Annotated in this window: 53 protein-coding genes and 1 tRNA gene (2 of these 54 cut by a window edge); 38 read left to right on the top strand and 16 right to left on the bottom strand. The window is 65.6% G+C overall.

Going from position 1 to position 56360, the window contains the following annotated elements; all coding sequences use genetic code 11:
* Positions 1 to 660: the 3' portion of an MFS transporter gene (locus tag AC1Q7Q_RS11165; RefSeq protein ID WP_492372198.1), read on the top strand. The gene continues 564 nt to the left of window position 1, outside the view; the window shows 660 of its 1224 coding nt (coding positions 565-1224); its start codon lies beyond the left edge, outside the window; the stop codon is at positions 658 to 660.
* A gap of 113 nt (positions 661 to 773) precedes the next feature.
* Here the strand turns inward: AC1Q7Q_RS11165 and AC1Q7Q_RS11160 are convergent, their stop codons facing one another.
* Entirely contained in the window at positions 774 to 1580 is an 807-nt protein-coding gene (locus AC1Q7Q_RS11160; protein ID WP_492372199.1) for a 5'-3' exonuclease, read from the bottom strand.
* Positions 1581 to 1737: 157 nt separating this feature from the next.
* Between AC1Q7Q_RS11160 and AC1Q7Q_RS11155 the strand changes: the two genes are divergently transcribed.
* The 14 genes from AC1Q7Q_RS11155 (at position 1738) to AC1Q7Q_RS11090 (ending at position 15275) form a co-directional block, all read left to right on the top strand.
* Positions 1738 to 1977 carry a hypothetical protein gene (locus AC1Q7Q_RS11155; RefSeq protein WP_150986120.1) on the top strand — a complete coding sequence of 80 codons (240 nt, stop codon included), beginning with the start codon at positions 1738 to 1740 and terminating at the stop codon, positions 1975 to 1977.
* 269 nt (positions 1978 to 2246) lie between these two features.
* A tRNA-Met gene (locus tag AC1Q7Q_RS11150) sits at positions 2247 to 2322 on the top strand.
* A gap of 184 nt (positions 2323 to 2506) precedes the next feature.
* The gene (locus AC1Q7Q_RS11145; protein WP_492372200.1) at positions 2507 to 3133 is read left to right on the top strand and encodes a LysE family translocator; all 627 of its coding nucleotides are present in this window, start codon (positions 2507 to 2509) and stop codon (positions 3131 to 3133) included.
* Positions 3134 to 4566: 1433 nt separating this feature from the next.
* A complete protein-coding gene (locus tag AC1Q7Q_RS11140) occupies positions 4567 to 7017 on the top strand; it encodes a type VI secretion system Vgr family protein (RefSeq protein WP_492372201.1) in 2451 nt (816 codons plus the stop codon).
* A 13-nt stretch (positions 7018 to 7030) separates the two neighbouring features.
* Positions 7031 to 7897: a DUF4123 domain-containing protein gene (locus AC1Q7Q_RS11135; protein WP_492372202.1), complete on the top strand. Its 867-nt coding sequence runs from the start codon at positions 7031 to 7033 to the stop codon at positions 7895 to 7897.
* Complete coding sequence (locus AC1Q7Q_RS11130; protein WP_492372203.1) at positions 7894 to 8502, top strand: DUF3304 domain-containing protein; 609 nt, start codon at positions 7894 to 7896, stop codon at positions 8500 to 8502. Before AC1Q7Q_RS11135 ends, AC1Q7Q_RS11130 begins: the two co-directional genes overlap by 4 nt.
* Positions 8503 to 8623: 121 nt before the next feature.
* On the top strand, positions 8624 to 9211 hold the full coding sequence (locus AC1Q7Q_RS11125) for a DUF3304 domain-containing protein (protein ID WP_492372204.1): 588 nt from the start codon (positions 8624 to 8626) through the stop codon (positions 9209 to 9211).
* Positions 9208 to 11433 (top strand): T6SS phospholipase effector Tle1-like catalytic domain-containing protein, encoded by a 2226-nt coding sequence (locus tag AC1Q7Q_RS11120; RefSeq protein WP_492372205.1) that lies wholly within the window; start codon positions 9208 to 9210, stop codon positions 11431 to 11433. Before AC1Q7Q_RS11125 ends, AC1Q7Q_RS11120 begins: the two co-directional genes overlap by 4 nt.
* A 114-nt stretch (positions 11434 to 11547) precedes the next feature.
* The gene (yiaA, locus tag AC1Q7Q_RS11115) at positions 11548 to 12021 is read left to right on the top strand and encodes an inner membrane protein YiaA (protein WP_458765166.1); all 474 of its coding nucleotides are present in this window, start codon (positions 11548 to 11550) and stop codon (positions 12019 to 12021) included.
* Positions 12018 to 13322, top strand: coding sequence for a type VI secretion system protein TssL, long form (gene tssL, locus AC1Q7Q_RS11110; RefSeq protein WP_492372206.1), 1305 nt, complete (start codon positions 12018 to 12020; stop codon positions 13320 to 13322). The genes yiaA and tssL overlap by 4 nt, the downstream gene beginning before the upstream one ends.
* A 16-nt stretch (positions 13323 to 13338) precedes the next feature.
* Complete coding sequence (locus AC1Q7Q_RS11105; RefSeq protein ID WP_492372207.1) at positions 13339 to 13623, top strand: PAAR domain-containing protein; 285 nt, start codon at positions 13339 to 13341, stop codon at positions 13621 to 13623.
* A gap of 73 nt (positions 13624 to 13696) precedes the next feature.
* A complete protein-coding gene (locus AC1Q7Q_RS11100; protein WP_492372208.1) occupies positions 13697 to 14284 on the top strand; it encodes a hypothetical protein in 588 nt (195 codons plus the stop codon).
* Positions 14281 to 14451: a hypothetical protein gene (locus tag AC1Q7Q_RS11095; protein ID WP_492372209.1), complete on the top strand. Its 171-nt coding sequence runs from the start codon at positions 14281 to 14283 to the stop codon at positions 14449 to 14451. Before AC1Q7Q_RS11100 ends, AC1Q7Q_RS11095 begins: the two co-directional genes overlap by 4 nt.
* 119 nt (positions 14452 to 14570) lie before the next feature.
* On the top strand, positions 14571 to 15275 hold the full coding sequence (locus tag AC1Q7Q_RS11090) for a hypothetical protein (protein WP_492372210.1): 705 nt from the start codon (positions 14571 to 14573) through the stop codon (positions 15273 to 15275).
* Between the two features lie 304 nt (positions 15276 to 15579).
* Here AC1Q7Q_RS11090 and AC1Q7Q_RS11085 read toward each other — a convergent pair whose 3' ends face one another.
* The 8 genes from AC1Q7Q_RS11085 to AC1Q7Q_RS11050 all read right to left on the bottom strand — a co-directional run bounded on the left by AC1Q7Q_RS11085 (position 15580) and on the right by AC1Q7Q_RS11050 (position 24549).
* Entirely contained in the window at positions 15580 to 16749 is a 1170-nt protein-coding gene (locus AC1Q7Q_RS11085) for a xanthine dehydrogenase family Fe-S subunit (protein ID WP_492372211.1), read from the bottom strand.
* Between the two features lie 8 nt (positions 16750 to 16757).
* Complete coding sequence (locus AC1Q7Q_RS11080; protein ID WP_492372212.1) at positions 16758 to 17585, bottom strand: FAD binding domain-containing protein; 828 nt, start codon at positions 17583 to 17585, stop codon at positions 16758 to 16760.
* A gap of 6 nt (positions 17586 to 17591) precedes the next feature.
* Positions 17592 to 20000, bottom strand: coding sequence for a xanthine dehydrogenase family protein molybdopterin-binding subunit (locus tag AC1Q7Q_RS11075; protein WP_492372213.1), 2409 nt, complete (start codon positions 19998 to 20000; stop codon positions 17592 to 17594).
* Between the two features lie 251 nt (positions 20001 to 20251).
* Positions 20252 to 20881 (bottom strand): N-carbamoylsarcosine amidohydrolase, encoded by a 630-nt coding sequence (locus AC1Q7Q_RS11070; RefSeq protein WP_492372214.1) that lies wholly within the window; start codon positions 20879 to 20881, stop codon positions 20252 to 20254.
* A complete protein-coding gene (locus AC1Q7Q_RS11065; protein WP_492372215.1) occupies positions 20878 to 21924 on the bottom strand; it encodes a 2,5-dihydroxypyridine 5,6-dioxygenase NicX family protein in 1047 nt (348 codons plus the stop codon). Before AC1Q7Q_RS11065 ends, AC1Q7Q_RS11070 begins: the two co-directional genes overlap by 4 nt.
* Before the next feature lie 39 nt (positions 21925 to 21963).
* Positions 21964 to 22809 (bottom strand): alpha/beta fold hydrolase, encoded by an 846-nt coding sequence (locus tag AC1Q7Q_RS11060; protein WP_492372216.1) that lies wholly within the window; start codon positions 22807 to 22809, stop codon positions 21964 to 21966.
* A gap of 1 nt (position 22810) precedes the next feature.
* On the bottom strand, positions 22811 to 23563 hold the full coding sequence (locus AC1Q7Q_RS11055; protein ID WP_463322599.1) for a maleate cis-trans isomerase family protein: 753 nt from the start codon (positions 23561 to 23563) through the stop codon (positions 22811 to 22813).
* A 23-nt stretch (positions 23564 to 23586) separates the two neighbouring features.
* Positions 23587 to 24549 carry an amidohydrolase family protein gene (locus AC1Q7Q_RS11050; RefSeq protein ID WP_492372217.1) on the bottom strand — a complete coding sequence of 321 codons (963 nt, stop codon included), beginning with the start codon at positions 24547 to 24549 and terminating at the stop codon, positions 23587 to 23589.
* Positions 24550 to 24770: 221 nt separating this feature from the next.
* Here AC1Q7Q_RS11050 and AC1Q7Q_RS11045 point away from each other — a divergent pair, with 221 nt between their 5' ends.
* The 10 genes from AC1Q7Q_RS11045 (at position 24771) to AC1Q7Q_RS11000 (ending at position 34889) form a co-directional block, all read left to right on the top strand.
* Positions 24771 to 26375 (top strand): MFS transporter, encoded by a 1605-nt coding sequence (locus AC1Q7Q_RS11045; protein ID WP_492372218.1) that lies wholly within the window; start codon positions 24771 to 24773, stop codon positions 26373 to 26375.
* 175 nt (positions 26376 to 26550) lie between these two features.
* Entirely contained in the window at positions 26551 to 27777 is a 1227-nt protein-coding gene (locus tag AC1Q7Q_RS11040; RefSeq protein WP_492372219.1) for an ABC transporter substrate-binding protein, read from the top strand.
* Between the two features lie 61 nt (positions 27778 to 27838).
* A complete protein-coding gene (locus AC1Q7Q_RS11035; protein WP_492372220.1) occupies positions 27839 to 28615 on the top strand; it encodes an ABC transporter ATP-binding protein in 777 nt (258 codons plus the stop codon).
* Entirely contained in the window at positions 28615 to 29370 is a 756-nt protein-coding gene (locus AC1Q7Q_RS11030; RefSeq protein ID WP_492372280.1) for an ABC transporter ATP-binding protein, read from the top strand. The genes AC1Q7Q_RS11035 and AC1Q7Q_RS11030 overlap by 1 nt, the downstream gene beginning before the upstream one ends.
* 12 nt (positions 29371 to 29382) lie before the next feature.
* Positions 29383 to 30267 carry a branched-chain amino acid ABC transporter permease gene (locus tag AC1Q7Q_RS11025; protein WP_150986100.1) on the top strand — a complete coding sequence of 295 codons (885 nt, stop codon included), beginning with the start codon at positions 29383 to 29385 and terminating at the stop codon, positions 30265 to 30267.
* Positions 30267 to 31343: a branched-chain amino acid ABC transporter permease gene (locus AC1Q7Q_RS11020; protein WP_492372221.1), complete on the top strand. Its 1077-nt coding sequence runs from the start codon at positions 30267 to 30269 to the stop codon at positions 31341 to 31343. The genes AC1Q7Q_RS11025 and AC1Q7Q_RS11020 overlap by 1 nt, the downstream gene beginning before the upstream one ends.
* 74 nt (positions 31344 to 31417) lie before the next feature.
* Positions 31418 to 31735: a non-heme iron oxygenase ferredoxin subunit gene (locus AC1Q7Q_RS11015; protein WP_150986098.1), complete on the top strand. Its 318-nt coding sequence runs from the start codon at positions 31418 to 31420 to the stop codon at positions 31733 to 31735.
* Between the two features lie 9 nt (positions 31736 to 31744).
* A complete protein-coding gene (locus tag AC1Q7Q_RS11010) occupies positions 31745 to 33031 on the top strand; it encodes an NAD(P)/FAD-dependent oxidoreductase (RefSeq protein ID WP_492372222.1) in 1287 nt (428 codons plus the stop codon).
* 14 nt (positions 33032 to 33045) lie between these two features.
* Positions 33046 to 34335 carry an aromatic ring-hydroxylating dioxygenase subunit alpha gene (locus tag AC1Q7Q_RS11005; protein WP_492372223.1) on the top strand — a complete coding sequence of 430 codons (1290 nt, stop codon included), beginning with the start codon at positions 33046 to 33048 and terminating at the stop codon, positions 34333 to 34335.
* A gap of 38 nt (positions 34336 to 34373) precedes the next feature.
* Positions 34374 to 34889 carry an aromatic-ring-hydroxylating dioxygenase subunit beta gene (locus AC1Q7Q_RS11000; RefSeq protein WP_492372281.1) on the top strand — a complete coding sequence of 172 codons (516 nt, stop codon included), beginning with the start codon at positions 34374 to 34376 and terminating at the stop codon, positions 34887 to 34889.
* Between the two features lie 43 nt (positions 34890 to 34932).
* Here the strand turns inward: AC1Q7Q_RS11000 and AC1Q7Q_RS10995 are convergent, their stop codons facing one another.
* The 4 genes from AC1Q7Q_RS10995 to AC1Q7Q_RS10980 form a co-directional block, all read right to left on the bottom strand.
* Positions 34933 to 35463 carry a MarR family winged helix-turn-helix transcriptional regulator gene (locus AC1Q7Q_RS10995; RefSeq protein WP_492372224.1) on the bottom strand — a complete coding sequence of 177 codons (531 nt, stop codon included), beginning with the start codon at positions 35461 to 35463 and terminating at the stop codon, positions 34933 to 34935.
* A gap of 74 nt (positions 35464 to 35537) precedes the next feature.
* On the bottom strand, positions 35538 to 36743 hold the full coding sequence (locus AC1Q7Q_RS10990; RefSeq protein ID WP_492372225.1) for a glycosyltransferase family 4 protein: 1206 nt from the start codon (positions 36741 to 36743) through the stop codon (positions 35538 to 35540).
* A complete protein-coding gene (locus tag AC1Q7Q_RS10985) occupies positions 36740 to 37480 on the bottom strand; it encodes a polysaccharide deacetylase family protein (RefSeq protein ID WP_492372226.1) in 741 nt (246 codons plus the stop codon). The genes AC1Q7Q_RS10990 and AC1Q7Q_RS10985 overlap by 4 nt, the downstream gene beginning before the upstream one ends.
* 81 nt (positions 37481 to 37561) lie before the next feature.
* The gene (locus AC1Q7Q_RS10980) at positions 37562 to 38323 is read right to left on the bottom strand and encodes a MipA/OmpV family protein (protein WP_492372227.1); all 762 of its coding nucleotides are present in this window, start codon (positions 38321 to 38323) and stop codon (positions 37562 to 37564) included.
* Between the two features lie 268 nt (positions 38324 to 38591).
* On the opposite strand from AC1Q7Q_RS10980, the gene AC1Q7Q_RS10975 reads away from it, so the two are divergent.
* The 4 genes from AC1Q7Q_RS10975 (at position 38592) to AC1Q7Q_RS10960 (ending at position 44358) form a co-directional block, all read left to right on the top strand.
* Positions 38592 to 39506, top strand: a complete 915-nt coding sequence (locus AC1Q7Q_RS10975) for a HAMP domain-containing protein (protein WP_492372228.1) — start codon at positions 38592 to 38594, stop codon at positions 39504 to 39506.
* Between the two features lie 274 nt (positions 39507 to 39780).
* The gene (macA, locus tag AC1Q7Q_RS10970) at positions 39781 to 40914 is read left to right on the top strand and encodes a macrolide transporter subunit MacA (protein WP_492372229.1); all 1134 of its coding nucleotides are present in this window, start codon (positions 39781 to 39783) and stop codon (positions 40912 to 40914) included.
* Entirely contained in the window at positions 40911 to 42911 is a 2001-nt protein-coding gene (locus AC1Q7Q_RS10965) for a MacB family efflux pump subunit (RefSeq protein ID WP_492372230.1), read from the top strand. The genes macA and AC1Q7Q_RS10965 overlap by 4 nt, the downstream gene beginning before the upstream one ends.
* Entirely contained in the window at positions 42904 to 44358 is a 1455-nt protein-coding gene (locus AC1Q7Q_RS10960; RefSeq protein WP_492372231.1) for an efflux transporter outer membrane subunit, read from the top strand. The genes AC1Q7Q_RS10965 and AC1Q7Q_RS10960 overlap by 8 nt, the downstream gene beginning before the upstream one ends.
* Positions 44359 to 44367: 9 nt before the next feature.
* Here AC1Q7Q_RS10960 and AC1Q7Q_RS10955 read toward each other — a convergent pair whose 3' ends face one another.
* The gene (locus AC1Q7Q_RS10955; protein WP_492372232.1) at positions 44368 to 45663 is read right to left on the bottom strand and encodes an MFS transporter; all 1296 of its coding nucleotides are present in this window, start codon (positions 45661 to 45663) and stop codon (positions 44368 to 44370) included.
* Between the two features lie 177 nt (positions 45664 to 45840).
* Between AC1Q7Q_RS10955 and AC1Q7Q_RS10950 the strand changes: the two genes are divergently transcribed.
* Positions 45841 to 46287, top strand: a complete 447-nt coding sequence (locus tag AC1Q7Q_RS10950) for a DUF4279 domain-containing protein (protein WP_492372233.1) — start codon at positions 45841 to 45843, stop codon at positions 46285 to 46287.
* A 23-nt stretch (positions 46288 to 46310) separates the two neighbouring features.
* Here AC1Q7Q_RS10950 and AC1Q7Q_RS10945 read toward each other — a convergent pair whose 3' ends face one another.
* Positions 46311 to 47300, bottom strand: coding sequence for a GlxA family transcriptional regulator (locus AC1Q7Q_RS10945; protein WP_492372234.1), 990 nt, complete (start codon positions 47298 to 47300; stop codon positions 46311 to 46313).
* Positions 47301 to 47394: 94 nt separating this feature from the next.
* On the opposite strand from AC1Q7Q_RS10945, the gene AC1Q7Q_RS10940 reads away from it, so the two are divergent.
* The 6 genes from AC1Q7Q_RS10940 to AC1Q7Q_RS10915 all read left to right on the top strand — a co-directional run bounded on the left by AC1Q7Q_RS10940 (position 47395) and on the right by AC1Q7Q_RS10915 (position 54464).
* Positions 47395 to 47853 (top strand): tautomerase family protein, encoded by a 459-nt coding sequence (locus AC1Q7Q_RS10940; protein ID WP_492372235.1) that lies wholly within the window; start codon positions 47395 to 47397, stop codon positions 47851 to 47853.
* Positions 47854 to 47879: 26 nt separating this feature from the next.
* Positions 47880 to 48734 carry a dienelactone hydrolase family protein gene (locus AC1Q7Q_RS10935; RefSeq protein ID WP_492372236.1) on the top strand — a complete coding sequence of 285 codons (855 nt, stop codon included), beginning with the start codon at positions 47880 to 47882 and terminating at the stop codon, positions 48732 to 48734.
* A 363-nt stretch (positions 48735 to 49097) separates the two neighbouring features.
* A complete protein-coding gene (locus AC1Q7Q_RS10930) occupies positions 49098 to 50189 on the top strand; it encodes a porin (protein WP_492372237.1) in 1092 nt (363 codons plus the stop codon).
* Between the two features lie 37 nt (positions 50190 to 50226).
* Positions 50227 to 51861: an OPT/YSL family transporter gene (locus tag AC1Q7Q_RS10925; RefSeq protein ID WP_492372238.1), complete on the top strand. Its 1635-nt coding sequence runs from the start codon at positions 50227 to 50229 to the stop codon at positions 51859 to 51861.
* A gap of 63 nt (positions 51862 to 51924) precedes the next feature.
* Positions 51925 to 52983, top strand: a complete 1059-nt coding sequence (locus tag AC1Q7Q_RS10920) for an S-methyl thiohydantoin desulfurase domain-containing protein (protein WP_492372239.1) — start codon at positions 51925 to 51927, stop codon at positions 52981 to 52983.
* Positions 52980 to 54464 carry a M20/M25/M40 family metallo-hydrolase gene (locus tag AC1Q7Q_RS10915; protein WP_492372240.1) on the top strand — a complete coding sequence of 495 codons (1485 nt, stop codon included), beginning with the start codon at positions 52980 to 52982 and terminating at the stop codon, positions 54462 to 54464. The genes AC1Q7Q_RS10920 and AC1Q7Q_RS10915 overlap by 4 nt, the downstream gene beginning before the upstream one ends.
* Positions 54465 to 54491: 27 nt before the next feature.
* On the opposite strand, the gene AC1Q7Q_RS10910 is transcribed toward AC1Q7Q_RS10915, so the two are convergent.
* Positions 54492 to 55259, bottom strand: coding sequence for an IclR family transcriptional regulator (locus tag AC1Q7Q_RS10910; protein ID WP_150986080.1), 768 nt, complete (start codon positions 55257 to 55259; stop codon positions 54492 to 54494).
* Between the two features lie 137 nt (positions 55260 to 55396).
* Here AC1Q7Q_RS10910 and AC1Q7Q_RS10905 point away from each other — a divergent pair, with 137 nt between their 5' ends.
* Positions 55397 to 56155 carry an SDR family oxidoreductase gene (locus AC1Q7Q_RS10905; RefSeq protein ID WP_492372241.1) on the top strand — a complete coding sequence of 253 codons (759 nt, stop codon included), beginning with the start codon at positions 55397 to 55399 and terminating at the stop codon, positions 56153 to 56155.
* Between the two features lie 98 nt (positions 56156 to 56253).
* On the top strand, positions 56254 to 56360 hold the beginning of the coding sequence (locus AC1Q7Q_RS10900) for an aldo/keto reductase (protein WP_492372242.1). The gene runs 871 nt beyond the window's last position; 107 of the gene's 978 nt are visible here — the first part of the coding sequence; it begins with the start codon at positions 56254 to 56256; its stop codon lies off the right edge, out of view.

The raw sequence follows: 56360 nt of genomic DNA, 5'->3' as shown, positions 1-56360 counted from the left end.
CTGCCGGATGCGGCGCAGCGGCCCGCACCCGCGCAGGCCGCATCGGCCAGCCGGCCCTCGGCCATCCTGCGCAAGCCGGCGCTGTGGCTCAACCTGTTCGCAACCGTGTTCGTCTTCGCGACGATGTTCTCGGTCTACAGCTATGCGGCCGAGTACCTCGCGAGCGAGGCCGGCATGGGCGGCGAGGCCATCAGCGCGCTGCTGGTGGTGTTCGGTATCGGCGGCGTGGCGGGCAATCTGATCGCCGGCCGGTTGCTGGGCAAGAGCCTGGCGCGAACCGCGCTGCTGCACCCGGCGGTGCTGGGTGGTGCCTACCTTGTGCTCTACGCCTGCGGCAATGCCTCGTTTGTCCCGATGATCGCGGTCTGCCTGCTGTGGGGCGCCGCGCATACCAGCGGCCTGATCGTCAGCCAGATGTGGCTGGCATCCGCCGCGCCGGAAGCCCCGGAGTTCGCGACCAGCCTCTATATCTCGGCCGCCAACCTGGGCGTGGTATCCGGCTCGGCGGTGGGCGGCTGGTGCATCACCGCAGCGGGCATGACGGGCGCGTTGTGGAGCGGCTGGCTGTTCGCCGTTTTGACAACGCTGTGCATGGCGCTGAAGCTGCTGCTGTTCGACCGCAAGCCGGGTCACGCCAGCGTCATGGCGGCTAAAACCTAAAACGCCGGATGCAGCGGCAGGTACGCCTTGATCACGATCGCATTGGCCTGGTCGATGAGAAAAGGCACCGACCATGGCCACCACCAGGAACGCCAGGTGCCGCTACTCAGCCGCTACTCAGCCGATTCGCCCACCCGCAGCATGTTCCACGTCAGGCCAAGCTGGGCATCGGTCTTCAGCGAGAGCAACTGGCGGGAGAGCCGGGCCAGATGCGCCTGTTCCGCCAGGTTCTTGCCGACCACGCCTTTCTCCTCGGCGGCGTTGGCAAGCACGCCCTCCAGGTCGCCGTAGCGCTGCAAGAGCTTGGCCGCGGTCTTGGCCCCGACCTTCTCGACACCGGGGATATCGTCCGTGCTATCCCCCAGCAGCGCGAGATAGTCGGCCAGCTGGTGACTGCCCACGCCGAACTTATCCATGACGTAGCGTTCATCGAACCAGGACGGCTCCCCGTTCTTCGCGGTGGCAAAGTGGTTGCGCACAATGGCGCCGTCGGCAATCAGCTGCAGCACGTCCTTGTCCGTGCTCACCGGGATCACCTGCCCCTCCTTGCTCGCGGTCCAGCGATAAAAGGCCGTGGCGATGATGTCGTCGGCCTCGTAGCCGTCGATCATGGCTGTCTGCAGCCCGAGCACTTCCGTCAGCGTCAGCCGGAAGTCCGGCAGGACCTCCGCCAGCTCCGGGTCCATGGGCTTGCGGTGCTGGCGGTACTGGGGATACAGCGCGTGGCGCCAGGTCTTGCCGCCGGTGTCGAATGCCGCCAGCGCGTGTGTCGGCTTGCATTCGGTCAAGGCCCGGCGGAACGAGGCCAGCGCCGAAAGCACGGCGCCCTCGACCTTGGCCGGAATGTCCTCAGCCGGGTTGGCTTCGTAGACCCGGCGCAGGATGTTCAGGCCGTCGATGAGCAGTAGAGTGTGCTTCATTGTTCTTGCGATTCTTGCGATGCGTGCGATCAGACCCTCTATTTTGACGTGCGAAGCCCGTCGCGCAACCTTTTCGGGCGGGGGAATCAGCAAGAATGCGGGGTTGCGCCGGCGGTCCACCTCGTCTAGTCTGAGCAGACTCAACCTACGCCCGGAAATGAACAACAATCACGACACTCGCCAGGCAGTAATCGACGCCCTGCAAAAGACGGGCACCCCGATGGATGCATATCAGGTCGCAAAGGCCACGGGCGTCAGCCCGATCCAGGCAGCGCGGACACTCACGAAACTCGCCGCAAAAGGCGTCGTGCAGACCGACGCCCAGCTTGGCGCCGAGGCCGACTTGTCCGCGCAGTTCCGCCTGGCTCCGGCGCCGAAGGATGCCGCCGGAGGGTAAAAGCGGAGGTGGTTGCTGCCAGGCCGGCGCCAGGATTTGGTGCATGTGCACCGCCGATCTCACGGGCAATCGTGTCCGTTGATACCGCGCGTGCGGCGAATACGTGGCTTGACGACGCGATCGGCCACCGGGCGGATGCCCGAAAAAGCGCGAATGCCGCGCTCATTCTTGCAGCAACTGCATTGATTCTGGCAATGCGCCGAGACCATTTCTGGAAATAATCCCAATCAGGACTATCCATGACGCGCCAACCCGCGTATATTTCGGCCCGCGGGGTGGAGCAGTTGGCAGCTCGTCGGGCTCATAACCCGAAGGTCGCAGGTTCAAGTCCTGCCCCCGCAACCAGATTCTGAAAAGCCCGTACGGTTCACGCCGCACGGGCTTTTTGCATTGCCGGCACAAAACGCTGTCTGGCTGGCAATATCCGGATGGCGCGCCGGATGCGCCGGCCATGCCTCTTGCCCGATCTCGCCCGATAGCGGGCCTAACCCGACAACGCGATAGCCGCGGTAGCAAAGGAGTGAAGCACATGCCCCCGTTCGAAACCCTTTTGCCATTTTTCGGCATCGCCGTGGTGCTTGGACTGACCCCGGGCCCGGACAATGTCTTCGTGCTGCTGCAATCCGCCATGCGGGGGCCCCGCGCGGGCATGGTCGTGGTGCTTGGCCTGTGCACCGGGCTGCTGGTGCATACGGCCGCGGTCGCGCTTGGCCTGGCCGCGCTGTTCGCCGCGTCCAAGCTCGCATTCATGGTGCTCAAGATCGCCGGCGCGCTATACCTGGCCTATCTTGCCTGGCAGGCGTTCCGCGCCCCGGCGGGCGCGATGAGCCAGGGCAACGGCGACAAGGCTGGCGTGGGGCATATGTACCGGCGGGGCGTAGTGATGAACCTGACCAACCCCAAGGTGGTGATCTTTTTCCTCGCGTTCCTGCCGCAGTTCGTCGCACCGGACCGTGGCCATATCGCGCTGCAGATCATGGTGCTCGGCGTGGTCTTCATCATCGCCACCCTGCTGGTCTTTTCCATCATCGCCTACTGCTCGGCCATGTTCGGCGCCCTGCTGCTGCGCTCGGCACGCGCGCAGCGTGTGCTGAACTGGTTTGCGGGGGTGGTGTTCCTGGGGCTGGCCGCGCGGCTGGCTACGTCGAGGATGTAGGGGAGCGCTTGGGGTTCGGCGTTTTGATGTCCCGTTCCGCTGATTCGTACGCAAAATCTGTTGAGCTTGGAGCAGGAACAGTAGGTCGGGGGCGGTATGCGATGTGTGTTGCTTGTAGCCCGCTGACGCGGGAACGTCTCTTGTGGGTGGGGTTTTGATGCTTCTAGCTGCTGTCGCGGCTGTACGGGGTTGGCCGATTTAGAACGTGTGAGATGTTACTTCTCTTTACTCGTAAAGAGAAGTAACCAAGAGAAAGCGATCCTTGCAGGAGGCTGGACGACGTCATTGGGGACCCCAACGATTTCGTCGTCAGGCCCGGGGTTTTAATGGACTCGTGCCGTTACCAGTTTAGATCGTCACGACGCTGCCAATGCCCAGGGTTTCGTGGTGGCCCCCAACGGTAGCTACCGCCACGAATTTCAATCCGTCTGTCGCTCGCGGTGCGGGCGGCCACGAAGTTGCAAGCGTCCCGTTTCCGTCGTGGGCGCGGTGGCACCGCTGGAACAGTTCTGAGAGATTCACCACCGCGCCCACCCCACCACGAAACCATCATGGCGTGATATATCGTGGCGATTCGGACCGGTGCCGGCAGATGTGTGAACGAGCAGGGATGCCGCTACCGAGCAGCCTCACCACGAAACCAGCGTCATTTGCTGGGTCGTGGTCCTTTAAACCGGTAACGGCACGAGTCCATTAAATCCCGGGGCCTGACGACGAATCCACCGGGCTGCTCAACCCCGAAAAGCCAGCCTCCTGCAAGGATCGCTTTCTTTTGGTTACTTCTCTTTACGAGTAAAGAAAAGTGACATCTCACACGTTCTAAAACGCCAATACCGTACAGCCGCGACAGCAGCCAGAAGAAATAAAGCCCCGCCCACAACACACCCCCCGCGTAACCGGGCCACGCCAAACAGCCGTCTCACCCTCTCCCACATCACCCCCAAGCATACGTGGTGATGAACCAGAACGCCCCCTTCTTCAGTTCGGCACTTGCGGCCGCCTCGCTGCCGCGCGCTCCCTCCTTCCCCTCCGCTTTCCCCGCTCGCTGGGGCGCCGCCGTCAACCTCCACCTCCCATCGGGCCGGCGCTTTGGCTGCGCGAGCTGTCGGCGGCGTTGTTTTCTGCCCACGCATTGTGAGAGAAATGTAATGAAACGAAAAAAATCCGCAAACCCGCATTCGACACGCCCGTCTTATCCGACGGGCTATCTCAGCGTGATTTCAATCCGCCCTCAATCTGAATTCAAGAACTCTAATTCGGAATTTTCCGCAAATTCTTAAGACCCGTCTGATTCCCCTAGCGACGTTGCCCAATTTACTATCCCCCTTCGGTCGTTGCGCCTTTGGCAAGTAGCGCAGCAATAGCCCCGCAAGACACCCACTCATTGGGTGTCTACGGTAGCAACCAATCCTATTGTTTCGGAGCGTGATTGCATGGGTAGTCGATTGCCATTTTCCTCTCGTACCGTCACCGTTTCCGGTGCCGGCCTGCCGGAACTGCTGGGACAGCCGCTGCTGGTGTTTTCCAGGCTGTCCGGCACCGAGGGCATCAATGCCCTGTTCGAATACGAACTGGACCTGAAGACGCCCGACGACCGCAATGCGCTGTACGGCCCGGCGGGCGATTTCGACCTCGAAGCCATGCAGGGCCAGGAGTTGACCATCAGCATCGAGCTGGACGGCTCCGGCACCGGCATGGCGGGCGGCTTTGGCAAGGGCGTGCGTGAAATTACGGGCATCGTCACCGACGTGCGCGGTCCCTTCCATGAAAACGAGCGCATCCGCTACCGCCTGACGCTGCGCCCGTGGCTGTGGCTCGCCACGCTCACCAGCACCTTCAAGCGATACCAGAACATGACGGTGCTGGAAATCGTGGAAGCGGTGTTGAGCAAATACACCTTCCCAGTCGAGCGCCGGCTTTCACTCATCGCGTACCCAAAGCGCGAGTATCAGCTACAGGCCGGCGAAACGGACTACCAGTTCGTACGCCGCCTGCTCGCGGAATGGGGGATCAATTTCCATTGGGAATTCTCCGAGGGCCACCATCGCATGGTGCTGACCGACGGCAACGGCGCCTTCCTGAATATCCCCAGCCCCGCCTACGAAACGATCAGCTGGTATCCCTCCTCGGACCGCGTGGACGAAGAACACCTCTATGAATTCGAGGTCCGAGACCGGCTCATCCCGGGAGAATGGGCGCACGGGGACTACGACTTCAACCACCCACGCGCGAACCTGAACGTTTCGGCCGCTGACCCGCGCGACACCAGCCACGCGACTCAGCAGCTCTATTCCTGGCCGGGAGACTTTTCCGAGCCCGCGACCGGCAGCGATGCCCGCCAGGAGGGCGACATGCTGGCGCGCATCCGCATGGAAGCGATCCGGCAGCAAGCCTTCCGCGTGCGCGGCAAGGGCAATGTGCGCGCGATGGCGCCAGGGCACACCTTCACGCTCGAGCGCTTCCTGCGTACGAAGGCGAACCGAGAGTACCTGATCTTTGCCACGTACCTCCTGATCGAGGACGTAGGTGAGTTCGCCGGCAGCGGCCAGCAATGGCGTTGCGAAGTGGAATTCCAAGCGCAGCCGACCAGCGAGATCTTCCGGCCTGAAACCGTGGAGAAACCCAGGATCGGCGGCTATCACGTCGCCAGGGTTGTCGGCCCGGCCAATACGGAAATCTGGTGCGACAACTTTGGCCGCATCAGAATCGAGTTTCCCTGGGACCGCTACGGGAACAATGACGAAAACAGTTCCTGCTGGGTCCGCGTCGCGGATTTCGCCTCGGGCAACCGCTTCGGCAGCACGCACCTCCCGCGCATCGGCCAGGAAGTGATTGTTGACTACCTGGGCGGCGACCCGGACCGGCCGATCATCGTCGGGCGCGTCAACAACCAGCTGAACCTGCCGCCATGGGACTTGCCGAACCAGTTCGCCTTGTCCGGCTACCAGAGCAAGGAACTGTTCGGCTATGGCCGCAACCACACGCTTTACGACGATACCCAAGGCCAGCAGCAGGTACAGGTGGCGTCGGACCACCAGAGCAGCTTGCTCGCGCTCGGCCACAACGTCCGGGTGAAGGATTTCGAAGGACGCAAGGACAAGCGCGGCGAAGGGTTCGAGCTGCGCACCGATGCGCATGGCGCGCTGCGCGCCGCGCTCGGCATGCTCATCACCACCTTCTCTCGCCTGCATGCCGAAGGCAACGCGATGAACGTACGCGATGTTGTTCAGTTGCTCGAAAGCGCGCAGGACATTGCCGCCACCCTGGGGGAGAAAGCGACCGAAGCCCATGCCCAGGACGGCGAGCAGCCGGAAGTTGCCAAGCGGCTGGAAGCGCAAACGGCGCAAATCAAGGGCGGAGGCGATCTCAAGGAATTCACCGCGCCCCACCTGGTATCGGCCAGCCCCGCCGGCATCGTCTCCACCGCTGCCGGTTCCACGCATATCGCCAGCGGCGGCGACACCGCGCTCACCACCGGGGAACACCTGTCGGTGACCACCGGCGGCGGCTTCTTTGCCAGCGTGCGCAAGGCGCTGCGCCTGTTCGCCTATGAGGCCGGCATGAAACTGGTCGCCAACATGGGAGACATCGACCTGCAAGCCCTGAAGAACAACATCAACCTGCTGGCAAAACTCAAGATCACGCTCACGGCCGACGAGATCCGCATCCAGGCCAAGGAAAAGCTGCTGCTGGCCGGGGGTGGGAGCTACCTGCGCCTGGACGGCAACATCGAGCACGGCACCAACGGCAGTTTCACCGTTCACGCCGCCAGCAAGCTCCTGACCGGGCCAAACAGCCTGCCGATGGAACTGAACACGAAACAGGTGTGCATCGAATGCCTGATCCGAGCCGCCGCGCGCAACACCGCCCTGATGCTGCGCTAACCACCAGACCGCCATGAGCCAAGCCGACCCCATCTTTATCTATGTTCTTGCCGACGGTGCGCAACACCACGCTCAGGTTGGCGACCTGATCCGCCAGGCGTCGGCGCATCGCAACGTCTATGCCGGCCTGCCCGAGGAGAAAGCCGGCGATGCGTCCCTGTTTCTCGCGCATGTCGCCGACGCCGAGGAGCCTTGGCTCGCGAAGCTGGATGAACTCGACCTGCTCGCGCCCTGCATCTCGCTGATCTGGAGCCGCGCCGGGATTGACGCACTGGCCACGCATCTGCAGCAATTCCTGATCGCCGATATTGGCGACGGCATGGGCGTCATGCTGCGCTACTTCGATCCCCGCAACCTCAAGACCACCATGACGCTATGGGGCGAGGACACGACGCAAAAGCTGATGGCCCCCATCCTGCAATGGAAATATCGCGGGCACGAGCCGGAGTGGCAGCGCCTGGACGGCCCCATGAACGGGCATACGGTGCAGACTGCCCCGGTTGCCATCCGCTTCGGCCAGCAGCAAGTCGATGCCTTCATGGCGCACAGCGAGCCGGATCAGTTGCTGGGCACGCTCGTGGAAAACGGCACGGTGCCAGCGGATGGCCCCTATCTGCCCCGCTTCCGGGACTTTCTGGCGCGCTATCGGCGCGTCACGCGGTGGCACCTCACCGAACCCGCGGACCGCTTGCGCTATTGCGAGCACTCGTATCAATACGGGCTGGAATTCGATCTGTATCCGGAAGTATGCAGTGCGCTGAAGTCCCGTGCCGAAAGTGGCGAAGGGTTCGGCGACTGCATGGATCGCATCCCCGATTACGTGTGGAACAGCCTGCGTAGGAAGCTGGTTGCCACGTCAGAGACTGGGGAGACGAAGTGAGTCGAGTTAATACATGGGCGCATGGGCATGTGAAGCGCCGGCTTGCATTGATGGTGCTGTTGGGTGCGTGCGTTTCGCTGTTCGCTTGCTCCGAGGAATGGCGTGCAGGCGAGCACAGCGCGACCAAAAAGGAAGAGAAATATGCCGGAGGCGTTAGCGGCCTGAACTACTCATCGGATGCCATCGAGGGCTTCAGCGTCACCGGGCCACGTGGCATGAACGGCGGGGGGGCCAATATGGGCCCGGCATACAAGGATGGGCCGGCCACTGCTGGGGAAATGTGCTGCATCGGGATTCCGAAGCACTGGCAGCCCGATACCAAACTCGAAATCGAGTGGGTACGCGATCGCTTTCCCTACAGCCATGAAAACAGAACCGGCGCAGTAGTAATGAAAGCGACCGTGACTGTGCCTCAGTATGCGCCGAAGACATCCGGGTTTTTTGCCATTTTCCTACCAGGAGATCGCGTGAAAGTCATGGTGGGAGACGGCAATGCCAATGGGAACAACGATGTCAATATCAGACCTCCCGATGACGACCCATTTGTCGTCCAAGGGGTACTCGATGAAGCCTTGACGAAGGAACTACAGGAGAGCTTCAAATGAGCGTAAGGAGAGAAAGCCTACGACAACGGAGAAATTCCAAACCCGGATGGACGGCGCGCGCTGCCACCTCGGAGACTGGAGAGACAAAGTGAATCGAGTTAATACATGGACGCATGCGCGCATGAAGCGCCAGCTTGCGATGATGCTGCCGTTGGCTGCATGCTTGTCGCTGTCTGCCTGCTCCGAGGAACGGCCCATTGGCAAGCCGCCCAATCACGCCAGCGCGACCAAAAAGGAAGAGAGATATGGCGGAGGCGTTAGCGGCCTGAACTACTCATCGGATGCCATCTATCGCTTCAGCGTCAGCGGGCCACGTGGCATGAACGGCGGGGGTGCCAACATGAGCCCGGCATATAAGGATGGGCCTGCCACTGCTGGGGAGATGTGCTGCATCGGGATTCCGAAGTACTGGCAGCCAAATACCAAACTCGAAATCGAGTGGGAGCGGGATCGCTTTCCCTACAACCATGAAAACAGAACCGGAGCGGCAGTAATGAAGGCGATTGTTACGGTGCCAGAGTATGGGCCGAAGACCTACGGATTCTGGGCCATCTTCCTGCCAGGTGATCGCGTCAAGGTGGTAGTCATGGACGGCAACGCAAACGGCAATAACTCGGTACGGAAAAGGCCAGCAGACAGCGACCCGTTTGTTGCCCAAGGGGTACTCGATGAAGCATTGACGAAGAAACTACAGGAGCGTTTCAAATGAGCGTCCTGCGCTGGCCTGGTGCGATGCCGGAAACGAACAAGGGCCGACTTCCCGAAGGAGAGAAAGCCTACAACAATGGAAAAATGCGTGTAGTCGATCCGCTGGGCGACTGCGAGCAGACCATCCACATCAACCTTTTCTTCGACGGCACCAACAACAACGATGACCCCAACAACAAATGGCGTGATTCCAACCATGGAACGCACACCAATGTGGCCAGGCTGTTCAGAGCCAGCAAGCATAGACCAGAGAACGGTGTCTTCAGTTACTACATCGTTGGGGTGGGCACACCATTCCCCGAGATCGGCGAAGAGACTTACAGCAGCGCAGGAAAAGCGCTGGCTGCGGGATTCTCCAAGCGCTGCGTTTGGGGCTACACGCGAGTGTTGAATGCGCTTCATGCTGCGATGGCGCCCGAATCGGAATCTAGAATCATTGAGGACAGGGACGCAGCCAAAATTTGCTCTACGCTCGATGCAAATCTGTACTCCTTCAAGCTCGCGGAAAGAGAGAAGCACCTCGGCAGCATTCATGAGGCCGTGGTCCGCAGTTGCCAGCGCAACCGCCTGATCAAGAAGGCCTACATCAACGTCTTCGGCTTCTCGCGCGGCGCGGCGGGCGCCAGGGTCTTTGTCAGCAGGCTGATCAAGCGCTGGGCCAAGAACGGGAAACTGATCGACAGGATTCCCTATGAGGTGAATTTCATGGGGCTGTTCGATACGGTGGCATCGGTTGGGCCGCCGGACTCCACCCGTGCCGCCGTGGATTCCGAGAAATTTGACGGACACTTCAGCTGGTCCGGTGGTGGCGCGCTGAACATCCCGCCGCAAGTGCGGCGCTGCGTGCATTTCTTCTCGATTCACGAACAGCGCATGAGTTTTCCGCTGGACTCGATCCGGCAAGGCAAGCGCTATCCGGCGGATTTCGTCAGGCTGCTGGAAGTGGCCTATCCCGGTGTTCATTCGGACGTGGGCGGCAGCTATGCGCCTGGCGACCAGGGCAAGTCCACCAAGGGCGAGGGACACAGGCTGGGCAAGATCCCCTTGCATGACATGTACATCGAGGCTCTGAATGCCGGCGTTCCTCTACGTCTGGATAAGGACGGCGACGACGATCGCATGGACGACTCGCATCTGCAAGACTTCTCCATCGATCCCGCCGTCGCCAAAGCCTTCAACGACTGGCGCGCCAAGCTGCCCGCCGTGGATAGCCTGGAGCAGGCACTGGAATTCGGGCTGCGGCAGAACCTGCAATGGCGTGCGCTGCGGGCACGCTACCACACGGGCCATTACCTCACCAATCAACCTTTCTATCGGTTCTGCGCGGACAAGCGCGAAGACAGGAAGACCCCTCACGCGCTAAGGACGGAAGCCGACAGGAGGCGGAAGACCGACCCCGAAATTGAACGGTTAAAGAAGGAGAACGCCGAACTGGACAGCAAGATGAAGCTGTTGAAGGCGCGTGCCAGTTCCCGGCGGGCGATCCCGCAGATCATGGCCGACATGAAGGAGCTGGGGGACATCAAGGCCAGGATCGCGGCCAACGAAGCCGCCATTCTGGCGCGCGAGGTGGCCATTCTTGCCGAGGTGGCCGGCAAGAAGCCGGAAGATTGCCGGCCCGGCGAAGGCGCGGACGAACTGGTGACCAATGACCGCACGGACCTGCTCGAAGCGGCTGAGGAATTTCAGTTGCTGCTGGGCTTTCTACACCCGGATCAGCAAGCCAGTCTCAATGTCAAGACGCAATCCGTCGAACGGTGGTTCTCGTTCGAAGACTTTCGCAAGGGTGGCATCGGGCCGGGCGGCGCGATCGTTGGCACGTGGGAAAAATCCGGCATGCACCTGTGCGTGCCGCGTGCCGACCGCCCGATGACGGATTCGGCCAGCGTGGCGCTGGTAGCGCCGGATGCAATGGTATCCACGGCGGCTCTCAGGAAGTACTACGCCGTTGACGACGTGCTGGTGGAGCCCGCCCGCGAAATGGTCGCCTACCTGAGAGCAACCACCGCCGCCAAGGCGGTGGATGAATTTGCCTTGCGCGAGAGAGCCGCCGTCGAGATGTTCGACAACTACATCCATGACAGCCGCGCCTGGTTCCGTGTGCCCCACTTCCATGAGTACGCGCCCGGCGGATATGGATGGGCACGTACGGTCTTTGTCGGGGATGACGAGAAGATCCGGCACCTTGGCATGACTGGGGGCGCGCAAAGGCGCGCGGCATAGCAGAAGGCCGTTCGCATTGCCACGGCAACCAGCGCATCGGCCAACGCATCAACCAGCACTTTAAGCAGCACTTTAAACAGCGCGTCAACCCGCGCTTCAACCTGGGAAACACATATGAACTACACCAACTCTCAACAACCTTCCTTCGCCTTTGTGGCCGCCTCCTGGGCTGCGCTTTTGGCGGGCATTCTTGCCTTCCTGATCGGCCTGTTCAATGCCGACATGCAACTCAATGAAAAAGGCTATTACTTCACCGTCTTGGTGTATGGCCTGTTCGCCGCCGTCTCCGTGCAGAAGTCCGTCCGCGACAGGCTGGAGGGCATTCCTGTCACGGGGATTTACTATGGGCTGAGCTGGCTGTCCGTGCTGCTGGCAGTGCTCTTGCTGTGCGTCGGGCTGTTCAATGCCACGCTTGCCTTGAGCGAGAAGGGCTTTTATGCCATGTCGTTTGCGCTGGCCCTGTTTGGCGCAATCGCCGTGCAGAAGAACACCCGCGACACCCAGGCAGCAAGGCCGACGTCCATCAATGCCGATGCGGTCCGCATCATCAATGACGGTGCCGCCCCCGGCCAGGTGGACGAGGCATGACCGCGTGGCTGGACAAGGACGCCCCCCCGCCGCAGCGGGGGCAGCAGGCGCCCGGCTCCTCCGTGAAGCTGGCCGTGACAGGCCAGGAGAAGCAGGAGGCCGACCCGACGCCCCTGCCCGCGGGCAAGACCATCGAGGCCCGCGTCGCCGAGATTGACGGCACGCCCAATCCCCTGCTGGGAGCCGCCCGGCGGCTGCTGCGGGCGCTGGCCGACATGCCGCCCATACTGGAGGAGCGCGGTACGGTGGAGCGGCTGCGCGCCCTGCTGGAGCAGGAACTGCGCACTTTCCAGGCTGTGTGCGACCGGCTGAACATCGACCGCGGGCACACCACCGGCGTGCATTACGCGCTGTGCACGGCGCTGGACGAGGCCGTGGCCCATACCGAATGGGGCGGCGGCAGCGCCGCCTCGCTCGGCGCGTGGCCGGGCAGCGCCTTGGCATCAACCTTTCACCAGGACTGCGAGGGTGGCGTCAAGGTCTTTCTCATCCTGGGCCGGCTGGTGGACTCGGTGGCCGAGAACATCGGCCCCATCGAGGTCTACTACCATATCCTGTCGCTGGGGTTCGAGGGGCGGTATCGCGGCGTGGCGGACGGCGAACGACAGCTGCGCCATATCCGGAGCCGCCTGCTGGAGGCAATCAACAAGCACCGTGACCCGGTGCCCGAGGCGCTGTCGCCGAACGTGCAGCCCGCACCGCCGGGACGCTTCCAGCACCTGGGCGGCATCCCCATCTGGGTGACCTGGGTGCTTGGCCTGCTGGTTGTTTCGGGCATGGCCGGCTATTACAAGTACCAGCTGACGCTCCGGGAGCGCGACCTCGTGCAGCAGATTGTCGCGATCGGCAATATGAAGCCACCGCCGCCACCAAAGGCGCTGCGCCTCGCCCAGTTGCTGAAGGATGAGATCGCGCGCGGCGTGGTCGCGGTCAAGGACGACGACCGCCGCAGCACCGTGACATTCCGGGGCGACGCTATGTTCGGCGCCGGAAAAGCCGAGGTCAGCAAAACGCTGATGCCAACGCTGGACAAGGTCGCATCCGAGATCAAGCAGCTGCAGGGCATGGTGCAGGTGACCGGCCACAGCGACAACCAGCCGATCAAGAGCGCGCGCTATGCATCGAACCAGGCCCTGTCCGAGGAGCGCGCCGCCGTGGTCAGTGAGTACCTGGCCCGCAAGGGCGTCGCCAAAGGGCGCCTTGAAGCCATCGGCAAGGGCGACACCGAACCGCTGACGGACAACAAGACCCCTGCAGCCCGCGCGGCAAACCGGCGCGTGGAAGTGGTGGTGACTCAGTAACGCAGGAGCAGTCGGAATGCCAGGAACACTTATCAAGAAGGGCGACAAGACCAGCCATGACGGCGTGGTCATTTCCGGGGCCGAGGACGACCTGCTCGACGGGCAGCCCATGGCGCGCCTTGGCGACCTCGTGGACTGCCCCGAACGCTACCCGGACGGGCGACCGCACGGGGTCAACAAGATCATCACTGCAACCTCTGGCCTGATGAGTGGCACCCGTCCCGTGGCCTGTGAGGGCGACCGCACCGAATGCGGCTGCGTGCTGATCGGCAGCTCAGACGCCATGGCAGGCCAGCTGTGAAGCCGCGACACGTTGCCCCCAGCAGTGTCCGAATCACGCCGCCCATTCCAAATCCGTTCCTGCACAAGGCGATATGAACCCAAAAATCAACTGGCTGAAAACCATCCAGCATTCCTACGTCTCGGCATTCCAGGTCTTGACTGGACTTCCACGCCTCGTGGGCTTGACAGTTGCAGTCCTTAGCGCCGTTTCCTGCTGGATTGCCCGCCTCAGAGACGGCGGAATGTCGACCATGGATTTGCTGGTCCTGTTCACCGGCCTACAAACGATTGTTGCAGTTCCCTTGCAGTTGGGAGGCTATCGTCTTCTGTTGCTAGGGAAGACAACGAAAAGCTGGTCAAGCAAGACAACCGAGTTCTGCCTGCTCACCGTAGCCGAGAGTATCGGCAACTTCCTCGTCATGCTCGCCATGCTATTTCTGACAGTACGGATCTTGAGATCGCCAACCTGGGGAGTTGTCGCTATCGTGCCGGTTCTGGCAATCGGCTGCGGCTTCTTGTACGCCCGCCTGACCCTGATGCTGCCCGCATTGGCCATCGATGCACGAAATGCGTCCTTTAGGCAGATATGGGACATGAGCCGCGGGCGCGTTTGGTCTGTCCTGGCAACAATCACTGTGACCACGTTTCCCGTGTACGTTGTTCTGCACTTTTCCCGGTGAGCAACCCGACCGAAGCATTCCGCAATATCACGCTGCTTGACGCTGTGCTGTACTCCATGGTCTGCGTATCGTCAAACCTGCTCAGTATCGGCGCGCTCGCGGCCCTTTACCGCTGGCTGGCACCAACGCCAGCAAATCAATGCGCCGACGCTGCGCAGCTACTATGACTTTCTGGACCGCGAGAGCGGCAAGATGGCTAGGCCCGCGCCGCAGCCAGGAAGCCGCGCCATGGGTCAAACGCGCAGACGGTGCGCTTACACGGGAACTACGCCCAGGCGTATCCTGCGTGGTCCATCCCGACGCGCGCGTCGAACTGAACCTGGAAACCTTTGCCGGGATCGAGATAGCCGAGCCGTGGGAAGTCCTCGGGCGAGAGCAAATCAGCATCGCGGGCATTGACTCGCACGACGTGCGGTTCCTGGACGGCGGGCGTGTGCAATATGCCATCAATTCGCGAGGCCAGTTGGTCGATTTCCGCGCCAAGGGCGTGACTGTTCGGGTGTCGCCCGACAATCGCGTGATCCTGCTGACGACACGCCCCGACAGACAGACCGGTGTTGCGGCCCGGTGCGCGGCTCACCGGCAATCGCTGGTGGTCAGCGGTGGCCTGGCCCTCGCATTCGCACTCGGATGGCTGATGCCGTCGCTGCCGGCAATCTCCGGACCGTTCGCTGCCGGCTCGCTGCTGATACTCGGCTTGATGGTGTCTGCTGCCGTCGTGGCCAGGAAGTATCCGTCCAGGGGACCCGTCGTTGCAGCCACCTGCTTTGCCATCCTCTGGCCTCTCACGTGGTGCCTGACACGGGAGATGGCCGATGCGATGGGCGTACCACCGGCTCCCAGCACATGGTTGGACAGCCCATGGCTGCTGTTCGGTGTCGAGGCCGGCCTGCTCGCCCTGTTGATGATCCATGTACTCCGAATTCAGGACCAGACCACTGCCTATGCGGGCCTGCGCGAACTTGCTCCGCCCAGAAACCACACCTTGTGATTCTCGGGAACAAGTCACTTCTGACACGCGCCGCAGACACCGTTTGAAAACAGGGCTATCCGATGCCTATCTCATCAAATCGCTGCCGCATGCCGCATCTCCCTGGCTCTCACCGCTGCACATGCAAGCGCTGCCCCTCCCGGGTGGTGTTCTCCTCCTTGCCCACAAGAAGCGCCGCAGCCGATTGCCGGCCGAGGACCGGACCACTCTGGAAGGACGCATCATCAATGCCGAGCTCAGGCGGCGCAAAGGCAGGGTTGCCACAAAGGGATGCGGCTGCCACCCTCCATCCCTGCCCCGGGGCCTAATCCCGCCCACCTCCAAACACCCGCTTCACCCTCTCCCACATCACACCCAGCATCATCGATACCGGGTTCATCTGCGTGGCCTGGCTGCGCTCGCTCTCCGACAACGACGGGTCCATCTTGCGGGCGACGTTCTTGCCGAAGTCCGCCATCATGCGCCGGACGAAATCGCGCACCAGCCCCGAGCGGGAGAACTGCGCCAGCGGGCCCTGCAGGGAGTACTGCAGGTCGATCAGCACTTCGGTCTCGCCCGCCGATATCGCCTGCAGCACATAGGTGATGTCGCCGGCGGCCTTGGAGTTGCTCAGCGAATCCTGCCCCGCGCCCTTGAGCACGCCGCGCCGGTTCGTGTCGTCGCGCTCCAGCCGCGCCGCGCCGTTGAAGCGCGCCGCCATCGGCCCGAACTTGATCGCCACATGCCCCTTGACGCGATCGCCGTCCTGCTCGGTGAGCGCCGCGCCTGGCAGGCAGCTTGCCACCGCCGGCAGGTCCGCCATGAAGCGCCACACGTCATCTGCCGGGAACGGCACCTTGAAGCTGCCGTCAATGCGCGACCAGCCTTTTTTGTCGGCGCTGCGCTCGGCTTCTTCCTTGGCGGCAGGCTCGGCGTGGGCCTGGACAGCGCTGTCGGCCGCAGGCGTGAAGCAGACGAATTCGCGCTTCACGGTCGCTGCTACGGCTTGCACCTCATTGCCCGTTGCAGGCGGCTTGCGCTGCGCCAGCACGGAGCTGATCGCGGCCACGATTCCCATATAGCCCGTGCAGCGGCAGAGGTTGCCCGATAGCTCATGGCGGATGGTTGCCTCGTCGGCATCCGGCAGCCGCAGCACAATGTCGCGCGCGGTGGCCAGCATGCCGGGCGTGCAGTAACCGCATTGCAGCGCGTGGTGCTGGTTGAACGCGGCGCGCAGGTCGCGCATGACGGGGTCGTCGTCATAGCCTTCGATGGTCACCACCTTGCTGCCGGCGCAGGCGCTGGCAAAGGTGATGCACGAGCGCACGGGCTTGTCGTCGACCAGCACGGTACAGGCGCCGCAAACCCCGTGCTCGCAGCCCAGGTGGGTGCCGGTCAGGCCCTGTGCGTCGCGCAGGAAGTCGCCCAGGTGGGTGCGGTGCGCGCAGGCGCCGGCAGCGGCGCGGCCATTGATCGTCAGTGCGATGGTTTCCACTGTGGCCCTCAGTTGAAAAGTTGTTCGATGCAGCGCGTGACGGCTGCGCAGCAGAGCTTGCGGTCGATCGCATCCTTGGCCGGCGTGGCTTGCGTCACGGCGGCCAGCACGGCCTGCGGCGTGAGCGCGGCGGGGCCTTGCTCGGCCATGTCGTGGGCGAGGCCGCGCAGCAGCGCCGGCGCGCCGTCGAGCGCGCCCAGCGCGATGCGGGCGAAGCGCGTGGACGGATCGAAGTACGCGGCGCAGCTGGCCTCGGCGAACTCGCCAGTCTTGCGGCACAGCTTGTAGTAGCCCCAGCGTGCCGTATCGGGCTGGCTCGGCACATCGACAGCACAGATCAGCTCGCCTTCGGTGAGCGCCGTGGTGTACGCACCCAGCATGAACTCCGTCATGGGGACGATGCGCGTGCCGGCCTTCGATGCAAGCTCGATCTGCGCGCCAATGGCGGTCAGCGCCACCACCCAGTCCGCCGCGGGATCGGCGTGCGCCAGGCTGCCGCCGATGGTGCCGCGATTGCGGATGGCGCGGTAGGCGATGCCGCGCGCCACGGATTGCAGCATGCCGCCGCGCAGTGCCGGGAATTCGCCATCCTCGATCTGCGCATGGGTGACCGCCGCGCCGATGCGCACGCGATCCTGCCGCGTGGTGACCGTGCGTAGCTCGGCGAGCTTCGACAGATCGTAGATGGCATCGGGGCGCGTCAGGCGCAGGTTAAGCATCGGCCCCATGGACTGCCCGCCGCCCATGACCTTGGCGTTGTCGGTGCGGTCCGCCAGCTCGGCGCAAGTGGCGGCCAGCGTGGGGGCCGCGTGATAAGTGAATGCAGCTGCTTTCATGATGGTTCAGGCCGCCTCTCTGGTTGGCGTGGTCTGCGGCTTCCGGGCTTGCTCGGCGCGAGCCAGCGCTTCAAGCACCTTGCGCGGCGTGAGCGGCGTCTCCAGCAACTCCACGCCGAACTGCCCCAGCGCGTCGTTGACCGCGTTGAAGATGGCCGCGGGGGGCGCGATGGCGCCGCCCTCGCCCATGCCCTTGGCGCCGAATTCCGTATGCGGCGACGGCGTCTCGAAATGGTGGATGCGGATCGAGGGGATTTCGGTCGGGCCAGGCAGCATGTAGTCGGCCAGCGTGGAGGCCAGCGGCTGGCCGTTGCCGTCGTAGCGCATCTCCTCGAACATGGCCGTGCCGATGCCTTGCGCCACGCCGCCATAAGTCTGCCCTTCCACCACCATGGGGTTGACCATGGTGCCGCAGTCTTCCACCACCACGTAGTCGAGGATCTCGACGTGGCCGGAATCGGTGTCCACCTCCACCAGCGCGGCGTGGGTGGAGTACGTGAAGCTGCCGGTATCCACGTTGGGCTTGTAGCCCATGGTGGTTTCCAGCCCGGTGGGATCCACATTGGCGGGCAGCCGCTGCGGGTTGATATACCAGGCGTTGGCGATTTCGCTGATCGGCACGGCAGCGTCGCCCGCCTTGACCGAACCACCAGCCAGCGTCGCCTCGTCCTCGGGACGCTGCAGCATATGCGCGCCGATCTTCAGCAGGCGCGGCACCAGGGCCTTGCAGGCGCGCGATACCGCGCCGCCCGACATCACCAGCGAGCGCGAAGCATAGGTGCCGGTGGAGAACGGCGTCACACCGGTGTCCCCGTGCACGACCTTCACGCGCGACACATCGATGCCGAGGATCTCGTGCGCGATCTGGGCAAAGGTAGTCTCCATGCCCTGGCCATGCGAGTGCACGCCGACGCGCACTTCCAGCCCGCCATCCGGCGTGATGCGCACGGTGGCGGAATCGAAGCCGGGAATCACCGGCGTGCCCCAGGCGGCGAATACCGAGGTGCCGTGCGCCGATTGCTCGGTGTAGGTGCCAAAGCCCACGCCGAGATAGCGCGAGCCCGCCGAAGGATCGTTCAGCCTTTGACGCTGGCGCTCACGGATGCGCGCCAGCCCGATCATCTGCGCGGCCTTGCGCACGCTGGCCGGGTAGTCTCCGCCATCGAAGTGCTTGTTGGTGACGTTGACATAGGGCATGGATTCCGGCTGGACCAGGTTCTCGCAGCGGATCTCCCACGGCTCGCGCTTGACCTCGCGCGCCAGCGCATCCATCAGCAGTTCCATGGCAAAGCACACGCCCGTGCGCGCCACGCCCCGGTACGGGACAAAGCCGGGCTTGTTGGTGGCCAGGCATTCCGTGATGCAGCGGTAGCCGTCGAAGGCGTACGGCCCCGGCAGGTTGCCGATGGCCTGGCCGGGTTCAAGGCCGATGGTGAAGGGCCACACCGAGTAGGCGCCGCCGTCGATGGCGATCCTGGCGTCCAGCGCCAGCAGGCGCCCGCGCGCGTCGGCGTAGGCCGTGACCTCGTAGTGGTGCTCGCGCGAGTTGGCGCCCGCGGTCAGGTGCTCGCGCCGGTCTTCGATAAAGCGGAACGGCTTGCGGTACGTCATGGCGAGCCAGGCGATGCACAGCTCCTCTTGCTGCAGCACGCACTTGTAGCCAAAGGCGCCACCCACGTCGGGCGAGATCACGCGGACTTTTTCCTGCTCCAGGCCCAGGCAATGGCTAAGCACCGTGCGGATCATGTGCGGCACCTGAGTGGCGCTGTAGACGATCAGCTGGTCGAACTGGTGGTCCCAGTAGGCCAGCACGGCCTTGCCTTCCATCGGCACCATGCACTGGCGCGCCAGGTCGATCTTGCGGCTGACCACCACGGAGGCCGTCTTGCTGAGCGCGTCGAAATTCTTGTCGGCGGTGAGTGTGAGGAAGTGATTGTCTTTCCAGTGCTCGTGCACGCGCGTGGTGCCGCTTGCCTGCCGCGCACCATCGACATCGGTGAGCGCCGGCAGCTCATCGAGCTCCGCGACAATGCGCTCGGCGATGTCCTCGGCCTGCGCGCGGGTCGGCGCGAAGGCCATGGCGATGGGCTCGCCGACAAAGCGGACCTTGCCGGCGGCCAGGGGCGGCTGCGCCGACTGCTGGTATGAGGGGAAAGCCGAGTCGGCCACGATATCGAGCGCGCCATGCATATCGTCCCGCCCGATCACCGCATGCTCCAGCCCTTCCGGCTTGTGCAGCGCCAGCAGCCGCGCATGCGCCATGGGGCTGCGCAGGAACGCAACCTCCTGCAGGCCGGGCATGGCGATGTCGGCGACGAAGCGGCCCTTGCCATGCAGGTGGCGCGCGTCCTCCTTGCGCGCCACGCGCGCGCCTACGCCCTGCCCGCCTTGCTTCTCGATGTGGTCTTTGTCCATACATTTCTCCAGCCCGGGCTTGCCGCCGTCCGTGACTGCTTTGTGGGGTTCGTGGGGTTCGTGGGTAGCGGATTGCCCGGTAACCAGCAAGTCGGCAAGCAATTTCCGTGCACCTGCCTGATCGCACGTCCAGCGGCACATATTCAGTGCACTGAGCTTATCGACACATTGGCGAAACGGGCGGCGCCCGTCAATTGGGGCTTCAGCCGATGCAGTGCCCGGTGCGCATCGCCCTGCGCACCGGGCACTGCTCACAGCCGGGCCAGCGCCGCCAGCGCCTGCTCACGCGGCATCACGGCGGCGTACTTCTGCTCCATGTCGAACAAATTGGCCGCGTGCGGCTGGAGCGCGCGGTCGCCCACGCAGTCCGACACCACCAGCGGGCGGAACCCGTGCGACATGGCATCGACCACGCTGGCGCGCACGCAGCCGCTGGTGACCGCGCCGGCCACCACCAGCGTGCGCACGCCGCGCTGCGTCAGCCACGCCGCCAGCGAAGTGCCGAAGAAGGCGGACGGCACGGTCTTGCGCACCACCAGTTCGCCATCGCGCGGGGCCAGCTGCGCAACGATCGCGCTGGCCGGCCCATGCTCCTTCAGCGTCAGCAGGCCGGGCACCTTCAGCGTGAAGATGTTGTGGTCGCCGTCGTCGTCGGCAAACACGATGCGGCTGTGCGCCACCGCCCAGCCCTGTTCCCGCGCGCTGGCCAGCAGGGGCACCGTGTTGGCGATGGCCTCGGCGATATTGCCGCCGCCGAACATCGCCGGATCGGCGAAGCCGTTGACGAAGTCGACGATCAGCAGGCCTACGGGGCCCTGTAGCGGCAGTTGGGTGCCGAAGCCCTGGCGCTCGTAGGTGGGGAGTTCGCCATGTCTCGTCATTTGCTGTTCCATCCGTCCAGTACCTTGCCTTGCCTGACCACTGCCTCGCCGTCCAGGCTCACGGTGCAGTTGCGCAACGGGATATCGATATGGCAGGCGGTGGTGCGGCCACCGCCTGCCTCATTGTTGGGGCCGAGCGAGAACAGGAAATTGCCCTCGTAAGCCCGCGCGTCCATGCCGATCGAGGCCTCCCTGTCATACAGGCCCAGCGTGGACCACCGCGCGCGCGGTTGCAAGCCCCAGCCGATGTGCGAAATGGCGTAGGCTTGCGGATCGTTGAACGACGCCATGTAGTCGTTCAGCAGCTCGGCATCCAGGCCGCCTTCGATGCGCGTGGCAAAGCCGCCTTCCACGGTCAACTCGACCCGGTCCGCCACGTAGCCCTTCTGCGGCAGCAGGATGTCGCCGCGGTCCAGCACGATGCGCCCGCTCGCGCCGCCCTCGTTCGGCCAGGTCAGCACGAAGCCGCTGGGCCAGTGATCCCAGCGCCCCGGCTCGTCGACGAAGCCGTACTCGCTGATGGCGGGAAACTCGCCGAGCGGGCAGCGCAGGTCGGTGCCCGCGCCAGATGTCACCGTCATCTCTTTCGCCCGCGACAACCGCGCGTTGGCGGCGCTCACGCGCTCGCGGTCGGCTTCGGTGGGCACCATGCGCACCAGCACTTCGGGCGGCTCCACCGCCAGCAGGATCTTGGTGCCGGTCTTGAGGATATCGTGCTGCTCGGGCGAGAACAGCAGCGTCATCAGGTCCAGCACCAGGTCGCTCTCCTTGAGCGCGGCAATGGCCGCACGGTTGCCGGTGAGCGCCGTGGTGCCCAGGTAGGCCAGCGGATCGCGGCTCAAGGCCTTGTCCGCGTTGACGGGCGGCAGGTCCAGGCGATTGACGATGGCGCCCATCGCCTGGGTGGCAACCAGCGCGCACGACAGCGTCTGCGGATGCGTGGCGGCGCTGGTGAGAATGGTGACGGTCTGCCCGGGCGCGAGCCGGGACAGCGTGAGGACCTGTTTCCAGGCCTGGATCAGAGCGTGGTCACTGACTGGCATGTTCTCTCCTGCTGATCGGTAGATCGGTCGATCGGTAGTTCAGGCCGCGGCCTTTTGCCGGGGGACAATTTCGGCGCCGAGGAAGTCGCCCAGCGCGTTGTAGAAGCCGCCCTCGTCGTCCCAGGGAATCATGTGGCCGGCGCCCGGTACATGGCTGACTTCAAGCTGCGGCAGCAGCCCGCGAATCTCTTCGATATCCTCGGCGCGCACCACATCGCCGCGGCCGGCCACCATCAACAAGGCGGGAATGCCAATGCCCGGCAAGTCGGCGTGCACATCGTCGGTGTGGAAGCCCTGGAAGCTGGCCAGCACGGCGCGCTCGTCGCAGGTGTGCAGCCATTCGGCGCGCAACGCCAGTTGCTCGTCGGTCCAGGTGGGACAGAAGCGCCGCATGGTCTCGATGTCCACGCCGTGGCGCGCCACCGCCATGGAGTCCACATACCAGGCGAGCTGCGCGGGATAGTCGCGCCGGCCCGGACCGGACACGGGCGGATCCACCATTACCAGCCGCGCCAGCCCGGCAGGCTGGCTGCGCGCGGCACGGATGCCGATGCGCGCGCCCATCGAATGGCCCACCACGCTGTAGCTGGGCAGGTTCATCGCCTGCGCGAACGCCAGCACGTCGGCGGCCTGGGCGTCCAGGCTGTAGTCCAGCGTGTCCGACGCGGACGACAGGCCGCGTCCGCGCACATCCAGCACATAGGTATCGAACTGCTCGCCAAGGCGCTCGCCTACGAAGCCCCAGGTGATGGCCGGGCTGGTGATGCCCGGCACCACGATCACCGGATCGCGCGTCACGCGCGCACCGCTGTGGCCGCCATAGCGGAGATAGTGCTGGCGGATGCCGTTGGCGTGGACGTTGCCGCCGCAAACAAGGGTACTCATCTTAGTAAGCGCCCGAGAGCAAAGCGCCGGCGCCTGGCACCACGGGCTCCAGGTCGAGTTGCTTGAGGATGGCGTAGGTGGTGGCGATGGCGGCGGTGATGACCGGCTTGCCGGTCATGGCTTCGACCTTGGCCACCGCCGGCAGGGACGGCATCTGCACACAGGCGGACAGCACGATGGCGTCCACATCCTTGGTGTTCATCTGCGCGACGATGCCGGGCAGCCTGGCAGGATCATGGCGGCCGACTTCAAGGTTGTCGGGGATTTCCAGCGCGCGCCAGTCCACCACTTCGTAGCCTTCGTTGCGGATGTAGTCCACCACCAGCTCGGTCAGCGGCTTCATGTACGGCGCAACCACGGCGATACGCTTGGCGCCGATCACCTTGAGCGCATCGATCAGCGCACCGGCGCTGGTGACCACCGGCGCATCGGCGCCGTTAGCCGCGGTATGAGCCTGCAGGCGCTTCTCCGAGACGCGGTGATAGCCGTGGCCCATCGCCATGATGGCCACCAGGCAGGCATAGCCCAGTACGTCGACGCGGGCGTCGCTCAGCTCCAGCGCGCAGCGGTCGGATTCGCCGTCCATCGCGGCAAGTTCTTCCTTGACCACCTTTTTCATGCGCATGCGGCTGGAGTGGAAGGTGAACCGCTCAGGCCGCACCTGCTGGCGCGCGAGCAGCATCGCGGGGATTTCGGTTTCCATCGTGGTGTTGGAACTCGGCACGATCTGGCCGATCCGGAAAGTCTTTTGCACGGGGTGCTCCGTTGTTTCGGGGTTCAAAGCTTGAGAATGCGTTCGGCATTGCCATGGCAGACAAGGCGGCGGGTGGCCTCGTCCATCGGTGCCTGCTCGATAAAGTCCGCCGCAATCGCCGTGGATTCGTAGGGATAGTCGACCGAGAACAGCACGGCCTCGGCGCCCATCTCGGCAATCGCGCCGTTCAGCGCAGCCGGCGAGCACACGCCCGACGTGGTGATCACGATATTGCTGCCGATGTATTCCGACGGCTTCTTCGCCAGCTTGATGCCATGCGAGTACACCGCAAAGCGACTATCGAAGCGCCAGCGCTGGAACGGCAGCCCCTCGCCCATATGGCCAAGGATGAGCTTGAGCCGGGGGAAGCGGTCGAACACGCCGCCGAACACCAGGCGCAGCGCGTGGCTGGCCGTCTCCACGCCCCAGCCCCAGGCCGCGCCGCTGATTTCGGGATGGCCCGAATACACATGCGGCGCGACAAACGCATCGGTCGGATGCAAGTACATGGGCACGTCCAGCGCTTGCATGCACTCCCAGAACGCGTCATAGGATGGATCGTCGTAATACACGCCCTGCGTGTGGCCGTTGACCAGCGAGCCCTTGAAGCCAAGCTGCTTCACGGCGCGCTCCAGCTCGTCCGCGGCCGTGACGGGGTCATGCATCGGCAGCGCGGCAAAGCCAGCGAAGCGCGTGGGGTGCCGCGCCACCTGCGCCGCCAGGAAGTCGTTGTTCTCACGGGCACGGCCAATGGCGGCGACGCGATCCGTCTCGCCCTGCACGCCCGGGCCGGTCTGCGACAGGATGGTGAAATCGATGCCGGCGCGGTCCATCTCGCCGATGCGTATGTCGTCGAAATCCGCCAGGCGCCTGGCGAGATCGGCCATGACCGCTGCGTCGATGTGCTGGAGGTATCCCTTCGAATAGGCCTGGAAACCGGGGGCCATGAAGTGCTCTTCCAGGGCAATCTTCCGAATTCTCGTCATGCTGTGGCGACTCCTGTTTGGGTGGGGGCTTGCTAATTGATCAGTATGCTGAGCATTTTTAATATAGCAACGAGGTTGGGGAATGTCTAGCCGGAGCCAAAAGGGTTAACCCCCATAACACTGACAAATTCTGCTCAGTACACTGATTGAAATTACTCAGCATGCTGACAGTGTGGGACACGCACACGGGCAGGCTGACCTGCCCCCGGAGAGAAACGACCATGACGATCAGCCTGGCCAATGACGGTGCCGCCGTGCGCAAGCAGGGCATGACAAGGGAAGAACGCAAGGTGATCCTCGCGTCGTCCTTCGGGGCGCTGATGGAGTGGTACGACTTTTATATCTACGCGGCGCTGGCGGTCTACTTTGGTGCATTGTTCTTCCCGCCCGGTAACGAGACCACGGCCTTCCTCGCCAGCCTTGCCACCTTCGGCGCGGGCTTCCTGGTGCGCCCGGTCGGGGCGTTGCTGTTCGGCCGGCTGGGCGACAAGATCGGCCGGAAGCACACCTTCCTGGTGACGATCCTGCTCATGGGGATCGCCACGGTGGGTGTCGGATTGTTACCCACCTATGGCCAGATCGGCATCACCGCCACCATCCTGCTGGTGGTGCTGCGCCTGCTGCAGGGGCTGGCGCTGGGTGGCGAAGTGGGTGGCGCGGTGACCTACGTCGCCGAGCATTCTCCGGTGGAAAAACGCGGGCTCTACACCAGCTCCCTGCAGACCACGGCCACACTCGGCCTGCTCTCGTCGCTGCTGGTCGTGTACCTGCTCAAGACACTCCTCACCGAGGCGCAGTTCCGCGAATGGGGCTGGCGCTTGCCGTTCCTGGTCTCGTTCCTGATGCTGGTGGTATCGGTCTACATCCGCGGCAAGCTGCATGAGTCGCCGATCTTCGCGCGCATGAAAGCCGGCAATGCCACGTCGAAATCCCCCATCCTGGACAGCTTCACGAACTGGGCCAACCTGAAGTACGTGCTGCTGCTGTTCGTGGTGGCATCCGGGCTCGGCGCCATCTTTGGCACCGGTCATTTCTACACGATGTTCTTCGTCAACAAGACGCTGCACGTGCCGCTGGAACTGGTGCACCTGCTGATCGGCATCGCGCTGGTGATCGCCACGCCCTGCTACCTGTTCTTCGGCTGGCTGTCGGACCGGATCGGCCGCAAGCACATCATGATGGCCGCCTGCCTGCTGGCGGCGCTGGCCACCCAGCCCATCTTCAGGGCGCTGACGCACTACGCCAACCCGGCGCTGGAGCAGTTCCAGCAGCGCAACACGGTGCAGCTACGCGCCGGCGACTGCCACTTCCGCCTGTTTGCCGAGCCGGTGTCGGCGTGCGACAAGGTCAAGGGCTACCTGACGGATCTTGGCGTCGGCTACGAATTCACGCAGATTGATGCCCGCGCGCAGCCCGCTCTGCGCATCGGCGACACCACGCTGCAGGGCTTTGACAAAGCGGCGATCAAGCAGGCGCTGGTGGCCGCCGGCTGGCCGGAGCACGCAGACCCGGCCGCCATCAACCGCCCGATGCTGTTCCTGATGCTGCTGATCCCCATCCTCTTGCTCGCCATGGTGTACGGCCCGCTGGCGGCGTTCATGGTCGAGCTGTTCCCGGCGCGCATCCGCTACACGTCGCTGTCCCTGCCCTTCCACCTGGGTGCGGGCTGGGTCGGCGGCATGCTGTCGTTCGTCGTGACGGCGATGAACGTGTCCAGCGGCAATGTGTACTTCGGCCTCTGGTATCCGGTCTCGATCGCCGCCATCGCCTTTGTCGTCGGCATGGTGTTCGTGCCCGAGACCCGTGGCCGCAACCTGGATACCTGATCCCACTGTGCCCCCTGTAGCCCTGTAGCCCTGTAGCCCGGCTTCGTCCTCTGGCGCGAAATTTGCTCAGTACACTGCAGTTAATGATCAGCATACTGATCGCTGCACCAAGGCGAAGCCATCTGGTTTTCTATCCCGGTTCCCGAACCCCACTCACCCTGTCTGGAGCGCCCCCATGAAGTCTCTGCACAACGCACGCCGCACCCCGATTCCTGCCTTGATCCCCGCCCTGATCGCCCTGCTTTGCAGCACCGCCGCGCTGGCGGATGCCAACGGCGTCAAGGTTGGCGTGATTACCGATATGTCCGGCTCCTACGCCGATCTCTCGGGCCGCGGCTCGGTGCTCGCGGCGCAGATGGCCGTGGAAGAGTTCGGCGGCAAGGCGCTCGGCAAGCCGGTCACGGTGCTCTCTGGCGACCACCAGAACAAGGCGGACATCGCCTCGTCGCTGGCGCGCCGCTGGTTCGACACCGATGGCGTGGACATGGTGATCGATTTCCCCAACTCCTCCACCGCGCTGGCGGTGCAGGAAATCGCCAGGCAAAAACAGAAGATCAATATCGTCTCCACCGGCGGCGCCATGGCGCTGACCAACCAGAACTGCTCGCCCACCGGCTTTCACTGGGGCTGGGATACGTATTCGGTGTCGGCGCCGCTGGTCAAGCGACTGATCGCCGACGGCAAGAACAGCTGGTACTACATCACCGTGGACTACGCGCTGGGCCAGTCACTGGAATCGGATTTCCGCAAGGAGGTGGAGGCCAGCGGCGGCAAGAACGTGGGCAGCACCAAGCATCCGCTTAACGCCAGCGATTTCAGCAGCCCCATCGTGGCCGCCTCTGCGTCCAAGGCCAAGGTGGTGGTGCTGGCCAACGCCGGCAACGACATGATCAACGGCGTCAAGGCCGCGGGCGAGTTCGGCCTGATCAAGGGCGGACAGACCGTGATCACGCCGTCGACCTTCATCACCGACCTGAAGAGCCTGGGCCCGAGCGTGGCGCAGGGCCTGACCTATGTGGACCCATTCAAGCTCGACCTCGACGCCAGGTCAAAGGCCTTCGTGGAGCGCTTCTACGCCAAGCACAAGGCTTACCCGACGCACGGGCAGATCGGCGTGTATTCCGGTGTGCTGCACTACCTGAAGGCGGTTGAGGCGGCCAGGACGGTGGATGGCCCGGCGGTAGCGGAAAAGATGCGCGCCCTGGCGGTCAACGACGACTTCGTGCATGCCGGCAAGGTGCGCGTGGATGGCCGCATGGTGCATGACATGTACCTGGCGCAGGCCAAGACGCCGGCGGAGTCCAAGGGCCCGTGGGACCTGGTCAAGTACATCAGCACCATCCCAGGCGACTCGGCATTCCGCCCGCTGTCCGCCAGCGAATGCGCACTGGTGAAGAAGTGAGCCGCGATGCAGAACCAACCTGCCAAGACCCAACCTGCCAAGACCCAAAAGCGGAGCACGCATGAGCCAGGCTGACGTCATCCTTGAAACCCGGGGGCTCACCAAGGAGTTCAAGGGCTTCACCGCCGTCAGCCAGGTCGATCTGCGCGTTCGGCGCGGCGCCATCCACGCCCTGATCGGGCCCAATGGCGCCGGCAAGACCACGTGCTTCAACCTGCTGACGAAGTTCCATACGCCCTCCGCCGGGACCATCCTGTTCAACGGCGAGGACATCACGCGGGCGCGCCCCGCCCAGATCGCCCGCAAGGGCGTGATCCGGTCCTTCCAGATCTCGGCGGTGTTCCCCCAGCTCACCGTGATGGAAAACGTGCGGGTGGCGCTGCAGCGCAAGCTCGGCACCGCCTATCACTTCTGGAAGAGCAAGCGCTCGCTGGACGAGCTCAACGACCGCGCGGTCGCGCTGCTCAAGGCCGTCGGCCTGGAGGGCTTTGCCGACCTGCCGACCGCCGAGCTGGCCTATGGCCGCAAGCGTGCGCTGGAGATCGCCACCACGCTGGCAATGGACCCCGAGCTGATGCTGCTCGACGAGCCCACGCAAGGCATGGGGCACGAGGATGTGGAGGTAGTGACCGCCTTGATCAAGCAGGTTTCCGCCGGACGCACCGTACTGATGGTGGAACACAATATGAGCGTGGTGTCGTCCATCGCCAAGCGCATCACCGTGCTCCAGCGCGGCGCCATCCTGGCGGAAGGGCCATACGAGGAAATGACGCGCAACCCGCAAGTGATGGAAGCGTACATGGGCACGGCCGATGCCGAACCGGCGGAGGCCGCATGATGAGCCAACCCACGAACCAACCCACGAGCCAATCCACCCCCGCCCTGCAGATCCAGGACCTGCACGCCTGGTACGGCGAATCCCACATCCTTCACGGCGTGGACCTGACCGTCAACCCGGGCGAGGTCGTCACCGTGCTGGGCCGCAACGGCGCGGGCCGCACCACCACCATGCGCGCCATCATGGGGCTGGTCGGCGCCCGCAAGGGCTCGATCCGCGTCAACGGCACCGAGACCATCGGCATGAAGACGCACCGCATCGCGCCGCTGGGCCTGGGCTATTGCCCGGAAGAACGCGCGATCTTCTCCAGCCTGTCGTGCGAGGAAAACCTGATGCTGCCGCCGGTGTTCAAGCCTGACGTTGCAACGTCAGGCCGCGAGCCGATGCCGCTGGACGAGATCTACGCGATGTTCCCCAACCTGTGGGAACGCCGCAAGAGCCAGGGCACGCGCATGTCGGGCGGCGAGCAGCAGATGCTGGCCGTCGCCCGCATCCTGCGCACCCGCGCGAGCGTGCTGCTGCTCGATGAAATCTCTGAAGGCCTGGCCCCCGTCATCGTCCAGACCCTCGCCAGAATGATCACCACGCTCAAGAAACGCGGCTACACCATCGTCATGGTGGAGCAGAACTTCCGCTTCGCCGCGCCACTCGCCGAGCGCTTCTACGTGATGGAGCACGGCCGCATGGTGGAGTGCTTCGACGCCAGCGCGCTCGCGCGCAAGATGCCCACGCTGAACGCCCTGCTTGGCGTGTAAGGAACCCTCGTCATGGAATTTTTTGGCATACCCATGCCCGCACTGCTGAGCCAGTTGCTGCTCGGACTCGTCAACGGCTCGTTCTACGCCATCCTGAGCCTTGGGCTGGCAGTCATCTTTGGCCTGCTCAATGTCATCAACTTTGCCCATGGCGCCCTGTTCATGCTGGGCGCCGTGCTGGCCTGGATGGGGCTGGCCTACCTGGGGCTGAGCTACTGGCTGATGCTGCTCCTCGCCCCGCTCGTCACCGGCGTGCTGGGCGTGGTGCTGGAGCGCACCATGCTGCGCCGGCTCTATCGCTTCGATCACCTCTATGGCCTGCTGCTGACGCTAGGCATCTGCCTGCTGATCGAAGGGCTGCTGCGCTCGGCGTATGGCGTCTCCGGCCTGTCCTACGCCACGCCCGAGGCGCTGACGGGCGCCACCAGCGTGGGCTTCATGGTGCTGCCCAACTACCGCGCCTGGGTGGTGGCGGCCTCGCTGGTGGTGTGCTTCGCCACCTGGTACGTGATCGAGAAGACGCGGCTTGGCGCCTACCTGCGCGCCGGCACGGAGAACCCGCGCATGGTGGAAGCATTCGGCATCAACGTGCCGTTGCTGGTGACGCTGACCTACGCCTTCGGCGTGGGGCTGGCCGCCTTTGCCGGCGTGCTGGCCGCGCCCGTGATGCAGATCTCGCCCCTGATGGGCCAGAACCTGATCATCACCGTGTTCGCCGTGGTGGTGATCGGCGGCATGGGCTCGATCCTCGGTTCCATTTTTACAGGGCTGGGCCTGGGCGTGTTCGAAGGCATGACCAAGGTGTTCTACCCGGAAGCCTCGGCAACCGTCGTCTTCGTGGCCATGGTGTGCGTGCTGATGGTGCGCCCCGCCGGCCTGTTCGGAAAGGAAAAATAATGACCGTTGACTCTCGCGCAAGACTGACCGGCGCCTTGCTGATGGCGGCCGTCGCGCTTGCCCCCTTTCTCGGCGCCTACCCGGTGCTGGCGATGAAGCTGATGTGCTTCGCCTTGTTTGCCTGCGCCTTCAACCTGCTGCTGGGCTTTACCGGGCTGCTGTCCTTCGGCCATGCCGCGTTCTTTGGCGGCGCGGCCTATGCCTGCGGCTACGTGATGAAATCCCTGCACGCCACGCCGGAGCTCGGGCTGCTGGCCGGCACGGCGTTCGGCGCGCTGCTCGGCCTGGCCTTTGGCGCGCTGGCGATCCGGCGCCAGGGCATCTACTTTGCGATGGTGACGCTGGCGCTGGCGCAGATGTTCTACTTCTTCTGCCTGCAGGCTCCGGTGACGGGCGGCGAGGACGGCTTGCAGGCGGTGCCGCGCGGCAGCCTGTTCGGGCTGCTCTCGCTGGAGGGCGACCTGACGATGTACTACGTGGCGTCCATCGTGGTCGGCGCCGCACTGCTGCTGATCGCGCGGGTGGTGAACTCGCCTTTCGGTCAGGTGCTGCGGGCCATCAAGGAAAACGAGCCGCGCGCCATCTCGCTGGGCTACGACACGGACAGGTTCAAGCTGCTGGCCTTTGTGCTGTCGTCCGCGCTGGCGGGACTGGCAGGCGCATTGAAGACGCTGGTGCTCGGCTTTGCCACGCTGACCGACGTGCACTGGGCCATGTCCGGATCCGTCATCCTGATGACGCTGGTGGGTGGCATGGGCACCTTGTCCGGGCCGATCCTGGGCGCGCTGGTGATTGTCGCGGTCGAAAACAAACTCGGCGATGCCGGCAGCAGCCTGGCCGCGATGACGGGCGTGGACTGGTTCAATACGCTGGGAGAGTCGGTCAGCATGGTCACAGGCCTGATTTTCGTGGTCTGCGTGCTCACCTTTCGCCGCGGCATCATGGGCGAGGTACAAGCCCTGCTGGAGCGCCGGGCCGCGCGGGCGCGCCCTGGCCCGGCCAGCGCCGCCACGCCCTTGCACGGCCATTCCGCCACCTCGGCCGCCTCGGCCGCCTCGGCGACGCTCAAGGGTTAACGCTGATTCAGTCGGCAATTTAAATCAGTACACTGAGCATTAATACTCAGCATACTGATCAAAGGAGATGCATCATGGCTTGGACCAAGATCGCCACTACCGGCCAGCTTCAGGACGATGAAGTGATGCCGCTCACGCTAGGCGACGCGCAGCTGGCCCTGTACCGCAGCGAAGGGGAGTACTTCGTCACCGACAACGTCTGCACGCACCAGTACGCGCTGCTGTCCGACGGCTACCTGGAGGATGGCTGCATCGAATGCCCGCTGCACCAGGCGCGCTTCGATATCCGCACCGGCCAGGCCATGTGCGCGCCCGCCACCCAGGGCATCAAGGTCTACCCGGTCAAGATCGTGGACAGCGATGTCCTGGTCGATGTCATGGTCACCGCCTGAGCGCCGGCCATGTCACAAGACGCCCCCATCCTGATCATCGGCGCCGGCCAGGCTGGCGCCACGGCCGCCGCCGCGCTGCGCACGCTGGGCCATGACGGCGGCATCGTCATGGTCGGCGGCGAGGCCCATGCGCCGTATGAGCGCCCCCCGCTGTCCAAGGCCGTGCTGGCGGACGAACAGCAAGACGAGCGCATCGGCGTGCACACGGCGGGCTTCTATGCCGAGCGAGGCATCGACTTGCGCCTGGCCACCACCGTGGCCTCGCTCGATCCCGCCAGCGCCACGGCGCATTGCGCCGATGGCCAGGCGATTTCCTTCAGCCGCTGCCTGCTGACGACCGGTGGGCGTGCCCGCACCCTGCCCGCCTTGCCCGAGGGGCAGCCCCGGGTGCATTACCTGCGCTCGCTCGCCGATGCGCGCGGCTTGCGGGCCGCGCTGCGCCGCGAGCGCGCGGTGCTGGTGATCGGCGGCGGTTTCCTTGGACTGGAAACCGCATCCACCGCCCGCGCCATGGGGCTGGCGGTGACAGTGGTCGAAGCCGCGCCGCTGTTGCTGCAGCGCGCCGTGCCGAGCGTGTTCTCGGACTGGCTGGCGCAACGCGTGCGCGGCCTCGGCATCGACCTGCGCCTGGGCGGCGAGATCGCGTCGATCCCGCCGGCCGCGGACGAGATTGCCGTCACGCTGGCCGACGGCACCGCCCTGCGTGCGCCGTTGGTGGTGGTGGCCATCGGGCTGCAGCCCAACGTGGGCCTGGCAGAGGCAGCCGGGCTTGCGCTCCACCCGGGCAACGGCGGCATCCGGGTCGACGCGCACTGCCGCACCAGCGCGCCGGGTGTGTTTGCCGCCGGCGATTGCACCAGCCAATACCAGCCGTTGTTTGGCCAGGAGATGCGCCTGGAGTCGTGGCAGAACGCCAATGAGCAGGCCCGCATCGCCGCGGCCGCCATGCTCGGCGTGCCGACGGCCCCGGCCGCCTTGCCCTGGTTCTGGACCGACCAGCTCGGCTGCAATATCCAGATGCTGGGCGCCATGGACCCCACGCTGCGCTACACGCTGCGCGGCAGCGCAGAAGCACCCGAGGGCGACACCCCCCCAAAATTCCTGTTGCTTGGCATGGCCGGCGCACAACTTCGCCACGCCATCGCCGTCAACGCGGGCGGCGACCTGCGCCAGCTCCGCAACCTGATCGAACAAGGCACCGCCTGCGATATCGGCTTGCTGTGCGACACCGCCCTGCCCTTGAAGCAGGCGGCGCGCGAAGCCGCCGCCGTGCGCGCGAGCGAAACCCAATCCTGAACGAGGAACGAAACATGTACCAGACCCATGCGGTCATCAACCGCACGCCGCGCGCCAAGGATGCCGAACTGGCCGCCTGCCTGTGGCCGGAGGACGCCCTGCATTTCATCCCTGACTGGGTGTACACCAGCAATGCCGTGTACGACCTGGAACTGGAGAAAATCTTCCGCGGCCGCTCGTGGAATTTCGTCGCGCTGGAGGCCGAGATTCCCAACTCGGGCGACTTCAAGCGTTCTTACGTCGGGCCGACGCCCGTCGTCGTGGCGCGCGCTGAAGACGGCTCCGTCAATGTCTTCGAGAACCGCTGCGCCCACCGCGGCGCGGAGTTCTGCCGGCATGGCCAGGGCAACGCAAAGGAGTTCGTCTGCCCGTATCACCAGTGGTCCTACGACCTGAAGGGCAACCTGCAGGGCGTGCCGTTCAAGCGCGGCGTGAATCGTGCCGGTGGCATGCCCAAGGACTTCCGCAATGAAGACCATGGCCTGGTGAAGCTGAACGTGGCCACGCGCAACGGGGTGATCTTCGCCTCGTACGCCAACGACATGGAACCGCTGGACGTGTACATGACGCCGGAAATCCTCAAGGATTTCGACGTGGTGTTCAACGGCAAGCCGCTCAAGATCCTCGGGTACTACAAGAACGAGTTGCCCTGCAACTGGAAGATGTACCACGAGAACCTGAAGGACCCGTACCACGCCACGCTGCTGCACTCCTTCCTGGTGGTGTTTGGCCTGCTGGTCGCCGGCAACGACTCCGCCATGATCGCGGACCCGGTGCACGGCCGCCACGGCACCATGGCGTCGGCCAAGAAGGAAGACAAGTACGCGGCGGTGAGCGACGAGAACAAGAAGGAGATGCGCTCCTACCACGAAGGCATGCGCCTGCAGGACGACCGCTTCCTGGAGTACATCAAGGAGTTCGATTCGCCGTGGTCCGTCACCATGCAGACCATCTGGCCGAACCTGATCGTGCAGCGCGAGATGAACACGCTGGGCGTGCGCCAGATCGTGCCCAACGGCCCGGACAGCATGCTGATGCAGTGGACCATGTTCGGCTATGAGGACGACACCGAGGAGATGACGCGCCACCGCCTGCGCCAGGGCAACCTGATGGGCCCGGCCGGCTTCCTTGGCCTGGAAGACAACGAAGCGATGAAGTTCGTGCAGGAGGGCGTGCGCCGCTCCAGCACCGACCGCAACGTGCTGAAGCTCGATCCCGGACACGTCGGCACCGCCAACTCGCTGATCTCGGAGTCCGCGATCCGCGCCATGTACCAGTACTACCGCAGCGTGATGGGGTTCTGAACAGCATGACACCGACAATCACCCCAACCATGACACCGATGGCGCATAGCCTCTTTCGCCCCTGCCAGCTGGCCCCCGCGCGCGCGCAAGCGCTGCGCATGGAGATCGACGCCTTCCACAGCGAATACTGCGCCGTGCTCGATGCCGGCATGGTGGAAACGTGGCCCGAGTTCTTTACCGAGGATTGCATCTACCGCGTCACCGCACGGGAGAACGTGGAACTCGGGCTGCCGGTGGGCCTGGTCTATGCCGAAGGCCGCGGCATGATGCACGACCGGGCGGTGGCGATTGCGCGCACCCAGATGTTCGCGCCGCGCTATATGCTGCATCTCGTCACCAATACGCGCGTCACCGATCAAGGCGAGTCTGGCGAGATCCAGGCCCAGGCCAGCTTCCTGCTGCTGCAAACGCTGGTGGAAGGGCCCACCACCATCCACATGGCGGGCACGTATCACGACCGCTTCGCCCGCATCGAGGGCAAGCTGCTGCTGGCCGAGCGCCAGGTCGTGTACGACACCACCATCATCGCCAACGACCTGGTGTATCCGGTCTGAGCGGGTATGGCCCAAGCGCCGGCGCCATGCCGGCGCACTGTCGCTACATGATGCGCAACACGGTGCGGCTATAGTCGTTGTTAGCCTCGACCAACGTCGACAGCAAGTCCATGAACACCTTGCGCTGCGCCGGGCGCAACGGCGCCAGCATGCGCTCCTGCGCGCGTTCCATATCGGCGCGCAGCGACGCCACCACGGTCTGCCCTTCCTTGGTCAGGTGCACGTGGCGCGTGCGGCGGTCGGCCGGATTGTCCTTGCGCTCGACCAGGCCACGTTCTTCCAGGCGGCGCACCACGTCGGCGGTGGTGGTGCGGTCAAAACCGACTTCCTGTCCCAGCGCGGTCTGGTCCAGCCCGGGCAACACGGACAATACCGTCAGGATGGCGTACTGCACCGGCGTGATGCTGGGAGATTTGCATTCCTCGAAAAACATGGCCACGTGGATCTGGTGCAGGCGACGCACCAGGAAGCCGGGCCGCGCCCACAGAAGCTCCTTGGCCGGGTCCGCTTCGGACGGCGCCGGATCCTCGACCGGAGGAGCGGAGCGCGTCGTTTGACGTTTTGCAGAGGACATTCAACTCACCAAATTCGTTAGCATGCTGACAAGTATAGACGACTGTCCCCACCCTGGTGCCGAAACGCACCGTTTCAGGTCCGCTCCGACGCGGCCGGCGCAGTCTGCCCGCTTTGCGCGATGCTTGCCCTGTCCCGATGCCGCGCCGCCGCCATGCAATCCCGGTACAGCTGCACGGTTTCGCGCCCGAGCGAGGCCAGCGAGAAGTTCGCCTCCACCCAGCCGCGCCCGCGCCAACCCATGCGGGCCGCGCGCCGAGGGTCCGCCGCCAGCTGGCACATGGCCTGCGCCAGGGCGTGCGCGTCGCGCGGAGGAACCAGCACGCCGTGGGCGCCATCGAGAAAGGTCTCGGGTATCCCGTCCAGCGCGGTGGCGATCACTGGCCTGCTGCAGCTCAGTGCCTCCAGTATCACCAGCCCCAGCGCCTCGCTGCCCACGGCCGGATGCACCAGCACATCGATCGCCTGCATCAGCGACGCTACATCATGCTCGAACGGCAGGAAGTGGATGCACCCGGCCAAACCCAGCGCCTGCGCCTCATGGCGCAACTGCGGGATCAGGTCGCCGTCGCCGACGCAAAGGAAATGCGCGTGCGGGTGCCGCGCCCGCACCTGCGCAGCGGCATTGACGAAGTAGAACTGCCCCTTGCCGTGGGGCCGTTGCGCCCCGCCGATCATCGCGTAGACCCACGCGTCCTGCGGCAGCCCAAGGGTCTCGCGCACGCGATAGCCGCGCAAGGCAATGCGGCGAAAGCGCTCGGTGTCAATCCCGCAGTAGATCCGCCGCAGCCGCAAGGCACGCTCCGGATCAACCCGGCGCAGCGACTCCTGCACCGCATCGGACACCGCGATCACGTTGGAGAACGCCGCCAGGTAGCGGCGCGTGCGCTCCTTGAGCTGGGTCATCAGGTGACGCGTCACCACCACCGATGCAGTTCGGCCAGACAGCATCCAGGCCGCGATCGCCACCCAGTAATCGCGCCCGTGATGCGCGTGGATGACATCGATGCGCTGCTCGCGGATATAGCGTGACAGCACCAGCGGCCAGACCACGCGCCCGGCATCCAGCGCAAGCACCTGGATGCCGGGCATGGCTTGCGCCGCGTCAATCCAGCGTGCGCGCGCCGGCGCGGCCAAGCTCACCACGCAATCCTGCAGCCGCAGGGCCCGGCACAGCGACAGCGTGTGCGAATCGATGCCGCCGCCATCCATCCGGGAGTTCAGCACCAGCACCCGCAACTGGCCGGCGGACAGCGCGGCGCCTCGGTCAGCGTGCATCATGACACCACCTCCATGCCGCGGCGATCTTCATAGGTAGTCGCCAGCTTCAGCAAAAAATGTCCGGCATGCGAGGTCCGCGCGACCGGCACGCGCGGCAGGCCGAACAGGTTGCCGCCGATCGCGGCGCGGCCGCGCTGCGTGGTCACCGCACTGTGGTAGCCGGCTTCCCGCACCAGGTCGGCGACAGGTTGATTGAATGCACCATAGGGATAGCAGAAGTGCCGCACCGGTGCCCCCAGCGCATCTTGCAGCGCGAGCTTGCTGCCCGCGATCTGGTCGCGCGCGGCATCGCCATCCATCCTGGTCAGGTCCACATGGGTGCGCGTATGCGCGCCGACTTCCATGCCCGCACGGGTCCAGGTGCGCAGTTCCTGCATGGTCATCAGGGGCGTCTCCGGCACGCCAATGGCCGTGTCCCAGGCATTGGTCCTGCCGAGCAGGCTGCTGACCGCATAGCAGGTTGCGCTGAACCCGCAACGCTGCAGCACTGGCAGCGCATGGTCCAGGTTGTTCCGGTAGCCGTCGTCCAGCGTGATGCCCACCACCTTGCCGGCCTTATCGCCGCGCAGGTAAGGCAGCAGGTCGCGCAAGGCCAGGCCGCGATAGCCCATCAGCCGGAGCAGGCGCATCTGCCAGGAGAAATCGCGCACGGCCACCACAAGGCTGCGCATCGGTGTGCCACGCGGCGGCGGCGCATCGATCTGGTGGTACATCAGGATGGGGATTCGCGGTGTCATGTCTTCCCTCGGCGAACAGGAGCAAAGCAGAACGGAGTTGCGCAGCCGGTGCGGCCGGTGCGGCCGGTGCAGCCGGTGTGGCTAGAAGCGGTACTTGAGCGCCGTCAGGCCAACGAACGACTGTTTCGACTGCACGATCGGGCTGTTGGCGCTGTCACCCAGCAAGCGGGTCACGGCCACCGTGCTGTTTACCGACCAGGAGGGCGAGATCTCGTATTCCCAGGACACGGCCACGCTGGCGCGGTCGAATCCCGCCTTGGTGGTGTAGGGGCGGAACTGGCTGTTCGCGGCTTGCGCGTCGGTCACGCCGTAGAAGGTCTGGGTGTACTTGCGCGAGCCGAAATGCAGGCTGGGGCTGACGCTGACGAGGTGCTTGCCGGCCTTGTACACCGGCACGGACAGGTCGATATGGCCGCTCAGGCCACGGTCGCGCTTGGTCATCGGCGCGTCGAGCGTCACGCTGAGTACGGCGCCGCCGTACACCGGCATGCCGACCTGCAACGCCCCAACCAGGGAACCCGGGATCCGCCCCATGCCTTTCAGGTGATCGGAGCCCGGCAGGTCGAAGCGCTTGCTGTCGGTGCGGCCCAGGTCGTAGTCGAGGCCAAACGACGCAAACATGCCGTTGGAGAACGTGTGGCCGTAGCCCGCGCCGCCGCGCAGGGGACTGATGAAAAAGCCATTGCCGAACTCCGCGCTGAACAGCGGGCCGCCGATCAGCCGGTACTCGTTGCTGCCCTCATAGCGCGGCGCGACGCCCAGGCCCAGTCCGACCGTGTAAATATTGTCGGCATACGCGCTGGCACAGCCAAGGCCGCTGGCCAGAAATGCGCCGGCCCACATCGATCTCTCCAACTTTCTTCTCAACATGCGATTCACCTAAGCCCCCTTGGATCAAGCCCCAGAGTCTAGGGACAGGGCCTATCGGTGTCTGTTGGAAAGTGACGCGAAACTGTGCGTAATTGTGCGTAATTGTCTCGAGTTGATACGAGCCGCTTCAGGGCGAAGCGTTAGCCTCTAGAATCGCTTCGCATTGGCCGGGCAAGACCAATGCGATCCACCCGACGAGATCCTTTCGCCCGCCGCCAAAGCGCGAAGGAGACAAGCCAAGATGTTCCGATCCCTCTTCAAGCTTTTTCTCTTGCTCAACCTGGGCGTGTTCGCTGCCTTTGCCGCGATCGACCATGTACTCATCCCCGCGTACCACCAGCAACTCAGCGAGAGCGAGCGCAAAGAGGTTGGAAGCTATGCCTTCCTGCTCACCGGCTACCTGGCGCGCCACCCGGGCCCAGCGCGCGAGGCCGCGCTGCAGACGTTGCGGCGCAACGCGAGAGAGGGCTTCGCCGTGGTCGGCATGCATGCCGTGGCCCATCTGGGCGAACGCCGCCTGCGCGACCTGCGCGACCTGCGCGACGACAAGATCGTGTTTGGCGATGATGGCGACGATGCCTACCTGCCCTTGCGCAACGGCCAGGTCCTGCATATCAGCCAAAGGAACGCGAGCCAGGCCAGGATCGAGTTGATCGCCTACACGCTGATCGCATCCGCCACGCTGCTCGCCGTGATTGGCTGGCTTTTTTATCACTGGCGCGAACTCAATGCCCTGCGCGAGGCGGCCAGGCAGTTCGGCCGCGGCAACCTTGCCGCCCGTGCGCGCTTGTCCAGGCGCGCCAACCTCTATCCGTTGACGCGCCAGTTCAACGACATGGCGTCGCGTATCGAGGCCTCCGTCATGCAGCAGCGCGACATGATCCACGGCATCTCGCATGAGCTCAAGACGCCGATCACGCGGCTGGAATTCGGCATCGCCCTGCTGCAGTCCGCCGATGCCCGGCCCGATCCGCTGCAGCGCGCGCAGCGCCTCGAGGCCCTGCGGCTGGACGTGCGCGAGCTGGATGCGCTGGCCCACGGCGGCCAGGCCTCGCTGGACAGCGGCGTGGCGGGCTGCACGCGCCTTGCCATCACGCTGCCCGCCCGGTACCTCGCGCCAGTGCCTGTGCCTCCATGTCCGGCACGGCGAGACTAATCGGGCAAATCCCACGCTGGCAAGGCCCGCCCTCGCCCAGCCGCACCGCGCGCCCCCGCCAACACAGGCGCGACGACAAAGCCGCACATCTCGCCACACTTTCATACAAGCGGGGATAGATTGCCCACAGACACGGCAGGCCTGTCCGTTCACAATCCCCTCATGCATCGCCACTGCCTTTGATTTCAAAAATAGGCCTCTGCGCCTATTCCCCAAGACATCCGCCGCAGATTGCCTGACCTTGATCCTTTTTCCGTAGATCCCCGCAACGCCAATGGCCCATCCCCCGAACCGCCGCAGGCACGGCCTGATCATCGCCATGCTCACCCTGTCCGCCATCATTGCGTTGGCGGCCTGGCGCCTGACACCCGGCAAGCACCCCGAGTACATCACCGCCACCGTCACCCGCGGCGACCTCGAAGTCACCGTGCTGGCCAATGGCGTATTGCAGCCCATCCGCCAGGTCGAAGTCGGCGCGCAGGTCAATGGCCAGCTCAAATCGCTGAAGGTGAAGCTCGGCGACAAGGTCAAGCAGGGTCAGTTGCTGGCCCAGATCGACCCGGTGCTGCTGGAGAATGCGCTGCGCCAGGCGAATGCCGCCGTGGCCAGCGGCAAGGCCCAGCGTGACGCCAAGCGCTCGCGCCTGCGCCAGGCCCGCCTGAACTGGCAACGCCAGCGCGAGCTGCAGTCGCAGGAGGCGGCCTCGCGCCAGGACCTTGAAATCGCCGAAGCCGACCTGCGCTCGCTGGAGGCCGAGCTGATCGCTCTGGACGCCGATATCGCGCAGCTCAGCATCAAGGCCGAGTCCGCCCGCATCGACCTTGGCTACACCCGCATCGTCGCGCCGATGGACGGCGAGGTAGTGGCGCTCACCACGCTGGAAGGCCAGACCGTGGTGGCGTCCTACCAGGTACCGACCATCCTCAAGCTGGCCAACCTCGATGCCATGACCGTCAAGGCGCAGGTGTCGGAGGCCGATGTGATCCGCATCGCCGACCGGCAGGCGGTCTACTTCACCATCATGGGCGAGCCGGACCGCCGCTACCACGCGTCGCTGCAGGCCATTCAGCCGTCGCCGGAGAAGATCAACAACGCCGTGTTCTTCAATGCGTTGTTCGACGTGCCCAATCCGGGCCACAAGCTGCGCATCGATATGACGGCACAGGTGGCCATCATGCTGGGCGAGGCCAGGAACACGCTGCTGGTGCCCTTGGCCGCGCTGGGGCCGCGCGGCCAGGACGGCAGCGTGGAAGTCCGCGTGCTGCACCCGGACCAGCGCGTGGAGACGGTGAAGGTGCGCACAGGCCTGAGCAACAACGCGCATGCGCAAGTGCTGAGCGGCCTGGCGCAAGGCGACCGCGTCATCACCGGCGATGCCGGCGCCGTCAACGCGGAGGCCAGGCCATGACGCATGCCCCGCTCTTGCTGTTGCAGCATGTGGAGCGCACGTTCCGCGCCGGCGACCAGGACATCCCCGTGCTGCGCCAGGTCAGCCTGGCCATCTGCGCGGGCGAGATGGTCGCCATCGTCGGCGCGTCCGGCTCCGGCAAGTCCACGCTGATGAACATCCTGGGCTGCCTGGACCAGGCCAACGCTGGCCGCTACCTGGTGGCGGGCCAGGACGTGACGGCCCTGGACGATGACGCGCTGGCCCGCCTGCGCCGCGAGCGCTTCGGCTTTATCTTCCAGCGCTACCACCTGATGGCCCAGCTTTCCGCCGCGGACAACGTGGAGGTGCCGGCCATCTACGCCGCCACCGACCGCGCCGCGCGCCGTGCCCGCGCCCTGCAGCTACTGGAGCGGCTGGGCCTGGGCGAGCGCGCCGGACACCGCCCTTCCCAGCTCTCCGGCGGCCAGCAGCAACGCGTGAGCATTGCCCGCGCGCTGATCAACGGCGGCCAGGTGATCCTGGCGGACGAACCCACGGGCGCGCTGGACAGCCATAGCGGCAAGGAAGTCCTGGCCATCCTGCGCGAGCTGCATGCGCTCGGCCACACCGTGATCATCGTCACCCACGACATGGGACTGGCGCGCAACGCCGAGCGCATCATCGAGATCGCCGACGGCCGTATCGTGGCCGACCGCGCGAACCGGCCGCCGCGGGCCGAGGATGAGCCGGGCAGCAGCCTCGTGCAAGCCAGGCCGGCCACGCAAGCCCCGGGGGCCGGCGGCAACGCCGAGGCTCCGCTGCGGCGTGCGCGCGCCTGGCAGGGCTTCACCGAGGCCTTTTCCATGGCCTGGGGCGCATTGATGGCGCATCGCATGCGCACCGCGCTGACCATGCTGGGCATCATCATCGGCATCGCCTCCGTGGTGTCGATCGTGGCCATCGGCGAAGGCGCCAAGCGCTACGTGATGGCGGATATCCGCGCCATCGGCGCCAACACGCTCGAGATCTTCCCCGGCAAGGATTTTGGCGACGACCGCGCCGCCGGCATCCGCACCCTGGTGGCCGCCGATATCGAGGCCCTGCACGCGCTGCCGTATGTGGACAGCGCCACTGCGATCACCAGCAAGGTCCAGCGCCTGAGGTACCGCAGCGTCGACGTCAACGCCACTGTGCATGGCGTGGGCGCCAGCTTCTTCCGCGTGCGTGGCCTGGGCCTGACGCAAGGCGCGGCCTTCCTGCCGGACGAGCTGCGCAGGCACGCGCAAGTGGCCGTGATCGACGAAAAAACCCGCCGCAAGCTGTTCGGCAATGCCTTGAGCGCGCTGGGCCAGATCATCCTGGTGGGCAACCTGCCTTGCGTGGTGATCGGCGTGGCGCGCGAGAAGAAAACCATGTTCGACGACAACGGCAGCAGCCTCAATATCTGGCTGCCCTACACCACCGCGGGCAGCCGCATCTTTGGCCAGTCGCATTTCGACGAGCTGTCCGTGCGCATCCGCGATGGCCAGCCCAGCGCGGCGGCCCAGCAAGCCATCGAGCGCCTGCTGACGCTGCGCCACGGCAAGAAGGACTTTTTTACCTACAACATGGACAGCATCGTCAAGACCATGGAACGCACCGGGCAGGCGCTCACGCTGTTCTTGTCGGCGGTCGCCGTGATCTCGCTGCTGGTCGGCGGCATCGGCGTGATGAACATCATGCTGGTCTCGGTGACCGAGCGCACCCGCGAGATCGGCATCCGCATGGCCGTGGGGGCCCGCCAGCGCGACGTGCTGATGCAGTTCCTGACCGAGGCCGTGCTGGTATGCCTGCTGGGCGGGGTGATCGGCACCGCCGTGGCCTACCTGATCGGGCTGGCGCTGGCGCTGCTGATCCCGCAATGGCAGATGGTGTTCTCCGCCGGCGCGGTTGCCGGCGCCTTCCTGTGTTCGACACTGACCGGCGTGGTGTTCGGCTATGTGCCGGCGCGCAACGCCGCACGCCTGCAACCGATCGAGGCGCTTGGCCATGAATAAGCGCAGTCCGCATTCTCTACGGCCACCACGGCCGCCACATTCTCCGCGCGCGTTGCCAGTGCGCCTGCTCGCCGCGCTGCCGGTGATCGCCGTTGCCCTGAGTGCTTGCAGCGGACTGCGCACGCCGGAGGTGGATCCCGCGCTGGACGTGCCGCAGCACTGGCAACATGCGCCCCGGCAGGACACGGCCGGGCAGCCGGGCACGGCGCTGGAGCCGCACGCCTGGTGGGAGGCCTTTGGCGATCCACAGCTGAGCGCGCTGGTCGCGTCCGCACTGGCAACCAACAACGATCTCGCCATTGCCGCGCTGCGCTTTGAGCGCGCCCGGCTGCGCGCGGGGCTGGCCGCCACCAACCGCGCGCCCGAACTGAGCGCGCAGGCCAGGGGCACGCGCCAATGGAGCCTGGACGGCCCCGGGCGGCGCGACGAAGGGGGGATCAATGCGACAGTGAACTATGAGATCGACCTGTGGGGGCGGCTGGCCAGCCTGCGCGGCGCGGCGGACTGGGAAGCGCGCGCGAGCGCGGCCGACCTCGAAGCCGCAACCATCGCCCTGGCGGCCACCACGGCCACGCTGTACTGGCGCGCCGGGCTGTTGAACGAACTGATCGACATCTCCGGCCAAAGCCTCGCGGACGCACGGCGCACGCTTGGCCTGGTGGGCGCGCGCTACCGCGCCGGCGCAGTGTCCGGCCTGGACCTGGCGCAAGCCGAGCAGCAACTGGCCGCCCTGCTGGCCGAGCGTACCGTGCTGGACCAGCAGCGCAGCGAAAACCGCCAGGCCCTGGCCATCCTGTTCAACCGTCCGCCCGGGCAGGGCGTGGCCGAGCCGCAGGCCTTGCCCGTCGAAGCGCTGCCGCGCATCGCCGCCGGCATTCCCGCCGCGGTTATCGGACGTCGGCCCGACGTGCGGCAGGCCGAATGGCGCCTGCGCGCCGCCCTGGCAAACGCCGACGCAACCCGCGCCAGCTTCTACCCCAAGCTGACGCTGACCGGCATCGTCGGCACCGGCAGCGCGGCGCTGGCTTCGCTGCTGCGCGATCCCACCGCGCTGCTCGGCGCCGGACTGAGCCTGCCCTTCCTGCAATGGAACACCACGCAGCTGACAATACAGGTGTCGCAGAACGAGTACCAGGAAACGGTGGTGCAATACCGGCAGTCGCTGTACACGGCCTTTGCCGAAGTGGAAAACGCGCTGTCCGACCATACAGGGCTGGGCGTGCGCGCGGATCGGCTGGCGGAATCGCTGGAGTCCGCGAGCCGGGCGGAGCGGCTTAGCGCGGCGCGCTACCGCGCCGGCGCCACCGCGCTGCAGCCCTGGCTCGATGCGAAGGAGACGTTGCGCCAGGCAGCGGCGGCGGCGGCGCGCAACCGCTTTGACCGGCTGGTGAACATCACGAGCTTGTACAAGGCGTTGGGGGGGCCGCCGGTGGAGAGCGGGGCTTAAGGGTCCGGGCTACTCCAGCGCGGCGCCCTTGCGCTCCGGAATCAGGAACAGCGTGGCCAGGATATCCAGCACATAGATCGACGCCAGCATGGCAATGGCGGTGCCGAACGAATAGCTGGCGGCCAGCGCGCCGACCACCAGCGGGCCAAAGCCGCCCACGCCACGGCCGATATTGAACAGCACGTTCTGCGCGGTGGCGCGGGCCTGCGTGGGATACAGCTCCGAGATCAGCGCGCCGTAGCCGCCGATCATGCCGTTGACGAACAGGCCCATCACCGCGCCGCCGAACAGCAGCGCGTAGGGCGTCGATAGCTGGGAGTAGACAAAGACCATCACCACCGCCCCGGCCTGGTAGATCAGGAAGGTGGGCCGGCGGCCGATGCGGTCCGCGAGCTGGCCGAACACCCAGATCCCGATGGCCATGCCGATGATGGTCACCGAAGTCCACAGCGCGGACTTGGTCAGCGAGTAATTGAACTGCTTGGCCAGGTAGGTCGGCATCCAGATCATCAGGCCGTAATAGCCGAAGTTCTGCACCGAGCACAGCACCACCACGCCCAGGCTGGCACGCGCGGTCGCGGCATCCGCCACCAGCATCTTGAGCGGGTTGCCCTTGCGCGCCACCTTGCTGCTGGCAACAAACACTTCCGGCTCGCCGATAAAGCGGCGCACCACGAACGACGCCACCGCCGGCAGCACGCCGATGGCAAACATGCCGCGCCAGCCGATATAAGGCAGCAGTACCGGCGTCAGCAGCGCCGCGGCAAGCACGCCCGCCTGCCAGCCAAGGCCCACATAGGAGGAAACGCGGGCACGCTGGCCGGGCCGGCAGGCCTCGGTGGCCAGCGCCATGCCGATGCCGAACTCGCCGCCAAGGCCAAAGCCGGCAATGGTCCGGTAGGCCAGCAGGTCCCAGTAGCCCTGCGCGAGCGCGCACAGGCCGGTGAAGACGGCAAACAGCAGGATGGTCCAGGTCAGCACCTTCACCCGGCCCACGTAATCGCTCAGGATGCCGAAGAAGATGCCGCCGGCCACCGCGCCCACCAGCGTCCAGGTGACCAGCGAGCCCGCCTGGGTGCTGGTCAGCCCGAGGCCGGCAGACACCGCGCTCAAGATAAAGCCGAGGATAAGCAGGTCGAAGCCGTCCAGCGCGTAGCCGACCGCCGAGGCGATCACGGCCTTGCGAGCGTAGGCGCCCTGCTCCTGTTCCGTGAGGCCTTGCCGGCCGTGCGGTGGATTTGCTGCCGCGGCCGGCTCCAGCCCGGTCACCGCGGCGGCGTTGGCATTGGCGTTGCCCTGTGTCATGTCGATTCCCGTGCGCCACAAGCGAAAAATTTTGCGAGATTCTACTCTCGTGGCTGGCCGGCTGGCCGGGAAGGGAGAAAGGGGGGAAGATAGAAAACGAATGACGCACGAATTGCATTCGGCGCGGGAGCAACAATCGGACAGCCAGCCAGACATTGCACGCACGGAACGGGAAAAATGCTAACCAGAATGTATGCGAGCCTTTGTTTCTATGGCGATCAATTCGATCCCGAGGCGCTTGCCGACACCATAGGGCTCAGCACCTACGACTACTCTCGGAAAGGGGAACGCCAAGCACTGGGCGTCGTTCCTCACTCGGTCCTGAAAGTGACATCCCGCGATGAGATCGAGGGATGTTCAGCGGATGAGCACATCATGTCGCTGATAGAGAAGATCTCCCCGATGTATCAGCACATCCGCGCGGCGCTCGGCAGCGATGGCTATATCTTGTGCTTTCTGTTCTGCGAGGGGGATATCGAAAACGTCGGCGTCTACGTATCACCGCAGACACTCCGGCAATTGGCTGCGATCGATGCTGGGCTTTCCATCGACACCTGGGCGCCTGCCGCGCCCCCAGGCCCCGAAGACGGCAACGAGGATGCGCCATATCACCTGCGCCATTGAATGGTCGCCGATGACGACCCGCATCAAGCCGCTTCACCCGCCGTTCGATACTGGCTTGGGGTGACGCCCGCCCTCTTGCGCATCAGGCGCCTGAGCGCCGTGGCATCCTCATAGCCCACTTGCTCGGCAACCTGCTCGACGGACATCCGGCTCGATTCGATCAGCATGCGGGCGCGGTTGAGCCGCACGCTCTGCACCAGCGCCAAGGTACTCTTGCCCGTGGCCTCGCGCACGCGCCGCGACAGCGTTCTCTGGGACATGGCGAACTCGTCCGCCAACACCTGGATGCTGGGTGGCTGCGGCAACGCGGATTCGATCCGTGCCACCAGCCGGCCGACCAGCGCATTGCCGTTGGACAACATGGCCGGCACCACGAAGCGCGCTTGTGCTTGCCGGCCGTCGATCAGCAGGACCCGGCTCACCGCGTCGGCAAGCGCAACGCCAAACCGGCTGCGCAACAGGTGAAGCATCAGATCGGCCTGTGCAAATGCCGCGCCGGCGGTGCTCACGGACTCATCCGCGCAGACCATGCGGTCGGCATCGACGATGCAACGCGGCTCCAGGCGCTGCAACTCGGCTGCCAGCCACCAGGATGTCGTGACCCGGCGCTGCGCCAGCAGGCCCGCGGCCTGTAGCAAGAACACCGCGGAGCAGGATGCCGCGACATGGCCGCCAGCGGCGGCATGCGTGGCAACAGCCCGGGCCGCCAGCCGCGCATCCTCCTGCGCCAGCCGGCTGGCGATGGCGTTGGCATCGTCGATGCCCAGCCCCGGCACGATCCAGGTCGTCGCATGCCTGGCCTGCGCACGCGGCCGCGTTGGCAAGGCCGCGGCTTCGATATGCATGCCGCCGCTCAACGGCACGGAACGCCCGGACGTCGATACAACGCGCCAGGTCGGCCGGGGCAGATGCATGCGCGGCGCAAGCAACGAAGCCGCGCGCAGGATATCCAGCGTCGTAGCCACGCTGGTTGAGTAGGCGCCGGACAGCGCCAGAACGGTGAAATCCCTCATTGGCCGAAAACGCCCTAAAGATGTCTAAATTGACACTCAAAGTCTACCCGACCGAAGCGTCTAATGCACCTACCCCAACGACAACCACGCTTCGATGCCCAATATCCTCGTCAACATTCCCAAAGGCGCGTTTGCCGGCCCTGCCCGCGCAGATCTCGCCCGCCGCATCAGCGACGCCGCCGCCATGGCTGAGCGCATGCCCGACGACCCGCGCAAGCGCTTCGCGATCTGGGTCGTGATCGAAGAAGCGGAGGCCGGCTTGTGGACGTGCGGCGGCGTCGACATGTCATCGCAGGTGCTGCCCTGCATCGCGACGGTCTATGTGCCCGCAGGCGTGCTGGACGCGCCGGCCAGGGCGTTGTACGTGCGGTTGATGCACGACGCCTTCCAGCAGGCTCGGCCAGCCGGCGACCAGCGGCGCCTGGCCACCTCGGTGAGGCTCCACGATGTGGCCGACGGCACCTGGGGGGTCAATGGCGATGTCTGGCAGTTGCCCCGCTTCGCGCTGGTGGCCGGCTACGCGCACCTGCAGCATCTGGCCGACGCGGCCTGACTATCCAGCGCACAGGAGACGACGCCATGGCGAACCGCAGCATGATGGAGGAAGATCCCCTTGACGATTTCACGCACCGCACGATCACGCTCGACGGCGTGGCCAAAGTGGTCCACGTGGCAGGCTCGGGGCCTGCCGTGATCGTCATGACGGAGATGCCGGGCATCAGCCCGCACGTCGCACGCTTTGCCCGGTGGGTACGCGATGCGGGCTTGACGGTCTATATGCCGTCGCTCTTCGGCCGCGACGGGGCAGTGCCGGACGCCGAGGCAGGTGCGGCGGTCTTTCGGCGCGCCTGCGTTAGCGCAGAGTTTCGCGCATTCGCTGCCAATCAGGCGAGCCCGGTGACACAGTGGCTAAGGGCGCTGGCGAGGCTGGCGCACCAGGAATGCGGCGGCCCCGGCGTCGGTGCCATCGGCATGTGTTTCACCGGCAACTTCGCGCTGTCGATGATGCTTGAGCCGGCGATGCTGGCGCCGGTGATCTGCCAGCCCTCGCTGCCGTTGGATGATCCGGGTGGCATCGAAATGGCGCCCCGGGAGCTCGCCGTGGTGCGCGAGCGGCTCGAGCGGGAGGATCTCACGGTGCTGGCGTATCGATTTGAAGGCGATCGGTTTTGCAGGGCGGAACGCTTCACTGCGTATGCCGAGGCCCTTGGCGACCGATTCGTGGGACGCGCGCTGCCGGACAGCGCCGCCAACCCCGATGTCCCTGCCTTCTTTGCCCAGCACGTGCCTTGCCCGCACAGCGTCGTCACCGTCCACCTGATCGACGAAGCTGGCGAGCCGACAGTGGCCGCGCGCGACGAAATCCTGTCGTTCTTTGTGCGGCGCCTTGGCGAGGCGCGCCGAAGCACCAACCTCAATCCGGCAACCCCTTAACCCGCGACAGCGCATCGACACGTTTCAACGGTTGCCCGGAAATCGGCGCTAGGCTCTCGCTGCCGCAAGCGCATTGCCCGAACGGCACGGCAATGTCGGGGTCAGCGCTGCAAGCCGTGCAACCTGCCCTCCCCCGCAAGCATCGCTCTTCTCCGAGCGCACTCCCTCCAAAGCCTTACCGCCGCGCCAGCGGCTGCCTGCACTCGCCAGCTCAAACGGGCTCGAACGGGCTCGAACGGCCTGGCTGCAACCCCTCCTTGACAACCAGACTCCATGCATTACCATACGCACATCCATTTTATGGATCTTGGTTCCATAAAATGGAACTCGATAAAAAAGAGAAAAAACGCTGGAGGAGAATCGATGCATCGGAAGACCTGGGCATGGCTGCCCTGTACCCTGCTGTGCGCCCCCGCCGTGGCCACGGCAAGTAGCGTCACCCTGTTCGGCCTGATGGACACGGGCCTGGATCTTTCAAGCGCTGGCGGCCCCACCACGGCCCGCATGCAGTCCGGCCAATACGCCGGATCCCGCTTCGGCCTGCGCGGCACGGAAGACCTCGGCGACGGCTTGCAGGCGGTATTCGTGCTGGAAAACGGCCTGAACAGCGATACCGGGGTGGCTGGACAGAGCGGCCGCCTGTTCGGGCGGCAAGCCTATGTCGGCCTGAGCGGGCGCGCAGGCGCCCTGACGCTGGGCCGGCAATACAGCCCGCTGGTGTCGGTGGCGTTCCAGATGGATGCTTTCGAAAACGGCATGGCCCCGCAGTTCCCCAACCTTGGCCTCTACCCCGGCGGCGAACGCATCGACAACGCCATCAAGTACACCAGCCCCTCGTTTGGCGGGCTGACGATGGCGGCCATGCTGGCGCTTGGCGAACGCAGCACCGCGCCGCGCGCAGGCGATGACTCGTATGGCGTCAACGTGCACTATGCCAGTGGCCCGATGCGCCTCGTCGCAGCCTATGGCGTGCGCAAGTTCGCCTCCGCGGCGGCGCTGGGCGAAGTGGTGAAGCCCGTGGTGGTGTTGCCCAATGTCGTGACCAACGGCAGCATCACCACCTACATGGCGGGCGGCAACTACGACTTCGGCCTGTTCGCGCTGCACGGCGGCTACCAGCGCCAGCGCATCGCGGATGACGTGTATTTCGGCCGTATCGACCAGGACCTGTACACGTTGAGCGTTGCGGTGCCGGTCGGCAAGGCTGGCCGCTTCCTGGCGGGCTACAGCTTCCTGAACGACCACAGCCCCGCGCAACTGGATGCCTCGCTGTTCGGCTTCGGCTTTGTCTACTCGCTGTCCAGGCGCACCAGCGTCTACACCTCCACGGCCTGGCTGAACAACCACAACGGCGCGGGCAATGTGATTGGCGGCAACACCAGCCCGGGCTTGCCGCTGGCCTACCCGGGCGCCAACGCGCGCACGATCCAGGTCGGGCTGCGCCACGCCTTCTGAACCCGCCCCGCCAACCCACACACCCGGAGACTGCCTCATGCATGACGCTGCGATCCCGCTAGAGAGCGCCGCACCGCCGGCGCGCCACCCGCGCGCGCTGGCGCCCGCCAACCTGCTGCTCATGATCGCCATCAGCGCGTTCGGTGCGGTAGTGGGCATCCAGTTGCTGACCACCCTCGGCATCACGCCCAACACCTCGCTGATCGGCGCGCTGGTGGCCATGACGCTGGCCCGCATCCCGCTTGCCGTGCTGTCCGGCTTCCGCTCGGTCCACGTGCAGAACCTGGCGCAGACAAGCATCTCGTCGGCCACCTTCGGCGCGGCCAACAGCCTCATCCTGCCGATCGGCATTCCCTACGTGATGGGCATGCCCGAGCTGATCCTGCCGATGCTGGCCGGCGTGTCCGTGGCCATGCTGCTGGACGCCTACCTGCTCTACCGCATGTTCGATACCCCCGCCTTTCCTGCGTCCGGCGCCTGGCCGCTTGGCGTGGCGGCGGCCGAGGCCATCAAGGCTGGCGACAGCGGCGGCAAGCAAGCCTGGCTGCTGGCCGGCGGGCTGGTCACCGGCGTGGCCGGTGGCTTGCTCAAGCTGCCGATGTCGGCCTTTGGCGTGGCCTTTATCGGCAGCTTTGGCGCGATGACGGCGTTTGCCGTGGGTCTGCTGCTGCGCGGTTACTCGATGCCGCTGTTCGGCACCGAGATCGGCTCGCACTACGTGCCGCACGGCATGATGATCGGCGCCGGGCTGGTGGCGCTGGCGCAGGTGGCGCGGGCCATGTTCGGCAAGGCCGCGCAGTGCGCACAGGCCGCGAGCCAGGGCGCGGGCGCCACGGTGGATGCCCGCGCCGACGCCCGGCGCATGCGCGCTTCGTTCCGGCTCGGCGGCTTCGGCTATCTGGCCATCATGGCGGGCCTGGCCCTGGCCACCGGCCTGCAGGCAGGCATGCCCTTGCCGCTGCTGCTCGGCTTCATCCTCTACGGTGCGTTCTCCGCCTTTGTCCATGAGCTGATCGTTGGCATCGCGGCCATGCATTCGGGCTGGTTTCCCGCGTTCGCGGTGGCGCTGATCTCCTTGCTGATCGGCATCTGGATCGGGTTTCCGCCGCAGGCGCTGGTGGTGCTGGCGGGCTTTTCCGCCGCCACGGGCCCCGCCTTTGCCGACATGGGCTACGACCTCAAGGCGGGCTACATCCTGCGTGGCGAAGGCGCGGATGCCGCCTATGAGCGCGAAGGCCGGCGCGAGCAGCTGATCGCGGCGATGGTGGGCTTCCTGGTCGCCATCGTGGTGGTGCTGGCGTCCTACCGGGGCTTGTTCGCCAACCATCAGTTCGCCCCCATCAACAACGCCTATGCCGCCGCCATCAAGGCCGGCATCTCGGCGGACACCGCGCGCAACCTGCTGCTGTGGGCCCTGCCCGGCATGGCGCTGCAACTGATTGGCGGCGCGCGCCAGCAGCTTGGCGTGCTGCTGGCCACGGGGCTGCTCATCACCAATCCGGCCGCAGGCTGGATGGTGGCGGCTGGCCTGGTAGTGCGCGCCGCCATGCTGCGTTGGCAAGGGCAGGCCGCAAAGGAGCGCCTTGAAGTCTTTGCCGGCGGCGTGATCGCCGGCGACGCGCTCTTCAGCTTCTTCGGCGGCCTGACCAAGAGCCTGCCGCTGAAAAAGTAAGCGGCAGGAAGCCGGAAGCCGGCACAACACGAAGTAAACATCCATCCATCAAAGGAGCCTGTAGTGAAAAGACAATTGACGGTAGACGACGTGGAAGCCGCCGTGCTCGGCGGCGCCATCCTGGGCGGTGGCGGTGGCGGCCTGATCGAAGAGGGCCTGCGCGTTGCCCGGCTGGCGCTTGCCGCCGGCGTGCCGGAACTGTGGAGCGTGGACGAGTTCGATCCGCAGGCGATCACCACCACCGTGGCCATCGTCGGCGCGCCCGCCGCGCCGCTGCCCTGCGTGCGCCCCGCGCACTTGCTGCGCACGCTGGAGCTGATTCGCGAACATGCCGGCGGGCGCCCGCTGGTGGCGCTGAACTCGAACGAGAACGGCGCCGAGACCACGGTGAATGGCTGGTTCCATGCCGCCATCACCGGCATCCCCGTGATGGACCTGGCCTGCAACGGGCGCGCCCACCCGTCGAGCGTGATGGGCGCGCTCGGACTGCACACCGAGGCGGATTACGTCTCCGTGCAGGCCTTCGCCGGCGGCGCCCAGGCACGCTACCTGGAAGGTGTGGCTTCCGGCCGGCTGGAGCTGACCTCGGCACTGGTGCGCCGCGCGTCCGTGGAGGCAGGCGGCGTGGTGGCGGTGGCACGCAACCCGGTGACGGTGGGCTACGCCGCCGCGCACGGCGCGCCTGGTGCGATCAGCCATGCCATCGAGGTGGGCCGCGCCTTCTTGTCCGGCGGCGTCGATGGGGCGGCGGCGGCGCTGGGCGGGCGCATCGTGGCCGACGGCATCGTGGCCGAGTACCGCTGCGAGCAGCGCGAGGGGCTGGATGTGGGGCACCTGGTGTTCGACGACACCGCGCGCACCGAGCTGCGCTTTATCAACGAGTACATGACGCTGGAACAGCACGGCGAGCGCCAAAGTGCCTTCCCCAACCTGATCATGACCTTCGATGACGACGGCCAGCCGGTGGTCTCGGCGCGCGTGCGCCAGGGCATGCGGCTGCGCGTGCTGGTGGCCCCCGGCGAGCGCCTGCTGCTGTCGCGCACCATGAACATGCGCGAGCTGTATCAGCCGCTGGAGGCCTCCCTGGGCACGGCGTTCGCGCCCCTGGAGCCGGCGGCATGACGGCAGCCGCGCCCCGCCAGGACGCCGCCGCCCCGGCGGCGGGCCTGCGCGCCATCGGCGCCTTTATCGATGCGAAGTGGGACGGCGAAATCCTGCCCGCGCTGCACGACTACATCCGCGTGCCGGCCAAGAGCCCCGCCTTCGACGCCGGCTGGCAAGCGCGGGGCCTGCTGGATCGCGTCGTGTGCTCGGCCGCCGCGTGGGCCGAGGCACAGAAGATCGCGGGCATGACGGTCGAGGTGATCCGGTTGCCGGGGCGCACGCCGCTGCTGTTCTTCGAGATCCCGGCCACCGCGGACGCGGGCGCCGACACGATCCTCTTCTATGGCCACCTCGACAAGCAACCTGAGTTCGACGGCTGGCGCCGCGACCTCGGGCCGTGGGAGCCAAAGTACGAGAACGGCAAGCTCTACGGCCGCGGCGGCGCCGACGACGGCTACGCGCTTTATGCCGCCCTGGCCGCCGTGATGGCCGTGAGAGCGGGCGGCGCCAGCCATCCGCGCTGCGTCGGCATCATCGAGACCTGCGAGGAATCCGGCAGCTATGACCTGCCCGCCTACCTGGATGCGCTGGCGCACCGCCTGGGGCGCATCGGCCTGGTGGTTTGCCTGGACTCGGGCGCGGGCAACTACGACCAGCTCTGGATGGTCACGTCGTTGCGCGGCTATGTCAGCGGATGCCTGGAAGTACAGGTGCTGGACGAAGGCGTGCATTCCGGCGATGCCAGCGGCATCGTGCCGTCCAGCTTCCGCGTGCTGCGCCATGTGCTGGACCGGCTGGAAGACAGCGCTTCGGGCGAGATCCTGCCCGCCAGCTTCCATTGCGAGGTGCCGCCGCAGCGCCAGGCGCAGGCTGAACATGCGGCGCGCCAGCTTGGCGACCTGGTGTGGAAGCGCTTTGCGTGGGCCTGCGGCGCGGACGGCGCCAGCGTGCTGCCATCCACCACCGATCCCGCCACCGCGCTGATCCGGCGCGCCTGGCGCCCGGCGTTGTCGGTAGTGGGCGCCGAAGGCCTGCCGCCGCTGGCTACCGCGGGCAATGTGCTGCGCCCGCGCACGGCGTTCAAGCTGTCGCTGCGGCTGCCGCCGCTGGTCGACAGCGCGGCAGCCGCGCAGGAGCTCAAGCGCTTGCTGGAAAGCCACGCGCCATACAACGCGCGCGTGGCCTTCGTGCCGGACAAGAGCGTGGCCGACGGCTGGAACGCACCGGCCACGGCGCCGTGGCTGGCCTCACGGCTGGAGGCGGCCTCGCAGCAGTACTTCGGCGCGTCTTGCGGCTATCTGGGGCAAGGCGGCACGATTCCGCTGATGGGCATGCTGGAAAAGGCCTTCCCCCGCGCGCAGTTCATGGTGTGCGGGGTGCTCGGCCCCAACGCCAACGCGCACGGCCCGAACGAGTTCCTGCACGTGCCGTACGCCAAGCGCCTGACGGCATCGATCGCCAGCGTGATCGGATCGTGGCAGGAGGATGCCGGGCAATAAGGGGCCACAACAGGGGCCGCAGCGGCGTCAGCGCGGCGCAAAGGCGAGCCAGTACGGGTCGCCGATCTGCCGGCCGGCGTCGCTGGTGGCCTCGACGATGCGCGCGCCAAAGCGCTGGACCATGGCATCGGTGAGGTCCTGCACCGGCATGGCGATGCCAAGGCCATAGATTTGCCGCGTGGTCGGATCGCGCAGCGCGGCGGAAATCCCCGCCACGTTCTGCACGAACTCGCCGCGCGACAGCGCCCAGCCGGTTTCCCGCGCTTCCTTCAGCCGCGCCAGCAGGTCCTTGCGCGTGCGCGGGATGTTGCCGCGCCGCACCTCGAAGCCGTCCTGCACCAGCGCCGTGACCTCTTCATCGGTCAGGCGCGACAGGATGGCCCGGCCGATGGACGAAGCATAAGCCGGCGCGCGCGACCCCGGCGGCGTGTAGACCTGCAGCGAGCCCGCGCCGGTGCGCATCTGGATGACGACCGAATCGGCACCGTCCAGCACGTTGATATAGCCGGTGTAGCCGGTCTCGCCGACCAGCTTGTCGAGCACGCCTTGCAGCAGCGTGAGCGCGGTATGCGAGGCGCGGAAGTGGTAAGAGGCCTCCATCACCACCGCGCCCGGCCGGTAGGCGCGCGAGACGCTGTCGCGCTCCAGGAAGCCGTACTCGGCCATCATGCTGAGCGTGCGCGAGGCGGAGCTCTTGGCCAGCCCGAGATGAGTCACCACGTCGGTCACCGTGATGTCACTGCGGAGCTTGGCGATGAGCTTGAGGACATCGGCGGCATTAACGAGTGTGCTCATGAGTAATGGTTCGTTTTATGGATTGAGGTTCCAGAATATAGTCCAAGACCCATAGCGTCAATTTGGGATTCCCCTTAACAACCGCGACAAAGCCCGCGGCAATGCTCACGACAACGCTCAAGACAAGGCACGCATCGATGCACGCACAGACCACCCAAACCCATCCAACCCAGCCGCTGTCCGGCCGGACCGCCGTCATCATCGGCGGCACCTCCGGCATCGGCCGCGCCGTGGCCAGCCGCGTCGTCGCGGCCGGCGGCGCGGTGATCCTCGGCGGCCGCTCGCAAGACGCGCTGGATGCGGAACTCGCCCGCATCGAAGCTGCCGGCGGCGCCGCCTGCGGCCATGTGGTCGACATGGCGGAGCGCGAATCCGTCGCAGCGTTCTTCGCCAGGATTACCCGCCTCGATTACCTGTTCGCACCCGGCGCCACCTACCAGGTCGCGTCTATCCACAGCGATGACCACGATGCGGTGGAAAGCCCCTTTCGCAGCAAGTTCTGGGGCCAGTACCACGCCGTGCACGAAGCCGCGCCCAAGATCGCGCCGGATGGCGCCATCGTGCTGATGTCCGGCGCCGCCGGGGCGCGCCCGATCAAGGGCGCCTCGGCCTATGCGGCTTGCAATGCCGCCATCGAGGGCCTTGGGCGTTCGCTCGCGCTCGACCTGGCGCCGGTGCGGGTCAACAGCGTGTCACCAGGCACCATCGACAGCGACCTGTGGCAGCGCCGGCCTGCCGAGCTGCGCTCGCACGCGTTCGAGAGCTACAGCCGCAGCACCGCGCTTGGCCGGGTTGGCAACGTGGATGAAGTAGCGGATGCCGTGCTGTTCCTGTTCGGCAACGGTTATATGACGGGATCCACCTTGTTCGTCGATGGTGGCTACGTGCTGCCTTGAGCGCCGTCGTCCTCGCTGGAATTGGCATACCATGCCGGAGTCCGCCGCGGGCCCACCGCCCGGCATCGATGGCGGCGACGCATTCAAGGAGAGGCAAGATGGACTATGTAAGGTTTGGCGCGACGGGACTGAAAGTCTCCCGGCTGTGCCTGGGCTGCATGACCTACGGCGTGCCCGAGCGCGGCAACCACCCCTGGACGCTTGG

It is taken from the genome of Cupriavidus sp. GW823-FHT07A04 (assembly GCF_058794615.1).
Note: the sequence above shows the minus strand (reverse complement) of the source record. Positions and strands in the feature narration are given on the sequence as shown.

Bases quoted from the DNA above. Each gene is read 5' to 3' on its own strand.
- AC1Q7Q_RS10965 (WP_492372230.1), top strand. From the start codon at position 40,911: ATGACGCATGCCCCGCTCTTGCTGTTGCAGCATGTGGAGCGCACGTTC.
- AC1Q7Q_RS11125 (WP_492372204.1), top strand. From the start codon at position 8,624: ATGAAGCGCCAGCTTGCGATGATGCTGCCGTTGGCTGCATGCTTGTCG.
- AC1Q7Q_RS11050 (WP_492372217.1), bottom strand. From the start codon at position 24,549: ATGACGAGAATTCGGAAGATTGCCCTGGAAGAGCACTTCATGGCCCCC.
- AC1Q7Q_RS10935 (WP_492372236.1), top strand. From the start codon at position 47,880: ATGGCGAACCGCAGCATGATGGAGGAAGATCCCCTTGACGATTTCACG.
- AC1Q7Q_RS11135 (WP_492372202.1), top strand. From the start codon at position 7,031: ATGAGCCAAGCCGACCCCATCTTTATCTATGTTCTTGCCGACGGTGCG.
- AC1Q7Q_RS11000 (WP_492372281.1), top strand. From the start codon at position 34,374: ATGGCGCATAGCCTCTTTCGCCCCTGCCAGCTGGCCCCCGCGCGCGCG.
- AC1Q7Q_RS11080 (WP_492372212.1), bottom strand. From the start codon at position 17,585: ATGAAAGCAGCTGCATTCACTTATCACGCGGCCCCCACGCTGGCCGCC.
- AC1Q7Q_RS11005 (WP_492372223.1), top strand. From the start codon at position 33,046: ATGTACCAGACCCATGCGGTCATCAACCGCACGCCGCGCGCCAAGGAT.
- AC1Q7Q_RS11075 (WP_492372213.1), bottom strand. From the start codon at position 20,000: ATGGACAAAGACCACATCGAGAAGCAAGGCGGGCAGGGCGTAGGCGCG.
- AC1Q7Q_RS10925 (WP_492372238.1), top strand. From the start codon at position 50,227: ATGCATGACGCTGCGATCCCGCTAGAGAGCGCCGCACCGCCGGCGCGC.
- AC1Q7Q_RS10950 (WP_492372233.1), top strand. From the start codon at position 45,841: ATGCTAACCAGAATGTATGCGAGCCTTTGTTTCTATGGCGATCAATTC.
- AC1Q7Q_RS11105 (WP_492372207.1), top strand. From the start codon at position 13,339: ATGCCAGGAACACTTATCAAGAAGGGCGACAAGACCAGCCATGACGGC.
- AC1Q7Q_RS10960 (WP_492372231.1), top strand. From the start codon at position 42,904: ATGAATAAGCGCAGTCCGCATTCTCTACGGCCACCACGGCCGCCACAT.
- AC1Q7Q_RS11010 (WP_492372222.1), top strand. From the start codon at position 31,745: ATGTCACAAGACGCCCCCATCCTGATCATCGGCGCCGGCCAGGCTGGC.
- AC1Q7Q_RS11040 (WP_492372219.1), top strand. From the start codon at position 26,551: ATGAAGTCTCTGCACAACGCACGCCGCACCCCGATTCCTGCCTTGATC.
- AC1Q7Q_RS11160 (WP_492372199.1), bottom strand. From the start codon at position 1,580: ATGAAGCACACTCTACTGCTCATCGACGGCCTGAACATCCTGCGCCGG.
- AC1Q7Q_RS11140 (WP_492372201.1), top strand. From the start codon at position 4,567: ATGGGTAGTCGATTGCCATTTTCCTCTCGTACCGTCACCGTTTCCGGT.
- AC1Q7Q_RS11100 (WP_492372208.1), top strand. From the start codon at position 13,697: ATGAACCCAAAAATCAACTGGCTGAAAACCATCCAGCATTCCTACGTC.
- AC1Q7Q_RS10945 (WP_492372234.1), bottom strand. From the start codon at position 47,300: ATGAGGGATTTCACCGTTCTGGCGCTGTCCGGCGCCTACTCAACCAGC.
- AC1Q7Q_RS11045 (WP_492372218.1), top strand. From the start codon at position 24,771: ATGACGATCAGCCTGGCCAATGACGGTGCCGCCGTGCGCAAGCAGGGC.
- AC1Q7Q_RS11035 (WP_492372220.1), top strand. From the start codon at position 27,839: ATGAGCCAGGCTGACGTCATCCTTGAAACCCGGGGGCTCACCAAGGAG.
- AC1Q7Q_RS10980 (WP_492372227.1), bottom strand. From the start codon at position 38,323: ATGTGGGCCGGCGCATTTCTGGCCAGCGGCCTTGGCTGTGCCAGCGCG.
- AC1Q7Q_RS10990 (WP_492372225.1), bottom strand. From the start codon at position 36,743: ATGATGCACGCTGACCGAGGCGCCGCGCTGTCCGCCGGCCAGTTGCGG.
- AC1Q7Q_RS11025 (WP_150986100.1), top strand. From the start codon at position 29,383: ATGGAATTTTTTGGCATACCCATGCCCGCACTGCTGAGCCAGTTGCTG.
- AC1Q7Q_RS11070 (WP_492372214.1), bottom strand. From the start codon at position 20,881: ATGACGAGACATGGCGAACTCCCCACCTACGAGCGCCAGGGCTTCGGC.
- AC1Q7Q_RS10940 (WP_492372235.1), top strand. From the start codon at position 47,395: ATGCCCAATATCCTCGTCAACATTCCCAAAGGCGCGTTTGCCGGCCCT.
- AC1Q7Q_RS11065 (WP_492372215.1), bottom strand. From the start codon at position 21,924: ATGCCAGTCAGTGACCACGCTCTGATCCAGGCCTGGAAACAGGTCCTC.
- AC1Q7Q_RS10910 (WP_150986080.1), bottom strand. From the start codon at position 55,259: ATGAGCACACTCGTTAATGCCGCCGATGTCCTCAAGCTCATCGCCAAG.
- tssL (WP_492372206.1), top strand. From the start codon at position 12,018: ATGACCGCGTGGCTGGACAAGGACGCCCCCCCGCCGCAGCGGGGGCAG.
- AC1Q7Q_RS11030 (WP_492372280.1), top strand. From the start codon at position 28,615: ATGAGCCAACCCACGAACCAACCCACGAGCCAATCCACCCCCGCCCTG.
- AC1Q7Q_RS11155 (WP_150986120.1), top strand. From the start codon at position 1,738: ATGAACAACAATCACGACACTCGCCAGGCAGTAATCGACGCCCTGCAA.
- AC1Q7Q_RS10930 (WP_492372237.1), top strand. From the start codon at position 49,098: ATGCATCGGAAGACCTGGGCATGGCTGCCCTGTACCCTGCTGTGCGCC.
- AC1Q7Q_RS11120 (WP_492372205.1), top strand. From the start codon at position 9,208: ATGAGCGTCCTGCGCTGGCCTGGTGCGATGCCGGAAACGAACAAGGGC.
- AC1Q7Q_RS10985 (WP_492372226.1), bottom strand. From the start codon at position 37,480: ATGACACCGCGAATCCCCATCCTGATGTACCACCAGATCGATGCGCCG.
- AC1Q7Q_RS10915 (WP_492372240.1), top strand. From the start codon at position 52,980: ATGACGGCAGCCGCGCCCCGCCAGGACGCCGCCGCCCCGGCGGCGGGC.
- AC1Q7Q_RS10955 (WP_492372232.1), bottom strand. From the start codon at position 45,663: ATGACACAGGGCAACGCCAATGCCAACGCCGCCGCGGTGACCGGGCTG.
- AC1Q7Q_RS11145 (WP_492372200.1), top strand. From the start codon at position 2,507: ATGCCCCCGTTCGAAACCCTTTTGCCATTTTTCGGCATCGCCGTGGTG.
- AC1Q7Q_RS11020 (WP_492372221.1), top strand. From the start codon at position 30,267: ATGACCGTTGACTCTCGCGCAAGACTGACCGGCGCCTTGCTGATGGCG.
- AC1Q7Q_RS11015 (WP_150986098.1), top strand. From the start codon at position 31,418: ATGGCTTGGACCAAGATCGCCACTACCGGCCAGCTTCAGGACGATGAA.
- AC1Q7Q_RS10905 (WP_492372241.1), top strand. From the start codon at position 55,397: ATGCACGCACAGACCACCCAAACCCATCCAACCCAGCCGCTGTCCGGC.
- yiaA (WP_458765166.1), top strand. From the start codon at position 11,548: ATGAACTACACCAACTCTCAACAACCTTCCTTCGCCTTTGTGGCCGCC.
- AC1Q7Q_RS10995 (WP_492372224.1), bottom strand. From the start codon at position 35,463: ATGTCCTCTGCAAAACGTCAAACGACGCGCTCCGCTCCTCCGGTCGAG.
- AC1Q7Q_RS10975 (WP_492372228.1), top strand. From the start codon at position 38,592: ATGTTCCGATCCCTCTTCAAGCTTTTTCTCTTGCTCAACCTGGGCGTG.
- macA (WP_492372229.1), top strand. From the start codon at position 39,781: ATGGCCCATCCCCCGAACCGCCGCAGGCACGGCCTGATCATCGCCATG.
- AC1Q7Q_RS11060 (WP_492372216.1), bottom strand. From the start codon at position 22,809: ATGAGTACCCTTGTTTGCGGCGGCAACGTCCACGCCAACGGCATCCGC.